This is a genomic window from Microcoleus sp. CAWBG58, from assembly GCF_020883045.1.
Lineage (GTDB): Bacteria > Cyanobacteriota > Cyanobacteriia > Cyanobacteriales > Microcoleaceae > Microcoleus.
The window spans coordinates 57,672-104,756 of the sequence record NZ_JAHRFA010000018.1; the positions used below are offsets into that span (position 1 = coordinate 57,672).

At 44.1% G+C, this 47,085-nt stretch carries 38 protein-coding genes and 1 pseudogene (1 of these 39 cut by a window edge); 19 read left to right on the top strand and 20 right to left on the bottom strand.

Annotation, left to right across the window (positions count from 1 at the left end; all coding sequences use genetic code 11):
* Both QZ918_RS10590 and QZ918_RS10595 read right to left on the bottom strand, forming a co-directional pair.
* Positions 1–275, bottom strand: partial view of a Cas10/Cmr2 second palm domain-containing protein gene (locus QZ918_RS10590; protein WP_293334386.1) — the 5' portion only. 1,411 nt of this gene lie to the left of the window's left edge; the window shows 275 of its 1,686 coding nt (coding positions 1–275); its start codon is at positions 273–275; its stop codon lies beyond the left edge, outside the window.
* Positions 272–1,570, bottom strand: a complete 1,299-nt coding sequence (locus QZ918_RS10595; RefSeq protein ID WP_293334389.1) for a PDDEXK family nuclease — start codon at positions 1,568–1,570, stop codon at positions 272–274. The genes QZ918_RS10590 and QZ918_RS10595 overlap by 4 nt, the downstream gene beginning before the upstream one ends.
* A gap of 84 nt (positions 1,571–1,654) precedes the next feature.
* Between QZ918_RS10595 and QZ918_RS10600 the strand changes: the two genes are divergently transcribed.
* The 3 genes from QZ918_RS10600 to QZ918_RS10610 all read left to right on the top strand — a co-directional run bounded on the left by QZ918_RS10600 (position 1,655) and on the right by QZ918_RS10610 (position 4,595).
* The gene (locus tag QZ918_RS10600) at positions 1,655–3,061 is read left to right on the top strand and encodes a TIGR03985 family CRISPR-associated protein (protein ID WP_293334392.1); all 1,407 of its coding nucleotides are present in this window, start codon (positions 1,655–1,657) and stop codon (positions 3,059–3,061) included.
* 470 nt (positions 3,062–3,531) lie between these two features.
* The gene (locus QZ918_RS10605) at positions 3,532–3,858 is read left to right on the top strand and encodes an MgPME-cyclase complex family protein (protein WP_293334395.1); all 327 of its coding nucleotides are present in this window, start codon (positions 3,532–3,534) and stop codon (positions 3,856–3,858) included.
* Positions 3,855–4,595 carry a hypothetical protein gene (locus tag QZ918_RS10610; protein ID WP_293334398.1) on the top strand — a complete coding sequence of 247 codons (741 nt, stop codon included), beginning with the start codon at positions 3,855–3,857 and terminating at the stop codon, positions 4,593–4,595. Before QZ918_RS10605 ends, QZ918_RS10610 begins: the two co-directional genes overlap by 4 nt.
* Before the next feature lie 272 nt (positions 4,596–4,867).
* Here QZ918_RS10610 and QZ918_RS10615 read toward each other — a convergent pair whose 3' ends face one another.
* From QZ918_RS10615 to QZ918_RS10635, 6 genes and pseudogenes are all read right to left on the bottom strand, one after another.
* Positions 4,868–5,167, bottom strand: coding sequence for a DUF4351 domain-containing protein (locus QZ918_RS10615; RefSeq protein ID WP_293334401.1), 300 nt, complete (start codon positions 5,165–5,167; stop codon positions 4,868–4,870).
* 45 nt (positions 5,168–5,212) lie between these two features.
* Positions 5,213–5,302, bottom strand: a pseudogene (locus QZ918_RS33095) (hypothetical protein); the annotation flags it as partial.
* Positions 5,262–6,161, bottom strand: a complete 900-nt coding sequence (locus QZ918_RS10620; RefSeq protein ID WP_293334404.1) for an Rpn family recombination-promoting nuclease/putative transposase — start codon at positions 6,159–6,161, stop codon at positions 5,262–5,264. The pseudogene QZ918_RS33095 and the gene QZ918_RS10620, both read right to left, overlap by 41 nt.
* A gap of 183 nt (positions 6,162–6,344) precedes the next feature.
* On the bottom strand, positions 6,345–8,573 hold the full coding sequence (locus QZ918_RS10625; protein WP_293334407.1) for a tetratricopeptide repeat protein: 2,229 nt from the start codon (positions 8,571–8,573) through the stop codon (positions 6,345–6,347).
* Positions 8,574–9,033: 460 nt separating this feature from the next.
* The gene (locus QZ918_RS10630) at positions 9,034–9,996 is read right to left on the bottom strand and encodes an Rpn family recombination-promoting nuclease/putative transposase (protein ID WP_293334410.1); all 963 of its coding nucleotides are present in this window, start codon (positions 9,994–9,996) and stop codon (positions 9,034–9,036) included.
* Positions 9,997–10,176: 180 nt separating this feature from the next.
* Positions 10,177–11,112: an NAD-dependent epimerase/dehydratase family protein gene (locus tag QZ918_RS10635; protein WP_293334413.1), complete on the bottom strand. Its 936-nt coding sequence runs from the start codon at positions 11,110–11,112 to the stop codon at positions 10,177–10,179.
* A gap of 229 nt (positions 11,113–11,341) precedes the next feature.
* Here QZ918_RS10635 and dnaG point away from each other — a divergent pair, with 229 nt between their 5' ends.
* A complete protein-coding gene (dnaG, locus tag QZ918_RS10640; RefSeq protein ID WP_293334416.1) occupies positions 11,342–13,342 on the top strand; it encodes a DNA primase in 2,001 nt (666 codons plus the stop codon).
* Between the two features lie 218 nt (positions 13,343–13,560).
* Here the strand turns inward: dnaG and QZ918_RS10645 are convergent, their stop codons facing one another.
* Positions 13,561–14,082, bottom strand: coding sequence for a pentapeptide repeat-containing protein (locus QZ918_RS10645; RefSeq protein WP_293334419.1), 522 nt, complete (start codon positions 14,080–14,082; stop codon positions 13,561–13,563).
* Between the two features lie 12 nt (positions 14,083–14,094).
* Between QZ918_RS10645 and QZ918_RS10650 the strand changes: the two genes are divergently transcribed.
* Complete coding sequence (locus tag QZ918_RS10650) at positions 14,095–14,661, top strand: YraN family protein (protein WP_293334422.1); 567 nt, start codon at positions 14,095–14,097, stop codon at positions 14,659–14,661.
* 196 nt (positions 14,662–14,857) lie between these two features.
* Here the strand turns inward: QZ918_RS10650 and QZ918_RS10655 are convergent, their stop codons facing one another.
* A complete protein-coding gene (locus tag QZ918_RS10655; RefSeq protein ID WP_293154581.1) occupies positions 14,858–15,247 on the bottom strand; it encodes a hypothetical protein in 390 nt (129 codons plus the stop codon).
* 145 nt (positions 15,248–15,392) lie between these two features.
* Here QZ918_RS10655 and queA point away from each other — a divergent pair, with 145 nt between their 5' ends.
* Positions 15,393–16,523 (top strand): tRNA preQ1(34) S-adenosylmethionine ribosyltransferase-isomerase QueA, encoded by a 1,131-nt coding sequence (queA, locus tag QZ918_RS10660; protein WP_293334484.1) that lies wholly within the window; start codon positions 15,393–15,395, stop codon positions 16,521–16,523.
* 153 nt (positions 16,524–16,676) lie between these two features.
* Here the strand turns inward: queA and rpmF are convergent, their stop codons facing one another.
* From rpmF to QZ918_RS10675, 3 genes are all read right to left on the bottom strand, one after another.
* Positions 16,677–16,850, bottom strand: a complete 174-nt coding sequence (gene rpmF, locus QZ918_RS10665) for a 50S ribosomal protein L32 (RefSeq protein ID WP_293132726.1) — start codon at positions 16,848–16,850, stop codon at positions 16,677–16,679.
* 241 nt (positions 16,851–17,091) lie between these two features.
* The gene (locus QZ918_RS10670; protein WP_293154576.1) at positions 17,092–17,568 is read right to left on the bottom strand and encodes a TM2 domain-containing protein; all 477 of its coding nucleotides are present in this window, start codon (positions 17,566–17,568) and stop codon (positions 17,092–17,094) included.
* A gap of 108 nt (positions 17,569–17,676) precedes the next feature.
* Positions 17,677–17,952, bottom strand: coding sequence for a hypothetical protein (locus QZ918_RS10675; RefSeq protein WP_293334425.1), 276 nt, complete (start codon positions 17,950–17,952; stop codon positions 17,677–17,679).
* Positions 17,953–17,959: 7 nt separating this feature from the next.
* Here QZ918_RS10675 and acsF point away from each other — a divergent pair, with 7 nt between their 5' ends.
* Positions 17,960–19,033, top strand: a complete 1,074-nt coding sequence (acsF, locus tag QZ918_RS10680; RefSeq protein ID WP_293334428.1) for a magnesium-protoporphyrin IX monomethyl ester (oxidative) cyclase — start codon at positions 17,960–17,962, stop codon at positions 19,031–19,033.
* 256 nt (positions 19,034–19,289) lie between these two features.
* Here acsF and QZ918_RS10685 read toward each other — a convergent pair whose 3' ends face one another.
* Entirely contained in the window at positions 19,290–23,723 is a 4,434-nt protein-coding gene (locus tag QZ918_RS10685; RefSeq protein ID WP_293334431.1) for a tetratricopeptide repeat protein, read from the bottom strand.
* A 162-nt stretch (positions 23,724–23,885) separates the two neighbouring features.
* Between QZ918_RS10685 and QZ918_RS10690 the strand changes: the two genes are divergently transcribed.
* Positions 23,886–24,350: a hypothetical protein gene (locus QZ918_RS10690; RefSeq protein WP_293334434.1), complete on the top strand. Its 465-nt coding sequence runs from the start codon at positions 23,886–23,888 to the stop codon at positions 24,348–24,350.
* Between the two features lie 9 nt (positions 24,351–24,359).
* Positions 24,360–25,844, top strand: coding sequence for a hypothetical protein (locus QZ918_RS10695; RefSeq protein ID WP_293334437.1), 1,485 nt, complete (start codon positions 24,360–24,362; stop codon positions 25,842–25,844).
* Positions 25,845–25,922: 78 nt separating this feature from the next.
* Here the strand turns inward: QZ918_RS10695 and QZ918_RS10700 are convergent, their stop codons facing one another.
* Positions 25,923–29,369: a CHAT domain-containing protein gene (locus QZ918_RS10700; protein ID WP_293334440.1), complete on the bottom strand. Its 3,447-nt coding sequence runs from the start codon at positions 29,367–29,369 to the stop codon at positions 25,923–25,925.
* Between the two features lie 333 nt (positions 29,370–29,702).
* Between QZ918_RS10700 and QZ918_RS10705 the strand changes: the two genes are divergently transcribed.
* From QZ918_RS10705 to QZ918_RS10720, 4 genes are all read left to right on the top strand, one after another.
* Complete coding sequence (locus QZ918_RS10705) at positions 29,703–31,217, top strand: dolichyl-phosphate-mannose--protein mannosyltransferase (protein ID WP_293334443.1); 1,515 nt, start codon at positions 29,703–29,705, stop codon at positions 31,215–31,217.
* 205 nt (positions 31,218–31,422) lie between these two features.
* Positions 31,423–32,052, top strand: a complete 630-nt coding sequence (locus tag QZ918_RS10710) for a hypothetical protein (protein WP_293334446.1) — start codon at positions 31,423–31,425, stop codon at positions 32,050–32,052.
* A 22-nt stretch (positions 32,053–32,074) separates the two neighbouring features.
* Entirely contained in the window at positions 32,075–32,908 is an 834-nt protein-coding gene (locus tag QZ918_RS10715) for a Uma2 family endonuclease (protein WP_293334449.1), read from the top strand.
* Positions 32,909–33,173: 265 nt separating this feature from the next.
* Positions 33,174–34,364 (top strand): lipase family protein, encoded by a 1,191-nt coding sequence (locus QZ918_RS10720; protein WP_293334452.1) that lies wholly within the window; start codon positions 33,174–33,176, stop codon positions 34,362–34,364.
* 433 nt (positions 34,365–34,797) lie between these two features.
* Here QZ918_RS10720 and trmB read toward each other — a convergent pair whose 3' ends face one another.
* The 3 genes from trmB to csaB form a co-directional block, all read right to left on the bottom strand.
* On the bottom strand, positions 34,798–35,430 hold the full coding sequence (gene trmB / locus QZ918_RS10725; RefSeq protein ID WP_293334455.1) for a tRNA (guanosine(46)-N7)-methyltransferase TrmB: 633 nt from the start codon (positions 35,428–35,430) through the stop codon (positions 34,798–34,800).
* Positions 35,431–35,678: 248 nt separating this feature from the next.
* On the bottom strand, positions 35,679–36,395 hold the full coding sequence (locus QZ918_RS10730) for a Uma2 family endonuclease (RefSeq protein ID WP_293334458.1): 717 nt from the start codon (positions 36,393–36,395) through the stop codon (positions 35,679–35,681).
* A 140-nt stretch (positions 36,396–36,535) separates the two neighbouring features.
* Entirely contained in the window at positions 36,536–37,582 is a 1,047-nt protein-coding gene (csaB, locus tag QZ918_RS10735; protein ID WP_293334461.1) for a polysaccharide pyruvyl transferase CsaB, read from the bottom strand.
* A gap of 113 nt (positions 37,583–37,695) precedes the next feature.
* Here csaB and QZ918_RS10740 point away from each other — a divergent pair, with 113 nt between their 5' ends.
* Positions 37,696–38,004: a DUF2499 domain-containing protein gene (locus QZ918_RS10740; protein ID WP_293334464.1), complete on the top strand. Its 309-nt coding sequence runs from the start codon at positions 37,696–37,698 to the stop codon at positions 38,002–38,004.
* 204 nt (positions 38,005–38,208) lie between these two features.
* Positions 38,209–38,514, top strand: a complete 306-nt coding sequence (locus QZ918_RS10745; RefSeq protein WP_293334487.1) for a DUF3593 domain-containing protein — start codon at positions 38,209–38,211, stop codon at positions 38,512–38,514.
* A 271-nt stretch (positions 38,515–38,785) separates the two neighbouring features.
* Here QZ918_RS10745 and QZ918_RS10750 read toward each other — a convergent pair whose 3' ends face one another.
* The gene (locus QZ918_RS10750) at positions 38,786–40,732 is read right to left on the bottom strand and encodes a WD40 repeat domain-containing protein (protein ID WP_293334466.1); all 1,947 of its coding nucleotides are present in this window, start codon (positions 40,730–40,732) and stop codon (positions 38,786–38,788) included.
* 239 nt (positions 40,733–40,971) lie between these two features.
* Between QZ918_RS10750 and QZ918_RS10755 the strand changes: the two genes are divergently transcribed.
* The 4 genes from QZ918_RS10755 to QZ918_RS10770 all read left to right on the top strand — a co-directional run bounded on the left by QZ918_RS10755 (position 40,972) and on the right by QZ918_RS10770 (position 46,712).
* Positions 40,972–41,391: a lysozyme inhibitor LprI family protein gene (locus QZ918_RS10755; protein ID WP_293334469.1), complete on the top strand. Its 420-nt coding sequence runs from the start codon at positions 40,972–40,974 to the stop codon at positions 41,389–41,391.
* 165 nt (positions 41,392–41,556) lie between these two features.
* Entirely contained in the window at positions 41,557–44,220 is a 2,664-nt protein-coding gene (locus tag QZ918_RS10760; RefSeq protein WP_293334472.1) for a DNA polymerase III subunit alpha, read from the top strand.
* 1 nt (position 44,221) lies between these two features.
* Entirely contained in the window at positions 44,222–45,001 is a 780-nt protein-coding gene (locus QZ918_RS10765; protein WP_293157882.1) for an endonuclease, read from the top strand.
* On the top strand, positions 44,994–46,712 hold the full coding sequence (locus QZ918_RS10770; protein WP_293334475.1) for a helix-hairpin-helix domain-containing protein: 1,719 nt from the start codon (positions 44,994–44,996) through the stop codon (positions 46,710–46,712). The genes QZ918_RS10765 and QZ918_RS10770 overlap by 8 nt, the downstream gene beginning before the upstream one ends.
* Here QZ918_RS10770 and QZ918_RS10775 read toward each other — a convergent pair.
* On the bottom strand, positions 46,689–46,961 hold the full coding sequence (locus QZ918_RS10775) for a WD40 repeat domain-containing protein (protein ID WP_293334478.1): 273 nt from the start codon (positions 46,959–46,961) through the stop codon (positions 46,689–46,691). The genes QZ918_RS10770 and QZ918_RS10775 overlap by 24 nt on opposite strands.
* Positions 46,962–47,085: the final 124 nt, after the last annotated feature.

Genomic DNA, 47,085 nt, shown 5'->3' on the forward strand with positions numbered 1-47,085 from the left:
AATACTGTATTACCGCCACCTGCATAAACTAATTCAGCAGCTAATTCATTATCTTCAATGTAAGGTTTTGCCTCTGGTTGATGTTTTTCAGGATCGAATGCGTAAATTTTTTGCTTTGTTTTTGCTTTCAATGTATCTAAAGCATTTCTCGCCCAGTTGTCAGTTACTTCAGATACTAGGTAGGATGCACCAATATTTTCGCGCAGACGGTTACTTCCGAAAATATAGGGTTGAATTCCAGTGGTGTCTAGTACAGTGACAGTAAATTTTCTCATTTTGCACTTGCATCCTTATCGTTTTGCTTAATCCATGCTTCAATCTTGCTCGATAAATCCATTAAATCTTCTCGTCCAAATACAGCAATCTTTTTATCATCGATGGAGACAGCTATCTCAGATCTAAGTGAATCTGGTTCATCAGTACAACAAATTAAAGCTACTCTCGCCTCGTCACCTCCCATTTGCCTTGCTCTAAGGTAGGCTTCAAACAGCTTTCCTTTACATAATTTTCTGTTGCTGGTTGTTGAGACAGAAATAGCAAAAAGCTGATAACCTCGTGTAAACGCCACATCGAATTGAAAGCCATCTACAGTTCCTACTAGAGGAACTTGAAAGTTCATTCCATAGTCACCCATCGAGCATTGTGCAAAAATATTTTTTACTTGTTCTAAAACATGATGCTCTAGCCATAAACCATCAAGCCAATCACAAAAATGTTCTAATTTGGTGAACGTATTTTTGTTGTGTACTTCTTTTAACGAAAGCTTATTATCAGATATAACAAAATTTTCGTGACAAAATGCTGTCAATATTTCTTGAGGTAATTTTTCCAGAGGTATTGCTAACTCTAGCAAAGCTGTTTGGCTCTTCCAATCACCCCAATCACCATTTTTTTTCTTCTTACGTGCCTCTTCACGGAAGATGCAGTACCAATCAAACCATTGCTTTGCTTTATCCTTATCTTTAAAGACTTCAGCGAATGCTGCGGCTAAATCTGGTAATTGCGCTTGTTGTGTGGGATGTGCTTTTAACTCTAAACCATGAATTTGGAAAAGTTTTGCAAGTTTGACTGGCAACACTTCTGGTTTAACTTTGATGGGTTCGATGGGAGTGTTATCGCTGTCTATACACATCTTGAGCTTGCGTGGGTCAAGATAGCTAAAAACTGTGTCGGGACGATCGGGGCTGAAAACTGTTCTGTAAGTGTGTACAGCCATCGCTTTTGTACCGCCAGTGTAATTCAACCCAATTGTTCCATTTTTGATAGCTTCTAGTCTGGGGCGAATAGTCTCTTTAATGTGATAAGCATCGGATTCGTAATGCTGAAGTGACAACAGTTCAATTGTTCTCACACCTTCATCACCCAAGATTTTTGCTAGATGCGTGGCTGATTTTGCTGTATGAGTCGTGTGCACGAGATAGAGCGTACCTCCCTGGTTCAATAGGAGTCTAGCAGCCACATAGTTTGGCAAAGGGTTCTCGCCAATCAGCAGAAACAGGTGGTCAACCTTGTACTTATCGAATTCAGATTTACTCATGAAGCCTGTCTCTCCCTCTTGCTCAACTTTCACGCCGATTATGGCATTCTATCGGAAGGGGGTGCTTCCGATCGCCCTTACGCTATAAAAATAACAATACAAATCCCTCAAACCACCGTGAGTACAACCTTTCCCAATTCCCCCAACCCCAAAATTTTACAGCAGTTAGCCAACGGTTCCCTCGACCAAATGCAAAATCTCACCCGCGCCATCCGGTTATGGGTTTTGTTAAATTGGCTTTACAGCGACGAGGGATATAATGCCCTGGCAAATTCCTTTACCTATGCTGATTGGCGCGCCGCTTTCTTTGGCGAGAATTACAAAGATGAAAAGCAAGAAGATATTGCCAACTATCCAGATCCAAATTGTGCTTGCAACAAAACAACGCAACAGTGGTTAATAAAATGGGACGTGTCTGTAAAGGAGTGGCGGAAATCTTTACAAAAACAAATCGGAATTTCCGATCGCGATTTAGACGAACTCTTGGCAGAAAAGTTATTCGCTCAAGTTCGCAAATCTCTGCAAAATGATTTCGATTTGTTGGTGAGTCGGAATTGGCTGCAACTAATCACTGATGCTCCTGGCAGAAGTAAGCATTATCGCCGATTAGAAACAATCCCGTCAATATTTAATGAATCGGAGATCTCGAATTATGAGAGCAATTTGAGTTCTAAAGCACAGATTTATCTAGATATGTTTAGTTTTCTCGATCCGAGTTTGCCTTTGTTGGCAGAACAAGTTGTAGCAGAAACAGATGAAGATAATCATCGGGTATTTTTGTACGTTGACTATCTAGTACCAGAATCCAGTCTCCTGGAAGATGCTGTCGATCAATTTCAAAGTGAATTGCAGGAAATTTGGGATTCCGGGCAAATTCATCCTTTAATAATTACTTATTACAGCGCTCACCAAAATAGCAATAAGGAGTGCGTTGTTTATCCTGTTTGCATTTACTTTATGGAACGTGCTAAATATTTGTGCGGCTACGGTAGCACTCCCAAAGGTGATATCAATTGGTACAAATATCGGCTCGATCGCATTATTTCCAAACGCATAGAACCGCTAGATTGGCAAGACCCTCGCGTACCGCAATTGTTAAGGGAAAAATATCGGGAAAATAACCTGCCAACTCCCAAAACAGTCAACAATATGTTAAAAGAAGCTTGGGGCTGTGATTTTTATAAGGAAACAGGGCTGATGGTATTGCGGTTCGATCGCACTTTTGCTGAATCCTACCTGCAAGGAATCGCCATCCACAATACTTTTACTGCCATAGACTGCGATCGCGCCACTACATTAATCACCCAATATACTCCCAACCCAGACAATCGACAGATTCTTTTAGATATACTTCAGTCTCGTCCTAGCACCGATATTTACTACCAAGTCAAGTACCGACTTACAGACTACTATGTCGTCAGATGGTTGCGAGCCTTGGGTTCACAAGTTGAAGTTTTACTACCTTGGGATTTGCGACAAGAAATGGTTATAGAATGTCAAAATACTTGGAATTTGTATAAATAATACAATACCACAAGCTGAGCATCAGGGCCGATCGCACTTTACGGAAGGATCTCCGTAGCGCGATCTCCGATCGCCGATCGCCCCAAGCGACACACCAAGCAATACCGATCGCAATACTGTCCATATGCAAACCACTCCTCATCCGGTATGACAGCCCAAGATTGCCTTAATAATTTTTAATTCTTCAACGTGTAACTCTATCTAATTTACTATTGTCACCTAAATTTTCCACAAAAATCAACCCCCGGAAAAATAATCCGCAACTCCCCCGACTTCCATCAAACCAATCATTTTTCAGACATAACTGGCGCTCCACCTACCCAAAATGACAACAAATAAGGTAAAGTAAACGGCACAATAGTCTAAGGTTCTGGAAATGCCACAACTAGAGCAAATTCACCCTTAATCGACAAAACTCACAGATACAGGCGACATTCACCGCCAACTACCAACCCCTAACAACGATAAAAATGCAAACCTACTACTACGTTTTAGCCAGCCAACGCTTTTTACTAGAAGAAGAAGCTCTTGATGAAGTGTTTAAAGAAAGAACTCGCAACTACCACGAACAAGAAAAACAAATAGACTTCTGGTTGGTCAAACAACCCGCTTTCCTAGAAGCACCGGCAATGGCAGAAGTTAAAGCAAAATGCCCTCAACCAGCAGCAGCTATTGTTTCCACAGATCCAGTGTTCATTACCTGGTTGAAACTGCGATTAGAATATGTCCTGACTGGTGAATTTCAAGCACCGTCAGCAACTATTCCCGATGCCCTCGCATCCCTACAGACAGCATGAGTAATAAACAAGCACAAAAATCTACAGCGAAGTTAGGAATATTTAGGGGAAAATTGTACAATTTTATTGTGTCTGTCCCCCTATTTTCTGCTACTTCGATCGCAATTTTGACATTGACAATTTTAGCGAGTTCTGTTAAAGCTCAGTCAAGCTGCGAACCACCGAAGTCGGACGAATATCTACTGTTGATTGTCACCCAAACACCCGAACAGCAAGAAAGAGCAAAACGCTCTTTTCCCGGAAATACTGACAATACAGTTTGTCGGTACATTAACGACACTGTGACGCGGGTTGGTGGGTTTCGTAACTCGCAAATTGCCGTCGATTGGGTTAAATACATCAAAGATGTTGTCGGGTTGCAAGCTTATGTAGTTCGATCGCCCGCAGCAGCACTTCCCCAAAATCTGCCAGTCTACAACCCCCAGCCAGCAGCAGGTTCAGAACCAATCGCCAATCCTCAGACTGGGAATAGTGGGTTCAGTCCCCAAGCCCTCGGCCCCGGTTACGCCGTGTTAGTAGATTACTTCAATCAACCGGAATTAGCCGGCCAAGTCAAGCAAGCATTGGGTACGCAAGTAGGCTTAGCTTCCTACGGCCAACGTCCCTTTTTATTCGTTGCTTATACAACGGATCAAAACGCTGCTACTGCGGCGGTAAAAGCATTGAGCGATCGCGGTTTTTGGCCGATGTTGGTAGACAGCCGCCGTGTTACGGTAATTAGTCCTGCTGTTAGGTAAAACAGGACTTATACGATTTCTCTAAAATCGTGCAACACCCGAAGACCCCCCCTAGCCCCCCCTTACTAAGGGGGGGGACAAGAATACTGTTATTTCGTTTAAAATTGGTATTAGGTGAGCACAAATAGCTTAACAAAAGTGACGATCGCCCATTAAATAGAAATGAGCGATCGTCGTATTTAAAATTTTGCAAGGTGCCTTCGATACCTGCTTGACTTGGATGTGGATCTCGATTCAAATGTTGCGATCGCACGGACAAGTTCGCAAAATTGTTATATTTCCGGCTGCTGCGCCTCCAGCCAAGCTTGCAAATCCGCGTCGGTAGTAAAATCCAACAGCGCCTCACTCAAATCTTCGAGTACGGGTAAGGGAAGATTAGCAAGGCGCGATCGCATTTCCTCAGATATTTCCTGCTGTAACCGACGAGTCAATAGTCGGACAATCAGCGCACAGGCTTCTGCTTGTCTTCCTTGCTGCAATCCTTGCTGTAATCCTTGCTGCAATCCTTGCTGCAATCCTTCCGCTTTAGCATCTTGATAGAACCTCGTTTCCTGTAGTGTAATTCCCAACATCGATTCCACCTCCGCTCGACTTAACTGTGTAAATTTGTATGACATAATAGTGGCTAATAGTTCTATTATGTCACGGCTAGATTTCGCAAAATTCTTATATTTCCGACTGCTGCGCCTCCAGCCAAGCCTGCAAATCCGCGTCGGTAGTAAAATCCAACAGCGCCTCACTCAAATCTTCGAGTACGGGTAAGGGAAGATTAGCAAGGCGCGATCGCATTTCCTCAGATATTTCCTGCTGTAACCGACGAGTCAATAGTCGGACAATCAGCGCACAGGCTTCTGCTTGTCTTCCTTGCTGCAATCCTTGCTGTAATCCTTGCTGCAATCCTTGCTGCAATCCTTCCGCTTTAGCATCTTGATAGAACCTCGTTTCCTGTAGTGTAATTCCCAACATCGATTCCACCTCCGCTCGACTTAACTGTGTAAATTTGTATGACATAATAGTGGCTAGTAGTTCTATTATGTCACGGCTAGCTTCTGATGCAACTTCTTGCTGCACTCTGTTCAGCAAATACCTGGCTTCTGCTGGTGCTTGAGTCTCCTCGACAGTCGTCAACACCATCAGCGCAATTCCTAAAGGCAAGGCGCGAATATCGCCCAACTCATCTAAGCACACCCGATGCACTTGATTGCTGTTGAGCAAAGCTCGATAAGGATAAACATCGCTTTGTTCAATGCTGCGAGATGGATAAATCACCACAGCTTGCCAATCGCTATAACGACTGCGATTGCGGTAAAAATATAAAAACGATTCGCCAAACAACCTTTCGTAAAGTTGTTCGTCTTTCTGAAACTGAACTTCACAAAAATAGACGATGCCTGCACCTTCAGATTCTGGTGGCAAAAATACGCCGTCTATTTCAAATTTAGGTTCTTTGACTGCTACCGAGTCAAAGCGATAATTGGCAGCATTTGCTGGAGTTGTAGCTAGTAGATCGAACAGTAAAGTTGGCGATTGCCCGAACAGTTTGTAGAAGATTGAATCTCGTCGCATGAAGGATTTGCAAAGAAAGAGATATCAATTAATAATATATCATGAGATTGGCAGATTCCTCATATGATATATAGCCTTTCTCAAAAAGGTGAGGTATGACTGACAAGTTATATAACTACTGAAATCAAGAGGGCTGAAGCCCAACAACGTACCTCATCTTTCTGAGAACTCCTATAAGTCCTGTTATTGGCGTTGAAGCTGTTGCGGATTGTTTCCTGGCTGACTTTCTGCTCGTTTTTTTGCTTCCATTGCGGCTCCATAATCCGGTTTGTAGCGGATTGCTTTGTCATAGGAGGCGATCGCATCTCCGAACCTTTTTACCGCTACAAGGGCGTTACCGCGGCTGTACCAGGCTTCCGAATAGTCTGGTTTGACATAGACAGCTTCGTTGTAAGAGGCGATCGCATCTTCGTACCGCTTCAAATTGTACTGAGCATTACCTCTGTTGTACCAACCTTGAGATTCTTTCGGATTTAAATCCAAGGCTTTGCTGTAACACTCAATAGCTGATTCGTACTTGCGTAATTCGTGGTAAGACCAACCTAAGTTATACCAGGCTTGATGATAATCCGGTTTTAATTTAACAGCTTTTTCGTAAGCTTGTACCGCTTCTTCATGTCGGCGCATTTTCAGCAAAGCGATACCTTTACTGTACCAAGCTTGATAAAAATTAGGCTGAAACCGCACGGCTTTTTCGTAAGCTTCAAAAGCTTCTTGGTTTTTGTTCAATTCTAGGAAAACATTGCCTAAATTGTACCAAGCGTCAGAATTGTCGAATTTAATTTCAACTGCTTTTTGATAGGATTCTACAGCGCGATCGTACTGTTTTAGATTTTGGTGGGCTTGGCCGCGATTGTACCACGCAAGGTACAAATTTGGCTGAAAGTGCACGGCTTTTTCGTAGGATGCGATCGCCTCTTCGTACCGCTGCGAATCTAGTAAAGCATCGCCTCTACCTTCCCAGGCTGCGGGATAATCCGGCTGGATTTTCAAAGCATTGTCAAAAGATGCGATCGCCTCCTTGGACTGCTGCAACTTATCCAAAGCATAACCGCGCCCCGTCCAAGCTTCCAAATATTCCGGCTTTAATTCTATTGCCTTATCGTAAGCTGACTGTGATTCCTGGTATTTTTTCAACTCATATAAAGTTTTAGCTTTTTCCTGCCAAACTTCCGCATAATCCGGGCGGAGAGTTATGGCTCGATCGTAAGCTGCTAGAGCTTCTTCAAATCGGCTTAAATTGTAAAGAGTAATTCCTCGATTGTGCAAGTCAGTTGCATTGGCAGAATTAAAAGTATTCACACCATAAATTGATGCTATAATAGTGACACCAATAAAACTGGCAATCGCCCCTATTTTAAAATATAGTTTTTGCTGCGGTTTAATTAGCTTTTTTGCAGCAACAACTGGAGGTAATATCGGAACAGTACCGCTGAAAGATTTTTTAAATTCTTTAATAGCTTCTAGTGTTTCACCAGCACTCGCATAACGCTGCCGAAAATCGTACTTTACCATCCGATCTAAAATCTTGGCAAATTCAGGACTCACTGATGCTTTGTCGTGCCAAATAATTTCCTCTGTGTCTGGATTTTTCGGCATTTGGTGGGGATTGATGCCCGTGAGGAACTGAATTGCGATCGCACCTGCGGCATAAATATCGCTGCTGAGTTTTGGATTGCCGTGAGATTGTTCGCTGGGCATATAACCGGGAGTGCCGATGCTCACACTTAAGCTATTCTTGGGCTGAGGATTAGTAATTTGAGTAGTGATTTCCTTGACTGCGCCAAAGTCAATTAACACTAACTTACCATCTCGATCTCGGCGCAGAATATTGCGCGGATTGACATCGCGGTGAATCACATTTTGCTGGTGTACGAAATCTAAAATCTCCAGAAGTTCCTCTAAAATTGCAATTACTTCATCTTCTTTCATACCTGCGGAATTTCTAGAAGAACCCCCCCCAGCCCCCCCTTGGTAAGGGGGGGAGCCAACTCCAGCCACCCCTTGGTAAGGAGGGGAACCAACTCCAGCCCCCCCTTGGTTTGGGGGGGAACCAACTACAGCCCCCCCTTGGTAAGGGGGGGTTTGGGGGGGTGTAATTTCTTGACTTAAATCGTGGCCTTCGATAAATTCTTGAACGAGATAAAACTCTTGATTTTCTTCAAAGTAAGCAAAAAGTTGCGGAATGCGATCGTGATTTCCCAACTTATACAAGACTTGTGCTTCCGTATCAAACAAACGTCTTGCTATCTGTAAAGTTTCGGGATCCGTTGCTTGAGGTTTAAGCTGCTTGACGACGCACAGGTGATTACCTGGTAGCTGCTTATCTTCAGCTAAATAAGTTTGAGCAAATCCGCCGCCTCCCAAGTGACGGATAATGCTGTAGCGCGTGCCGAGTGTGATTCCAAGCATGAAGTTTACCAGAAAGAATTAGTTAAAAGCCTCTCCCTTTGAGGGAAAAATTAAAATCAGACTATTCATTACTCCAATCCTCCGACTTCTATGTAGAGGTCGCTCTGCTTCGGCTAACTGTCAACTGTCAACTGTCAACTGTCAACTGTTAAACTGATATTTCCGATGTTTTCTCCCCTTTCGGAGTAAAACAGGGGTTGGGGGAGAGGTTTTGTATCTGATTTAGTTTAACTAATTTGCGATCGGCTTTACAGCAGAAAGTCTATGAAAATACCAGTAGATTCTGCCGACAAGTGGTAATATCGTCAGTGCATCATGTTGGTGGTGACAGTTGCAGTTTAAAAAATCATCTGTTCACCATTTGAATTGTATGTCAAAAAACAATCCAACTCTTGTGGGGTGGGCTTCTAGCCCGCCCCTAATAGGCAATGTTTATTTACACAACAACTTAGCAGTCAGTTTATTGAGAATTAGCCTGCAACCAAGCTGTCAAATCTTCCGCGTTTGAGAAATCTAACAGGGCTTCTGCTAAATTCTCTAATTTGTCGATCGACAATTCCCCGATTCGGGTTTGAGTATCCGGGTTTAGTTGACCTAAACGGCGATTCAGCAAACGCATAGTGAACTCTATTTGTCCTTGTTTCTTGCCTTCTTCCCTGCCTTCTTCCCTGCCTTCTTCCCTGCCTTCTTCCCTGCCTTCTTCCCTGCCTTCTTCCCTACCTAAAGCCACAGAACCCTGCTGATCTTGAATCAAAAACTCTTGACTCTGCAAGGTGTTAAATTCCTCTAGTGTTAAACCAACTTGATTGGCAATTTCAAAAGCTTTTTGAATTTCGGGGACTGTAGCCATTATTTGAGGTACTTCATTCAAGGTGCTAGTGGTTTTAATAAAGTAAACCCACTTATCCGCGATTGTTTCTAATTCCTCTAATCCTTTCTGGAATTTGGGCAACTCTACAAATACTAACTCCATCTGATTTTGGGGATAATCAGACAGGCGTCTTTTTTCTTTGAAAACAAAACGCGAAATCACGTCTTGAGAATCGTTAAACATTTCAAAATCTGTGATAGTCAAAGCAATCACAGGCCGCAATTGCCGATAAAATTCTCCCATTGTTAGTTGCAGTGCATAAGTTTTGGCAGCATTGTACAAAACCCGCTTGCTAAATGCCTGCACGTTCAAAACTTGCATTTCGATAATTACGAATGTGCCGTCGTTTAGTCTGGCTTTGACATCTAAATAGCTATTTTTAAGTTCGACTATCGGGGGGAGTAGAGAAGGATCGATAATTTCTAAGCTTTCAATAATGGCTTCCCCATCATTGAGCAGGGCATTCAAAAAACTAATCAGAATATCTGTGTTTTGATTCGAGCCAAATATTTTCTTGAAGGCAAAGTCTATTTTGGGATTGATGAATCTCATATTATTTTTTTCCTCTCAGATATTTAGATTGCAGACTGTACACTGTACACTTTACTTTGATTTAACATGGTTGAGACGCATGGGCGAGAAACCCGGTTTCTATGATTTTTGGCAACAATAACGATAAATCTACCAAGAAACCGGGTTTCTGATGCGATCGCGAGTCAGTCCTATTTTAGTTTAAACGGATTTCAAAATCTCATCGTCAACGGAAAAATCTATCTCAGCTTTGTCTCGCCCGGAAACTACATAATCATTCTGAAACGAATCTTTCAATCCCGAAACTAAGTCAAACTCCGGTTTCCAGTTAAGTTCGGTGACAGCTTTGTTAACCGAGGCGAAAAAGTGCTGCAATCTCATGGGGAAAGCTTTCTTTTTGCCGAAGTCAAATTGTTTCGGATCGTAGTGTACAATCTTGATAGCATCGGGTGATTTGCCTGCGGCTTGAATGCAGGCGCGGGCTAAACCATCAAAGGTGACAAATCGATCGCCCGAAACGTTGTAAATTTGCCCGATCGCCCTTTCGTTACCCAAAACCGCCGCCATCGCATTCGCCAAATCCTGACAGTGCCCCAACTGCGTGAAGTGCATCCCGTTACCAGGAATCGGAATCGGGCGATCGCGCGCAATGCGATCGAAAAACCAAGCCTCTAAATCGTTATAATTTTGAGGGCCGTAGATATAAGTCGGGCGGATCGAAGTCCAAGGCAAACCGGACTCTGCTAAATAATTTTCCGTGTCGCACTTACCCAAATGTCGGCTTTTGGGATCGGTAGCGTCTCCTTCGATATGAGGCATTTGGTCGGATTTCAAATAAACCCCCGCAGAACTCATATAAACAAAGTGCTGCACCCGCCCCTTAAATATCTCAGCTAAAGGCTTTGTATCGCTCAGTTCCCGACCGTTGTTGTCAAAAACCGCGTCAAACTCAACCGCCGATAACTGTTCTTGCAATTGTGCAACATTTGTGCGATCGCCCAAAATCTGTTTTACCCCCGCCACCGGTACAGGCTTGTTGCCGCGGTTAAACAACACCACTTCATGTCCTTGTGCTGCTAAAATCTTAGTAAGATAAACCCCAATAAACCGAGTACCGCCCATCATTAAAATTCGCATTATTGCCCGTGCTCCTTACAGTTAGTCTCAATATCTTACAATAAAGCGAGTATCTTGCTTTGCAAGCACTTGGCGATCGCATCAAGCTTAAAGAAACCGGGTTTTTAAACCGAATATCCGGGCTGAAACCTGTGTATTTTCGTAAAAAAACTGGTTTCTACGTCCAGGAAAAGTCAAATTGTGCGATCGTTCAAAATAAACATAATTTAAACTCACCTAAAATAGCCCTATGCAAGTACCCCGGCTGCACCCTGAAACAATCGAAGAAGTCAAACAACGAGCCGACATAGTAGACGTTATTTCCGGTAGAGTCATCTTAAAAAAACGCGGCAAAGAATTCGTCGGCTTGTGTCCATTTCACGACGAAAAATCTCCCAGTTTCACAGTCAACCAAGCCAAACAAATGTACTATTGTTTCGGCTGCGGCGCAGGCGGAAACTCCTTTAAATTCCTCATGGAATTAGAGAAACGCTCCTTCAGCGAAGTAGTATTAGAACTAGCAAAAAATTATCAAGTCCCCATCAAAACAGTCGAACCAGAACACCGACAAGAATTGCAGCGCCAAATTTCTTTGCGGGAACAACTGTATGAAATCTCAGCACTAACCGCCAAATTTTACGAACACGCTTTACGCCAATCTCAAGGAGAAGAACCCTTAGCATATCTCAAATCAGAACGCAAGCTCAGCGAAGAAACTATCCAACAATTTCAACTAGGTTATGCACCCCAAGGTTGGGAAGCACTTTACAGTTATTTAGTAGAACAAAAAAACTATCCGGCGCAATTAGTAGAGCAAGCAGGATTAATTGTACCGCGCAAATCTGGAGGAAGTGGCTATTACGATCGCTTTCGCAATCGCATCATGATACCCATTCGCGACACGCAAGGTAGAGTCATCGGTTTTGGCGGCAGAGCTCTCGGCGACGAACAACCGAAATACCTCAATTCTCCCGAAACAGAACTATTCGACAAAGGCAAGACTTTATATGGCTTAGATACAGCCAAAATAGCTATTAGCAAAGCCGATCGCGCGATCGTCGTAGAGGGGTACTTTGACGCGATCGCACTTCAGGCAGCCGGCATCTCCAACGCCGTAGCATCCCTCGGCACAGCCCTGAGTTTAAACCAAGTGCGGCAGTTATTGCGGTACACTGATTCTAAACAAATTATCCTCAACTTCGACGCCGACAAAGCAGGAACCAAAGCAGCAGAAAGGGCGATCGGAGAAATAGAACAACTCGCCTATCAAGGAGAAGTACAACTGCGGGTACTCAACATTCCCGACGGCAAAGATGCCGATGAATACCTCAAAACTTACTCCCCAGAACAATATCGAGAATTGCTAGACAATTCCCCATTGTGGCTCGATTGGCAAATCCAACAAATGCTAGTCAATCAAGATTTGAAGCAAGCGGATACTTCCCAGCAAATCACCAAAAAAATCATTAACTTATTAACCAATATTAGTGACGACAATCAGCTATCACATTATCTGCAAAAAAGTGCCGAAATTCTCAGTAAAGGAGATTTTCGTCTCACAAAAATGATAGCCGAAAACTTGCTCAATCAAGTAGTCAGCGATTGGGGACAACGGCTGAATCAAGACGAAGCATTGACAATGCCACTGTTAATTAGAAACAAGCTGAAGCCGAGCAAACAATATAAAAAACAGCGCAGCAACAGCGATAGCAAAAGCTCAAAAACAGGCTTTTCAGTAGCAGCTCGCAGTCTGTTAGAAGAAGCAGAAGCGCAATTATTGCAGATTTACTTGCACTGTCCCGAATACCGTCAAGAAGTCAGAGAAGCCATAGAAGCTAGAGACGTACAGTTTAGTTTGTCCCATCACAGATTTTTGTGGCATCTGATTGTGAATGCAGAAATATTGCACAATATCTATTTACAAGCAGCGCCTTCTGAGTTAATATTAAAATTACAAGATAGTTTTATTGAATATCCGACCCAACTCAATCAAATCTCGCATTTATTTCATTTAAACGAGTTTTCGGAAAAAAATGTATATCGCGCGCCTTTAGTTATTCGATCGGCGATCGCCTGTATCGAGCAAATCATCAGCATCAAGCGTCGCCGGATTGCGATCGATATGTGGCAGAAAACCGATGCTGCTGTAGAACATTACCAACAAATGTGTGCCGAACAAGAATGGATAGAGGAATTAGAGAGGCTGCGTCAAGTTAATTTTTACGATTTAACCTCCCTACCTTGGGCTTGAGTGGAAGGACTAAAGTCCTCACTACAAACCAGGTTCGTAGTGAGGACTTCAGTCCTTCCAGGTTCGTAGTGAGGACTTCAGTCCTTCCAAGTTCGTAGTGAGGACTTCAGTCCTTCCAAGTTCGTAGTGAGGACTTTAGTCCTTCCAAGTTCGTAGTGAGGACTTCAGTCCTTCCAAGTTCGTAGTGAGGACTTCAGTCCTTGCTACAAAAAACCTTATTAATAATCGCAAAACAGAGTTTCGCGAGTCTCTCTACCAGTCACCGGATTAGTACCTTTTGCAACCTTACAAAGCTTTTCGATCATATCGTCTCGGAGCAGAGTCTCAGTAAAATCAGCACCGTCAATCACAGCTCCTTCCAGTCTGGTATTGTAAGCAAAAGCACCCTCAAGGATAGCATTAGTTAGATTTGTTTTCATCATCCGAGCCAAATCCAAAGTCGCACCCGTTAAATTAGCGCCTTCAAAATTTGCCTCTTCCATATTGGCACCAAACAAGCTCACGCCACGCAAATCTGCATTGGTAAAATTGCTGTTGCGAAGATTAGCTTTATTAAAACTGTCGTTAGTCAAAACTTTTCCACTAAAATCAGCACCAACTAGGATTTCTTTGTCGCGATCCAAGGCGAAAGCAGGTGCGGGATTGATGGCGATCGCCCCAGCGGCAATTACTGCTAAAATAACAAAACTCAGCAAGAAAGTATAAATATTTTTGCGATGTTGGCGAATTCCAGAATTCATAAGTTAAAGCTAATGGGCAGCAATGACAGTTCAGAATTGAATTCTACCAGAAAGCGCTCCTCTTCGGTGGTTCCCGCCGCCTCCCACTCTCCCCAACGGGCAAACTCTCGGGATATAGGCACGTTGGGAGAAAACTTAGTCGCCGAGTGGTTGCAGCAGCAAGGTTGGGAAATCCTGCACCGCCAGTACCGCTGTCGCTGGGGAGAGATTGACATCATCGCCCTCGGAAGAGATGAATCAAGCGAAAACAACCCAGGAATTCGCGATCGCCAATTCCCAACATTAGCCTTTGTAGAAGTCAAAACTCGCCGTCGTGGAAATTGGGATGCTGGCGGAATCTTGGCTGTTAGTGCAACGAAACAAGCCAAACTTTGGCAAACCGCCGAAATATTTTTAAGCACTCGTCCAGATTTAGCAAATAATTCTTGTCGGTTCGATGTCGCCCTAGTCAGGTGCGAGCCTTCATCGCAAAAGACCAAGCAAATATTACCACCAACGACAGCAAACTCTCAATCCGCCCTTGCCGGAAACTACCGGCTTACCCTGCAAGAATACATTCGATCGGCTTTTAGTGATTAGAAATGTCAAATTAAAAATTACAGGCTAAAATTAAAAAGTAATACCGCTTGGTAATTTTTAATTGTTAACTTGCCTTGACAGTAGCCCATTGGTTTCTTCATCTTTAACAGACGTGGAAAAAGCGTTAACTCCTCTGCCCCTCTTGCCTTCTCCCGATCGGACTGTGCGATCGCAGGCAATTGATCTGCTCCGCAGTCTAGGCCAGAGTTTCCGGGCAATATCCGAGACCCTTGACAAACTGCTGGCGAAACGCTTCAATTTCTTTGCGGTCTGGGCTTCCGTGACAAACCACGGCCACCTGGTAGCGGCGCATCACGCTCAGCGGCGACTGTCCCGTTTCCAAGCTCCACAGTGCCATTTGCAAGCGAATTTCAGGATCGTAAGGAATCCCGACTTCGTTCATAAAAGCCCGAAAATCCCCGTGCATTTCTGGAGTCAAATATTGGCTCATTTTCACCTTCACTACCCAGCCGTCAATTTGGTGAATAACAGTGATAAATTGCAAAGGAAGATGACTAGCCGTGCGTAGGTAATCCACGACTCTCAGAGTGAGGCTAGTATTGGCGATGTAGTAGAGGTATTCCATAACTATCCTTCGAGCAAAGCTGATGCTACACCTCTATAGTCGCGGGCTATACCCGCCACCACAAGGGGAAAAGCACCCGACTTGGGATGGGGGTTTTTACCCAATTTGTTACCGAGCTGACAGATTTTTGACAGGAATTCACCCGATGACAGAGATTGACTGGTCTTTGGACGCTTATGATTACGAACTTCCGCCCTCGTGCATTGCCCAAAATCCCGTAGTGCCGAGGGACAGTTCTCGGTTGTTGGTGGTAGATTCTCCGAGCAGCCACCAACACCGGATTTTCCACGATTTGCCGGATTTGCTCGAACCCGGAGACTTGCTGGTACTGAACAACACCCGTGTTCTGCCAGCGAGGCTCTACGGGCATAAACCCAACGGCCCGGCTGTGGAGATATTGTTGATGGAAGAACGCCAGCACAACTGCTGGCTGGCTTTGGTTAAACCCGGGAAACGCTTAAAGTTGGGAGCCAAAATTGAGTTTGAGCCCGCCTCCTGTGATGACTCTGCGGAAGGGCCTTGCTGTTGCCTTCCCCAGGCTGTGGGAGTCGATCGTCGATTGACTGCTACAGTAATTGCTAGAGACGAGCCAACAGGAGGACGGCTGTTAGAGTTTGACATCCCCACAGATTCGACTCTGACGAAGTTTTTGGATGAATACGGCCACGTACCCCTGCCTCCGTACATCGAAAATTCCCAAGCTGCGCCGGAACAGTACCAGACTGTTTATGCCGAAAAGCCTGGGGCGGTGGCAGCTCCGACAGCAGGGTTGCACTTCACCGAAGAATTGTTCAGCCGCTTGGAAGAGCGGGGAATCGCAAAAACTTTTGTCACCCTCCACGTCGGAGTCGGAACGTTTCGCCCGGTGGAGGTGACAGACGTGACGGCTCACAAAATGCACGGCGAATGGGTGGAAGTACCCGCCAGCACCGTCGAGAAAATCCGGGAAACTCAAGCCCGAGGCGGGCGGATCTTTGCCGTGGGTACGACAGCAGTGCGAGCTTTAGAGGGAGCGGCGGCGGCGAGCGAAGATTTTTCGTTGCAGCCTTTTTGCGGCCAGACAAATTTGTTTATTTATCCCGGTTACAAGTGGCGGGTTGTAGACGGGATGATTACCAATTTTCACTTGCCGCGCTCTACTTTGATGATGATGGTAAGCGCGATGATTGGAAGGCCTCGGCTGTTGGATTTGTACCGAGAGGCGATCGAGAATCAGTACCGATTTTATTCTTTTGGCGATGCCACGATTATTTTACCGATGGCAAGGAACGATTAACTCATATCTGGCACCATTCTCAAACTTTCTTTTAGGGCGGCCCAAAGTGGCCACCCCACAAGAAAATATATGTGTTCTCCAACAGCCGGCAAAGCCTGTTAACCGAGAATGGTGCAAAATATCAGAAATGCCAATTGTTAATTTTTAATCTATTTATTCTTCCTCCTCTTCTTCATTGCCGGGATACACGAAGCTGTTGGAACGCCCAGTCAGAACAGATTTGCCGAGAGACAAAGCTTTCTGAGCTGCCACTACAGCTTTGCGCTTCCATGTGGCTTTACGCATATTCTTTCTGGATTTGGAGGTTTTCTTCTTAGGGACTGCCATGACGCTAAATACTTTCTGGTTGTATAGACAAACAATCATTCTAGCCGATTTTGCCTGAATAGCTTACTCGACAAACCACAACCAGCAATATCCATTAGTAGGGTGCGTCAGCGACTAGCTTCTCGAACAACACGCTCAATCCCCAGACTGACGCACCCTACATTTATAGTACGTAGGGTGCGTCAGCCATTAGCCTCTGTAACCACACATCAAATCCCTCGGCTGAGCCACCCACTCCAGCTTAAAGTTCGTGAAAATAGTACATCACGACGCCAGTTACTGGGTCATTCTCGATGCTGACATAACCCGTTTTCAGCATTGCCGTGAAAGCCTCTTCCACTTCAGCAAAAGTAGCGCCGGTTGCCATCACCCCTTGAGTGACAGATAATCTTGCATTTTTTGTATAAGCTGCCTTCAGGAGTTTAATCCCTAACTGTTCCGGGGTTTGCTTCTGGTATGTCGAGGCGATCGCCCCGCTGGTGGAAGATAGCGGTATACCTTGGGGAGATACCCCGAGTTTGCCCCTGAGAGTGGCATTGTGCTCGTCCACCATCTTCGGCAACACCAGCAAGTCAAACAATTGCCCGAACCCAAATAACCCAAAGGTACACAGCCACAGCAAACCCGTGCCAATCTTGCCGTTGTAGAGGCGGTGGAGTCCGAATGGGCCGAAAAAACAAGCTGCCCATAAAAGGTAACTAACACCTAAATTGCTCATTTGATGCCCGTCCTGCCTGGTTATTTTAACTATTGCGCTCCCTCAATATATATTTTGTACTTCACTATTTTGTGGTTAAACAGCTTGACAGCGGAATTTATTTGTGCTTTATCTTATGGATTGACAAAAAGCAGCATTTTCTTCCCGAAAGCCTTTTGTGTCAAAGCCGATGAGTAATTTTGCGTAGCAATTCTTAACGCCAGCGACATATTTCCAGGGTCGAGAGCTTGGTAAACTGGAGGCTGTGGCAATTTCAGCAGCTTTGATCTGAGTGTCACAGAAAGCGCAAAAGTGCGCCGGACAGCGGTGGTCGGAGATACAAGGGCGATCGCCCGCAGTACCCGAAACATCAAACAAGCGAGCAATTATAAGCAAAACATCCAATAAACATATGGTAGATTCGCTCAAAAAACCCGCTTTTGCCGAGCAGCAAGAAGCAAAAACCCCAGCCAAAGAAACTATTCTCACACCGAGATTTTACACAACAGACTTTGACGAGATGGCCAAAATGGACATCTCGGTAAACGAAGCCGAACTCGAAGCAATTATCAAAGAGTTCCGCGTTGACTACAACAAAACCCACTTCGTGCGCGATGCCGAGTTCGATCAATCTTGGGAACATATCGACGGCGAAAAGCGCAAGTTATTCATTGAATTCCTCGAACGCTCTTGCACCGCTGAGTTTTCCGGATTCTTGCTATACAAAGAACTGGCACGCAAACTCAAAGACAAAAATCCGGTACTCGCCGAAGGTTTCTTGCTGATGTCCCGCGATGAAGCGCGTCACGCCGGATTCCTCAACAAAGCGCTGTCCGACTTTGGTTTGTCTCTAGATTTGGGTTTCTTGACAAAGAGCCGCAGTTACACATTCTTCAAGCCGAAGTTTATTTTCTACGCTACTTACTTGTCTGAAAAGATCGGTTATTGGCGCTACATCACGATTTATCAGCACTTGAAAGCCCATCCTGAAGACCAAATTTATCCAATTTTCCGCTTCTTTGAAAATTGGTGTCAGGATGAAAACCGCCACGGAGATTTCTTCGATGCAGTGATGAGAGCTCAGCCTCAGATGTTGAACGATTGGCGCGCTAAGCTGTGGTGCCGTTTCTTCTTGCTGTCGGTATTCGCGACAATGTATCTCAATGATATCCAGCGCAGTGGTTTTTATCGATCGCTCGGACTCGATGCTCGCGAATACGACATTGAAGTGATCAAAAAAACCAACGAAACAGCAGGCCGCGTCTTCCCGGTAATGCTCGACGTAAATAATCCCGAGTTTTACGAACGGTTGGATGTTTGCCTCAAAAACAATCAGCAATTAACCGCGATTGTCGAGTCTAAAACTCCGAAAGTTTTGCAATTGTTCCAAAAATTGCCTCTGTATGTATCCAACGGTTGGCAGTTGGTGAAACTGTACTTCATGAAGACGATTGAATCGCCTTCTGTTGAGGGTGCTGTCCATTAAGTTTTGATTTTCTATCCTCCGTTATGGCGGTTCTGTAGTAAGCAGAACCGCTTTTTTTAGTATGATGTTAGTCTTAAAATAAATAGTGTTGACAGAATATATAAGAGCTGATTAAGTTATGACATTAAGTGCGATCGAGTTTCAAATTCAATTGAGCGAACTTTACCAAGGAGTTGATTTTGAGATGAAAGGTGAGTAATATGCGATCGGGAAGACGTAACGTGATGATAACTTATCAAGTTTAGGATCTTTTTATTCAGACAACCCTAATATATTTAGCACAAGGCCCGTTTGAATTTTGCTGGACTTCAACTTCAACGATCGAGCCCGGTTGCAGTTGAGCGATGCAGTCCGAATCGATGAATCCTTCGCGGAAGTAGATATCTGGAGTTCCATCGCTAGGAGTTATATGACCCCAGTAGAAACCTTGCTGTGAATTGTAGCGCTTGTGTTTGACTATACCTTGTTTGATATTTGGAGAGGAAAGTCGATCGCATAATTCTTGAAGTTTTCGATTTTTGGGAGCAATTGCCAGCGCACGTTGGCAATAAGCTAACGCTTCGTTCTGTCTACCTAACTTTCCGAGTGCACAAGTTAAATCCTGAGTAACGAGAGCTAAACCAAAGCTATTTCTCGATTTTTCATCAATTTCAAAACCTTGGATGAGTAGGATGACAGCTTGTTCTGTTTCTCGATTGCTCAGTAAAGCTTGACCCATTGCCGTGTAAACTTTCGCTAGGTGGGGTTGGTCATCAAGTTCTTCTCCAAGTGTGATACTTTCTCGAAAATACATGAGGGCTAATTTAAAATTTTCAGGGTCTTGCTGTTGGCTCAAGACCTGACCTAAACTATTCAAGATAATTGCCTGTCCTCGCTTATCTTTGAGTTTCTCGGCGGCTAGATTGTAGCCGCATCGAAGCATTGCCTCCGCTTCCTTCCATTTTTCCTGTTTTCGTAACAATCCTCCCAAGCTATTTAACACCATTGCTAAATTGCGGCAATCGTCCAACTCTTCAAAAATATCTTGACTGCGGCGAAGAACTTCCTCGGCTTCGTTCCAAGATTCTTTTTTAGTTAGCAACAAACACCCTTGATGATGCAACACTTCTCCTAAAGCTCTCTGTGTTGTTTCTTGGAGTTGTCGATCGCCTATTTCTTTGCTAAGTTCAAGGCTACGCTCAAAATTATCGATAGCGTCTTTAAGGTTCCCTTGCTGTTGTGAGACTGCACCTAAACGGATCAATGTAATGACCTGCTGTTGTTGATTGTCAAGCTGCTTGTCAATAGCAAAAATGCGATCGAGCGTTTGGATGGCTTCTTCATGGCGACCCTGTTGCCGCAACACTCCGGAGAGATAGGTTAGGGTTATTGCCTCACCTCGTTGGTTGCCAAGTTCTTTCTGAGCTACGGCGATACGCTCAAGTGTTTCGATGGTTTCTTCAAGGCGACCCTGTTTTCGCAACACTCTACTTAAACTGATTAAGGTCATGGTTAAACCAGGTTGATTGCCAAACTTTTCCTCAATGGCAACACTACGTTGGAAAGTGGCGGCAGCTTCATCAAGTTTGCCTTGTTGCTGGAAGATTCCGGCTAAACAGTTGAGTCCGATCGCAACTTGTTTTTGGTCATCGAGAGCTTGGCCAATCTCCACCACCTGTTGAAAAGTGGCGGCAGCTTCTTTGAGATTGCCTTGTTGCAGTAAGACTCCGGCTAAACAGTTGAGTCCGATCGCGACTTGTTTTTGGTCATCGAGAGCTTGGCCAATCTCCACCACCTGTTGAAAAGTAGCGGCAGCTTCTTTGAGATTGCCTTGTTGCTGCAAGATTCCGGCTAAACCGTTGAGTCCGATCGCAACTTGTTTTTGGTCATCGAGAGCTTGGCTAATTTCTACCGCTTTCTCGAAAGCTTCTAAAGCATTATCAAGTTGTCCTAGCTCCTGAAATAAACCACCTACAAGATTTAATTTTATTGCGACATTTCGTTTGTCACCTAATTGCTCTTCAATATCTGCACTTCTCTGAATAGCATCGATAGCCTCGTGGAATTTTCCTTGTTCCTGTAAAAGCCTACCGATGCTGGTAAGTACCATTAATAAACTGCGTTGGTGTCCCAACTCCTCAAAAATAGTACGACTGCGCCGGAGGACTTCCAACGCTTCATTCAAGCACCCTCGATCGTGTCGAACTTTACCTAAATTATGCAGTACCATGCCCCTATGGCTTTTGTCGTTTGATTTCTCAGAGAGAACATAGCTACGCTGAAGAGCATCTTCAGCTTCGTCAAGGTTTCCCTGTCGTCGCAGTAATCCACCCAAACTGTTCAGAACCATTGCCAAGCCCTCTTGGTTCCCAAGTTGCTCATCAATATTTGCAGCACGCTTGAAAGGATCAACGGCTTCATCAAATCTCCCTTGTCGCATTAGTATGCCACCTAGAGTTGTGAGCCACTTGGCTTCAGAAAGTTGACGAGGTGCTTTCTCCTCGATTTTGCTGAGAATTTCTGGAATACCCTCTAGCCTTGTTTCTGCACTAGACCACTTACCCTGCAAAGATAGATACTTTGCTTGCTGAATCCGAAATTTGATAACAACATTCCAGTCTTCGTTACGCTCTGCTAGTTGCTCGAATCCCTCCATGAAAGTAACTGCTTGTTTCCAGTAACCGTATCGTTCAAAAAACGGTTGAAGGCCGATCGCAAAATTGTACTTTTTTTTCTCTTTGTTCCTAGATGTAGTTTCTTGTTGTTGCAACCACTTTGCCGCCAGAACAATGTTATTGAATTCTTCTGCGATAAATGAAGCAACAGAGCCTTCGATTTTGCTCGACTTAACAAACTTAATCAAGAACTCTGCGTGTCGGGCTGCTGCCTCTTGCTCTAACTCACGTTCGATCGAAAGTTCGCGAGCAAATAGACGAATGAGTGTATGAAAGACAAAACGATTTTCCCCCACTTCAGCATAATTGAGCAACGACAGCCGGCAGAGATAATCGAGCAACTCTTGTGTCGCGTACTCATCCTCACAGCCACTTGCCGCCATTGCAGTTCGCCGAGAAAATCCATCCTCAGCACAGACGCTCAAACTAGCAAAGAAATCGATTTCTTCCGGCTGAAGGTGCTTCAAACTCAAAGAAAAGCAAGCCAGCAAATCCCAACGCTCGTCACCTCTGACTTTCAACCTTGCCAGTCGCTGTTCCTCACCCAGAGATACTGCATAATCGGCAAGACTGCGCCTTTCATTAAGCTTCAATCCCGCACCTATAATTTGCAGCGCCAAAGGTAAATTACCAACCAATTGAATGAGATCGCAAGCAGCTTCGAGTTCAGCTACTACCCGAACTTTTCCGATTAGGGCTTCCAACAAATGCAGGGATTCTGAATTGGGAAGTACGGGCAGGTTAATTCGACCTTCATTAGGGATATCCAGCGAGATTGAGAGTCCGAGATCGCGAGTCGTAAAAATAAGCGCGCATCTCTTTCCACCGGGACGCAATTTGTGAATTTCAGCCTCTTCTGCATTGTCGAAAATCAACAGCATCCGACGGTGAGAAAATATCTCCTGCATAATAGTGCTGGCATCTCGTTCGTCTTCCAAGTCAATTTCCTCGCCGCACCGACGCGCAAATTCACGAGCAATGGCATTTATTTCCTTGCCATCCACCCGCAAACCAATCACGCCATCTGGGAAATTATCTTTATGAATAGTGGCAAAGTGACAGGCAAGGGCAGATTTTCCAATCCCTCCAATCCCAGATACACTCGCAATGCTGCATATTTTTTCCCCTTGAGGGCTTAACAGTAATTTTTCAAGCCGCGTCAACTCCTCCTCTCGACCCGTGAAAGTCGAAACATCCAACTGTGGCAACACAAAGGGAATTTTCCGAACAACTGATGGTTTTGGTTGTGTTGGCGGATGAATATTCAACAAACCTTTGCCAAGAACCAGGTTAATTTCGCGATCGGGTCTTCTGATTTGCACATTTTGAGGAAGTTTGGTTTTAAGGTAATCTGCCTTTAATTTCTCCTCTACGAAATCAGCAAGTTTCCGATCGGTGATCCATTTATTTTGGGGCATTATGAGGTTAAGCCCTTCGATCAGCGCCCCCGATAGCACGCCATGCTTGCCATCCAACCGCTCGTAAGCAACTTCCGAACTGTGAGAAGCGGCAATTAAAAAGCGCTTGCGTTCAGAATCTAGCCTCAGTAACTCGCTCTCCTTAAATTCCAGCAACTCGCCACTATGGCAGCTATCCAACCAAATAATCTGCTCTTGAACAGGACTTTGCTCTACGATTTCCCATAAATCTCTGAGCAGTATGCCATCCCATTTTCTGCGTCTAGGGTTAGCATGGCTGGTTGCTAGCAGAATTTGCTTTAAACTTCCTAAAGGTTTGGGGAGTCCATGTCCGGCAAAAAACAACAGTGCTGTATTTCGTCCGTCTTCGGTCAAAAACAGTGCGGTAATTTCATTTGAAAGTTCCTCAGCCTTAACCAATTTATCTGGATCGACCTGTAACTTTCCATCAATCTCGCTACAAGGGAACCGTCGCACCCGGAAATTATTATCGGCTTCCAAGAGTTGCGCGATCGCCTCAGCATCTGACGCTGGGGTTCTTAGGTGTTTCGGTTGACCTGTTCTAGCATCCTCTAAACCAGGATACTGATTGATCCCAACAACCAGTGCATTTCGCATTGTAAAGAATTTAATTTAACTTTTAAGCGCTATATCCTATTGCCAATGCACCCAAACGCGACTAAAACAGACCTGATGACAGCGATCGAGGCTAATTTCTGACTTAAACGCCTATTTTACTCTAACATAAACTTTAAATAACCATTTCACCTCGCAGGCTTCATGGCTGAATCTCCTCGAACGACTCTATTGGCGCTCCTACTCGCTCTGAAACAGCTAGAAACGCCACTCACCACCGACGAACGAGCGAAGCTGAAAACAAAGGGTCAACAACTCGCGATCGATCCAGACGACTGGGATTATATTCAAGAAGGCTTGATGGCTGTCATCCAGCAAAACCCCTCTCTCGATCGACTTTTTCAGACTGCTAAAGTTCAATTAGAAGCGATCGACGGCAACATCCCGATCGAATTACTACCAACCCAACAGGAAAAAGAAACAGAATTACTCCCCCAAAGCCGAGAAACTGTTACCTTCGGCTATACGGAAGGCGAACCGGACAAAACAAGTAATGAAATTGTCGATGTATCGATTAATGTATTGACCCAGAAAGATCCATCAACAACTACTAAAAATCTCAGCTTTCTTCAGCGAATTCAAGACGCTCTCCAAAAGTCAAAATCCTGAAGACTAAAGATGATGAGTGAAATTATTTATCCAACCTTAGATTTATTTCTGTACGACTTGCGCGATGAACTGGGCGATAGTGCTGGCGATCGCCCTAACGATCGAGTCAATTTTTCCCTAAAACTTCCCGAACAACTTCGTGCCTCGATCGTACAGCGAGATGCTGATATAGAAGGAGAGTATGTTGAACTATCGGGTAGTCGAGGCACACGGCAATTTGACAGTCGATCGCTTAAATATGCGTTAAAAGGGTACTACTATCCAGTCCGTTTGGGGGAGAGTTACGGACTGTTACTCGATTGTTCTGTCAAACATTCTTTCCGGCATCCCGATCGCAGCCAAACTGAAAAATTGCCCGTCAGTTGCTTTGCCGATCTTAAAGCAGAACTCGAACTGCGATTAGCTAACCAAAAGAGTTCGATCGGACAAGTCTGGATGCTATCGGGTCAAATTCCTAACTTTACCCCAGATAACGCTGAAACGATTGCGCGATCGTGCTGCCAAATTCCAGAACTAGAACTGGATTGGGATCGTGATTTTCGAGGCAAAAGTCAGTTTGCAGGAGGAATGATATTTGAGTTCTGGCGCTATGGTTTCAAAGGAGCGATCGCTTCCTCGATTTCGGATTCAATTTCTATCCGGAACATCCATCAAATTCAGGATAACAACACAGTTTTCATTGCCATTTATCCCGACTCAGAAACCGCTAAAAAAGCCTCTCAACTTGACTTCGACTGGCTCCGTTTATTTGCCTACCGCAGTAAAATTATCTGGGCTTACGGTCAAAGCCAATATCTGAGACAGCAACTCAAAGAGGATTTCGATCTAATTAAGCAATACTTGAAAGATTTCAATCAAAGTCAAACCCGAAGCTTAAACCTTAAAAAACTCCGTCAAATTCTGCTCGATGCTCAAAATACTTTTTCCAACTACTCGATCCATCTGAATTACCTCAATATTCAAAAACGTACCATAGAGGTTAACCTGCTCAACTACCAACGACGAATGGAGAGAATAAAACAGCGCTTGACAGAAGAATTTAAAGCAGAAAACGAGCTGGAAGCTCTGAAGCAATTGGAAGTTTTGAAGCGATTTGACGATGATGTTGAACACCGATATTTACTACAAATTCAGAATGATTGTGAAAGCTTCAGTTCGGGAGTAACTTTACTAGGAGAGTTAATTAACTCCATTCGGGGAATCACAGAAATTGACCAGTCAGAACGCGATCGCAACTTTCAAAACACCGTTGCGATTTTAGGCGTTGGACTGGCTGCCGGGTCGATGGTAGCCTCGATCGCAACACAATTTCCCGGTGCATCTGATCCCAAAGAAGCCACAAAATATCCTCTAGGTTCCACGCTCTCTCAGCTTGGCATTCCAGATCCTTGGTTGGTTCCTGCTGTCTCAGCGACAGCTAGCGTGGGCATAGGAGTTGTAGCCGCAGTTATCACCGCATTGGTTATCAAATTGATCTGGTTTTTCAAGAAGTAGTAGAAGCGATCGCAATTCATATAGTTTTAGGGGGAATTCCCACAGTGTGTCAACATTATTGCGTAAGTCGTGTAACATTTACCGCCATTCACCCTGAAGCGTAAACGCCGCCCAATAATAGGGAGACTGCCACTCTTTCTGCTGCAACATTTCTAATTGTGCCGCCCTTAAAGCTGCCGCTGGCGTCAACTCTTTTTTCAGCATTCCCTCATAGAAACTAGCCATTAATTTCGAGGTTCCTTCATCATCGACACTCCACAAACTCACCACCACTCGCTTCGCACCCGCATACATAAATCCTCTTGTCAATCCCACCATTCCCTCTCCTTGAATGTTCTGCCCCAATCCCGTTTGACAGGCACTTAAAACTACTAATTCTGCTGCTAGTTTGAGATTGAAAATATCCGTAAGCCGCAGGAATCCATTTAAGGGTTTGCCATTTGTGTCTACTAAGGACATGAGGATTCCTGATAATTCCGGGTGAGTGCTATTAGCGAAACCGTGGGTGGCAAAATGAATGATTTTATATTGGCTTAAATTTGGATTGGTTGCTGTGTCACGATTGGCTGCAAAATCCAAGGATTGGGTGCTAGAATTTTCCGAGACTAACGATTGAATGATTTGAGCTTCTTTGCGAGTAAATTGCAAACGGATCCACTGTCGGTTACTGTCGCCGATAGAGCGGCTTAAGCCAATATTTACTGATTCTATTGCTTCGCGATCTGTCGTAGTAGCGGGTGCTTTGAATCGTTCGTCTTGAGCGCTAAAAACTGGATCGGCAAACATTGCTAAAGTCCGAGTTGGGTTTGGTCGATCGCGATAATTTTGTCTTAATATTCCCAAGGTGGAAGCTGAAGGCAGCAGCACGATTTCATGCTCTACAATTAAAGGCTTATGGTCATTTTTACCGGATGTTTCGGGAAGAGAGAGGGCGGCAAAGGGAAGATAATTCAAAATGCCATCGCCAACTATCAGCAGGCGTTTTTGAGCGAGTTGTGCTGCGACAGGTTGTAAGATGATTTTACTGAGGGCGTTGCTAGCTTCGGTAACTCGATTGGGGATGTCTCGATACAGCGGATTAGTTACAGCGTTACGGAAATTGCGGGCGGCTGTTTCTATTTGGATGCGAGGAGGTAATTCGTAGCTGGTGATACTGGTTTTACTCACAACCCAGAGATAACTATGCTTTTCTCCTAAGCTATATTGCAGTAAGATTGTTTTGTCGTCGAGGATTTGTTCTTGAATCTGTGAAAGGGTTAAAGGTTGGGGTTGGGTGAGGGCGGCGTAACGGGGGCTGGTGGTGCGAATTTTTGCTTGAATTTCTTGATATTGAGATAGCAGGTTTTGGCGCTGTGTTTCTACTGCTGCTACTTGCGCCGGAGTCGGATTTTGAGTGCTAAAATTGTTGATTTTCCGTGTTTCTAAGGCATCGAGTTGTTGTTGTAAATTGCGTTCTTGTTCCAATAATTCTGGGGCGACTCCTTGGCGAATATCGGCCTTTGCTTCTTGCAAAAGTTCCAGTAAAGTGCGGGCGCGAGAACGTTCGCTGGCTTCTAAGGCTTTGGTATCATAGCCAGATTTGGGATTGGTTTTGTGCAGTTCCATTAACAGGTGAATGTAGAACTGATAATAGTTATTTACTGTGGCAAAGTATGAGGTGCGAAGTTGGTTGCTGCTAATTTTGGTGCGGAGGTTTTCGATGATTTTGATGCAGGATTCAATGTCGGTGAGGGCTGCAATTAGATTGCCAGAATTAGCTTTAATATTAGCAATATTGTAGAGGGTGAGAGCTTCTCCGGGCCGATCGCCCACAGCTCGAAACAGCGGCAGGGCTTGGTTGAAATAGTCTTGTGCTTGCTGCTTTTGGGCCGATTCTGAGTAGGCAACACCTATATTGTTAAGTGTAAGAGCTTCTCCACGCCGATCGCGCACTTGCCGTCTTAGAAGTAGTGCTTGGTTATAATAATCGAGGGCTGTTTGTTTTTCTCCCAAATCGTTGTAAGCTAAGCCGATGTTGGTGAGAGCAGTGGCTTCCTTCGTGCGATCGCCCATAGCGCGAAACAGGGTAAGGGCTTGGTTGAAATATTCTCTGGCTTGCTGTTGGTTTCCCAAATCGTTGTAAGCTAAGCCGATGTTGTTGAGAGTGGTAGCTTCGGCAGTGCGATCGCCCGACGATGCGCGCGTGTTTGGGGATATATTGAGTATGTTGCTCAAGGGAATTGCTTGAAGAGAGCGATCGTTCAATGATATGTCACTGTTTGGGGGTATTTGCAACAGGTTGTTGAGGTTGGTAGCTTCGATCGGGCGATCGCCCAATTCTCGAATTAGCGCCAGAACTTGGTTATAGTAGTCGAGGGCTTGCTGTTTCTCTCCTAAAGCATAGTAGACTGAGCCGATGTTATTGAGCATGATGGCTTGTTTCGGGCGATCGCCTAAAATCCGATTCAAAGAAAGAGCTTGTTTGTAGTAATCTAGGGCTTGTTGTCTCTCTCCCAATCTATTAGCAATCAATCCCATTTGATTCAGCGCGTAAGCTTCACTCTGTCGCTTTCCCAGCCTTTGATAAATCGAACGTGCTGCATCGAACTTTTGCAAGGCTTCTCGGTAAGATGATGCTGTTTGGCGATCGAATAGTTGGCTAGCTTCTTGAATCAAGCGATCGACTTCTTCAGTTTGCTGATTTGTTTGCTGATTTAATCGCTGTCTATTTTTCTGAATTAATCTCTCTGCTTCCCCCTCCGGGATTGAATTTCCACTGAGATCGAGAGTTGTCAGTTTACTCAATTCCGCTAAAGGTGTCGCATCCTGAATTTGATTTTTACTCAGATTGAGAGTTGTTAAATTCGTCAGTTTTGCTAAAGGTTTTATATCTGAGATTTGATTGGATTCGATGAAGAGTAACAGCAGATTACTTAAGCTAGATAATGGCTTGACATTCTTTATTTGATTGTTGCCCAAATAAAGAAACTCTAACTTAGTCATTTTTGACAATGGTGCCACGTCAGCAACTTGATTAGATGCTAGGGAAAAGCCTGTTATATCGGTCAATCCTGCTAACGGTGTGACATCTACAATTTGATTGGCTTCGAGAAAAATTTCTGTTAGATTAGTCAATCTCGATAGCGGTTTCACGTCTGAGATTTGATTAAAATTGAGGACGAGCGCTCTCAGATTAGTCAGTCCCGATAATGGTTGGACATCTTTTATTTGATTTGAACTGAGATTAAGCTTTCTGAGATTAGTGAATTTTGATAAGGGTTGGATATCGACTATTTGACTGCGAATCAGAGAAAGTTCTGTTAGATTAGCCAGGGTTTGTTGAGCGCGATCGCACTCTTGTGTTTTGGCTTTTGATAGCAACACCTCTACCGTATGTCTGGCTTGGGGGGTTAAATGCTCTTTGTTGATGCACCAATCGCCAAAGCTTGCAAATGTCTTGGGATTTGGCGTGGTGGCTGACGCTAGCAGGATACTAGCACCGACAGCTAACCCCCAACGCCCCCAAACCCAAACAGCGAGATTCATAAACCCTTGCTCAAAAAAAGACCTGTTTAACTGCTATTATAGTCGATCGCACCTTGTTATCTGCTATTTTCCTTGCTGCGTGCTAATTACGAGGCAACATCGGCAAATCTAGGACTGATATCATGTCCGATCGATCGCTATTAGAGGCCGGGGCGGGTTTACAAAATCTCTCATTTTTGTTAAATATCTAAGCGAACCGGCCCCTACAGGAATTACGATCAATTGACCGGACACGATATGACGCATAATTATAGTTTTTAAGCTATTCTCAACTCAGTATTTTTAAATTAGCGATCGCCCCCAAATCTAGCATCTACTATTTTCGGTTATTTTATGCAACTCAACAAAAAACAATTCAACAGATCCACTCTTGTTTTTGGTCTAGGAATGCTCGGTGTGTTCCTATTTTCTTTGACTCTACGCTTTTGGGAACTGGAGCGATTTAACAGCTTCGTATTTGACGAGGTTTATTACGCGAAGTTTGCCAACAATTATCTGACCAAAACGCCTTTTTTCAACGCTCATCCGCCGCTGAGTCAGTACATAATTGCGATCGGAATTGCGATCGGCACTCACCTCCCCTTCGGCAAAACAGCCGTCAACAGTCTAGCAGGTTCAATGCTCTCCCCTTGGGATTACCGCTGGCTGAATGCTCTGACGGGTTCTTTTATTCCCCTAGTTGTCGGAGCCCTGGCTTATCAGCTAGTGCGGCGCCGCACCTTTGCTTTTCTGGCTGCTTTATTTATCGCCTGTGACGGTTTGTTTTTAGTTGAATCTCGCTACGCGCTCAACAACATTTATCTAGTTTTGTTCGGAATCTTAGGACAACTATTTATTTTAAAATCCGTAGAAGCAGAAGGTAAAAAGCGCTGGCTTTGGCTGGTGGTAGCAGGAATAGGTTTCGGCGCTTCTGCTGCTATTAAATGGAACGGCTTGTGGTTTCTGTTCGGTACTTATCTAATTTTGTTCTGCGCGTGGGTGGTGCGTTTTATCCAGGGAAACCGAGGAGATGAACAGCAAAACCCTGAAGTAAATTCGGCTCTCTTGCCCCCGGAAAGTCCCGTACAAAAACTGACTCAACTCAAATTTTTAGAAGTAATTTTGAGTCTAGCTGTGATTCCTATTTTAGTTTACAGCATCTCCTGGATTCCTCACCTGCATCTCAATCCAACTCCCAACTTTTGGCAGATGCAAACGGAAATTTTGACTTATCACCAGCGGATTAAAAGCGGGCCTGACGTGCATCCTTACTGTTCGGCGTGGTACAGTTGGCCTTTGATGCTGCGCCCGATCGTCTATTTCTATAAAAGTATTAGCAGCAATGCACCATCAGATCCAGTTTTGCCACCTTTACCAAGCGGTGTAAATCCGGTAATTTTTGACGTGCACGCGATGGGTAATCCTTTTCTTTGGTGGCTATCAACCTTAGCTTTACTGCTAGTAATAGGAGTTTTGGTTCACCGGGTTTTAGTGTGGATGCAAACGCGTCGGGTGGCTTCTGTTGAGGCGATCGAACAGCAGCGGCCGATTTTGTTTCCGCCGACTGCCGAAATGTGGCTGGCGTTATATTTAATAGTTAATTGGGCTGCTAATTTGCTGCCTTGGGTGAAGGTGACTCGCTGCGTATTTTTGTACCATTATATGGGCTGTTCTGTGTTTGCAGCTTTAGCACTTGCTTGGTGGACTGACAGGTGGCTGCACAGCCCACAAACTCGCCTCCGAGGGATGGGGGTAACAATAATTTTTCTGGTTTTGGGTGCTTTTATTTTCTGGATGCCTCTCTATTTGGGATTGCCTTTGTCACAAATGGAATGGAAAATTAGGATGTGGCTGCCGTCTTGGGTTTAGGTTAGAATACAATACGCTTGAAATAATAAATTCCAACAGGGAAAACCTATCAAAAATAGACACTGCGATTGCTTCGTTCCTCGCAATGACCATCTTAAATGAAGCGTATTGGGTTATAATGTATCTCTCCATAAAAGCCTGTATCGGGCAGGCAAGATGCCTGTCCCACAAGACTTTTTATAGAGTTTCATAAAGACGAAATATTATGTCTGAAAACTCCCCAAAAACCTCAGAGGAAATGGTAGCGATCGCCCGATCGCCCAATCTTGTCGAAATTAACAAAGAAATCCGCGAGTTGATTATAGATTATGCCATTGGATCTGCAATTTTGGGACTCAACCCGCTGCCGGGAAGTATGACGGTGACGCTGCTGGTGGCGAGCGTGTTGCTGTTAAAAATGATGCGGGATATTGGAGCAAAATGGGGCTATCCAAAAGGTCAAGATGCGCTGGCGATCGGAGGCAATTTGTTCGGGGGTTTGGGTTCTTTTTGGGTGGCGTTTATGGCTTGGATATCAATGTATGGTTTGGGTGTGTTTGTGCCGTTTGTGGGCGGTTTTGCGATGGCTTCGTCGCTGTTTGCACTGACTTGGAGGGTGGGACAGGCGACGCACCTTTATTATGCTAGCGGCCGCCAAATGGATGCAGCGGAACTCAAGGAAGTTTTCGATAGTTCTCAACCGGAAGGGGCGGCTTTGTTTGAGGCAAATATTGGGGCGATCGCCTCTCCAGCTCAAGTAACAGAAAATTCGATTAAATCCCTGACTGATGACTTGATAAATGGTAAAATAACTCAAGAGGAGTTTCAGGAAAAAATTAAAGACATTCTTCATTAATACCTGCAACCAAAATAAAACCATGAAATTCTCACTAGATGTAGAAAACAACCCCGGAGGTTGGCCGGATCACACTCAGCTACCAGAATCCGACGGCACTTTTGTGAAAAACTTTCAAGAACATCCCCAAAGCATTCTCTTAACTGATTCTATTACTCCGATCCTCCAAAGCATTCATCCAGATGCTGATTATTGTATCGGTCAAGATAGTGGTATTTACTGGCGATTGACAGACCCCCTAGAAAAGGGTTCAGAAGCACCGGACTGGTTTTATGTGCCAAATGTCCCGCCAACACTTGACGGTCAATTGCGCCGTTCTTATGTGATGTGGCAAGAGTTTGTCGCACCGTTAATTGTGTTAGAGTTTGTATCGGGAAATGGTTCCCAAGAACGGGACAGAACGCCTTTGTTGCGCTCTGGGCAACAGGAAACTAAGCCGGGAAAATTCTGGGTTTATGAAAATGCGATCCGTCCGGCTTTTTACGGGATTTATGAAGTGAGTAAGGCGAGTGTTGAAGTTTATCACTTGATAGAAAATAGGTATCAATTAATGACTGCGAACGATCGCGGTCATTATCCTATTCCAGCATTAGGAGTGGAATTAGGAATTTGGCAAGGAAGGTATCAAAATGTTGATTTACCTTGGCTGCGCTGGTGGGATAGTGAAGGGAATTTGCTGTTAACTGGCTTTGAAAGAGTTGAGGAAGAACAACAAATAGCTGAACAAGAACGGCAAAGGGCTGAACAAGAACGGCAAAGGGCTGAACAAGAACGGCAAAGGGCCGATCGCGCTCAAGAAGAATTAGAGCAATTGCGCGCTCAGTTGCGATCGGCTGGAATTGAACCGCAATTGTGAGGGAAACATTTGTTGACAGTGGGAAAGTAGCAATTAAGGACGAGGTGAGAAACTGGGTTTTTTATTAAAATCATTAGATTGCAGCCAGCAGATTAGGTAAAAAACCCGTTTTTTGATATAGTCTTTCGAGCGTAAGATGAGGTATGACTATAAATGAATTTTTTCATGCGACTTCGGTTACTATATTATACACATAAGAGGGCTAAAGCCCAACAACGTACCTGACTTTTTTGAGAACCGCTATATTGATATTTAGAGTTAGTATATGACCAAGTATATTCCTGCAAAAATTACCCGCAGACAACTGTTACTAGGAGGATTGGCGGCGGCGTCAGCAGCTACCGCAATACCGGAATATTTGCGCCGGAAAGCCAAGGGCGATCGCGAGAAACAAGTTTTAGCTTTACTCAACGACAGAGAAGCCGATAGGATTTTCCTAAAAACCTTAGAAGCTGATGCCAAAAAAATTAATGAATCGCGGCGAATTCAAGCATCTGTCAAACTATCTCCGCCACCAATTCCCTACAACCGCGAGATTTCTAAACTGCTGATTTTGTGCAGCAAATTGGCAACGCAGCAGTACCTCAAAGGCAAAGTAGAGCCTCACTATGACGGTAACATTAAATCGTTGCCAGCTTATACGGCTAAGTTGAAAGACTACACTCTAGTTGCGGCGATTAAAGGAGAAGAAGCCAATATCTCCGAAGAAGTCGAGGTAGAAATTCCCCAGCAGGCGGCTTCCCCAAATAGGGAAACCGATCCGATCGGCAAAAATGTAGATACTGCGGAAAAAGTTATAAAAAATACAGCGAAGGAGGTTGTGAAAATTAATCGCAAAATCCCGGTTTATTTTGGTTTTGTCCTCAGTTCAAAAAAACACAATATTATTGTCTTTCGCGGTACCCAAAGAACTATCGAATGGGTACTCAATATCAATGCTGTCTACGCTACAAAAGAAAGTAAGGTTTTCAGTAAGTCCTACGGTAAAATTCATCCCGGTTTTTCAACCATCTACAGCAATATTGCCACTCAAACGCTGGACATTGCCAAAAAGCTGAATCCGTCGGTTCCTTGCTATGTATCGGGCCACAGTTTGGGTGCTGCGATCGCGACTTTGGCTGCGATCGACATTGCGGTAAATGTTCCTCGGTTGAAACAGCAGGTGCAGTTGTATACTTATGGCAGTCCGAGGGTGGGCGATCCGGTGTTTGCGAGGGATCACAATCGAGTTGTACCGAACAGCTATCGTGTGGTAAATTTGGCGGATCCTATTACGCTGGTGCCTTTTACGGTGTTCTTTAAGACTGAATACGTGCACGTGGGTGAGGAGTGGGCTTTTTTGGCGCCGAATGGGGATGTGATGCCGAATCATGTGGTGGATAGTTACAGAAGTGCGATCGACAAACAAGTCGAAACCAACAAACCCCGAACTTCTCCCAATTCCGGGTTAAAATAAGTTTGTAGCTAATAGCGAATACTCCAGGCGAATAGAATTCGCACGCCAAACAAACGAAGTCCGCAGCTCGACATTATATTCTAGATCCTGTCTCCTCGAACAACCGTAATAAGATTGGTTTGTAGTGAGGACTTTAGTCCTTCTTTCTGCGGACTAAAGTCCTCACTACGAACCTTTAGAGATTGATTGCGTCCCCAGTGTTGCGGAGGGAATTCTCCGGACATAATATTACATTAAATTAGCTTTTATTGATACCCTTTATTTGTGAAACACTGCGAACAACCGTAATAAGATTGGTTTGTAGTGAGGACTTTAGTCCTTCTTTCTGCGGACTAAAGTCCTCACTACGAACCTTTAGAGATTGCATCCCCAGCGTTGCGGAGGGAAGTCCCCGGACATAGTATTACATTAAATTAGCTTTTATTGATACCCTTTATTTGTGAAACACTGCCCGATAAACTGGTTCCCCGCGTTTGAGAGTAGCAATTTCTCTTTCAGTGGCTACGGGCATGGGATTTTCTGCTAACCATTCACTGTTATTTGTGCGTTTAAAGCTAGGATGAGATGAAAAGCGATCGCACATTTCGACTTCTACTTCCTCAATATCCGATTGAATAAACACTTCACCGCCAACAGCCAGATAAGTCGCCAACTCGCCGACTAATTCCTGCTGTACGACTCGCCGCTTGTGGTGCTTTTTCTTGAACCACGGATCGGGAAATTGGATGCTGACTCGCTGCAAAGTACCAGCGGGCAAAGTTTCTAAAATTGGTTTTAGCGAACTATTCGCATTACAAAACAAATAGTGCAGATTTGTCAAGCCTTTTTCGTCGCGCCAAAGATTTGCCTCATCCACCAGAGGTTCCCGAATTTCTAATCCGAGAAAATTCCAATCCGTTTGTACTTGCGCCATTTGCCACAAAAACCTGCCTCTGGCGCAGCCGATATCTAAATGCAGTGGCAAATTTAAGTCGCTATATATTTTCGTCCAATCTGGAGCACTGGCGGATGTTCGATATCTCATTGATAGGGGATTTACGTGTTCCCGCACTCTAACTCTTGCCAATTTTGCTGTCTCCTGAATGTAATTTTGTTCGTAGTAAGGACTTTAGTCCTAATCAATTAAAAGTCAGAGAGAGGACTGAAGTCCTCAGTACAAACCGGAGAGGACTGAAGTCCTCACTACAAACCGGATATAGCGGTTTTCACAAAGATGAGGTACGTTGTTGGGCTTCAGCCCTCTTGATTTCAGCGGTTATGTAAGCTGTCAGCCATACCTCATCTTTTTGAGAAAGGCTATATAATTACTGTACCTTAGGCTTCTGGTTCAATGCCTGCTGCTCTTAATTGTGCGGTTAGTCGATCGGCTCGCTGCCGTTCCCTTTCTACCATTTCTGCACCCCACAATAACATTTGTCCGCTTTCATCCCACCAGCGCAGCCAATATCCGGTTCTTTCGGCTTTTGTTCCCTGCCAAACACCCAGAAATAAGCCAATTCCGGCAACCCAATAACGCCCATTTGCATCTGGTTGCTGTATTTGATACTTTCCTGATGAATCCAACTGGTAGACTTCTAAAACTCCGGAGGCCGGTTCAAATATCGCATAGATTGGCACTCGCAATACTTGTTCGTAAAAAAACCATTTGCCGGGGGGATAAGTTGGTTTAGCTGAATATTCGTCGCCCTCAGTTGCTCCTAAAAACTCCATGACGATCGCAGGAATTTCCTCTTTTTCTTCTAAGTTGGGGGTGTAAATCCGGCGAACCTCCGGGGCGGGAAGCGGTTGTACATTGCGAACATAAAACAAATCTGGCGCTTTGACAACTGTTTTGTTGTCCATTGTCGCGCAAATTCCCATATTTGGAGCAACTAATATTCCTTGTACCATTAGCCCCGCAATTTCTAGGATTTCGCGCAAGGCGGCGGCGAGTAGGGGTCGATCTATATTTGCGGCAGGTCTTTCCTCTAAAATGAAAGGCTCTGGCATTTTTTCCCAAGTGATTTTTAAGTCGGCGGTACTGACTGTCATAGTATTTTACCTCTTACTAAAAAATAGAGTCAGCATCCCCGCCTAAGTCGGCGGAAAGTTTTTAGGACTTCGTTTAAATCCCGATCGATCGCACAATTGCGCTATCAACTGTCAATTGTCAACTGTCAACTGTCAACTGTTTACTGAGACTGCTGGAGTGCTGTTTGCAATACTTCCTTATGAAAGAGCGATCGCCCTACAATAAATTTTATCCTGTCTGGCGATAGTGCGGCGCCGTTGGCATAGTGATCCATCCAGGTTTTGCTGATTAAATACGGATCTTCTGGCAATTCTGATAATAAGTATCCCGGCATTTCTAACTCATCCATCAATTGGGTGACTTTGGGATCGTAGCTGAGGGCAAAACAGCGACATTCTTCGGATGCTGCCATAATTAAACTGTGGTAGCGCATCCCGATCGCCATTTCGACTCCCCGGAAAACTCCTTTCAACTTTCTCGGATCGTCTAAACTGAGGATGCGACTTCTTTGCGGCAGTGCTTCGTGCAAATGTTTGGCAATTTCTAAGTCGTGGGAAGCTTGGAAAGGCAGCAGCAAAATTAAGGTGCGAGTGGCTTTTTGAAAGTCAACTAAAGCTTGAGTTAGGATTGACAAACGGGCGGGTGTTAGTGTAGAGTGCGATCGCAAACAAACTGCAACTCTCGGCGACGGCAAATCCCACAAACCGGAGACAGGGGAATTTTCCAAAGCCCACACTGGATCCGGCGCTAATGTAAATGGAATTTGCCAATCTGCAAGTATGGTAGCTGAGCCTTTATCGCGCACGCTAACGCCTGTACATCCACCAAAACACCGCTGAGATAACTTGCGAGTAATCTCGCGATTTAAAGGGCCAATTCCCTGGGCCCAAGCCACAGTTTTTAAGCCCATCTGCTGCGCTAATCCCATCAAGCCACCATAGTAAAAAGGGCTGACAAGGCTGGTACTGTCTTGGATTAAACTACCGCCACCCCAGATTAGCGCGTCGGCGCTGCGGAGTGTATCGAGGACACCAAACGCATTCATGCGATCGCGCGCAGCTACTCCGTACCGCTGATGTGTCTCGACAGGATTGCCAGAAAGGACGATCGGTGTCACGCCATCTGGTAACATTTGCAGTAGCGAAGCCAACAGCGCCTCGTCGCCGCCGTTGCCTTTTCCGTAATAGCCGCACAAAATTGCTCGCATTTCTACTCTTTGTTTGAAATCGAATATAACTATTACAATACCTAATTATTGTTACCAAAAGATTCTTTTTTAAACAACAAAATACATCTCGCACCTTTCTTTACATACAAAAAATGCACGCTTTGTCAATTCCCACCTGGATTATTCATATTTCTAGCGTCATCGAGTGGATTGCCGCCATTTGGTTAATTTGGACTTACGGCGAAGTCACTCAAAATCCGGCTTGGCGGGCTCTTTCCTTCGGGATGTTGCCAGCCCTCGTCAGCGCCATGTGTGCCTGTACGTGGCACTATTTCGACAACTCCTTAGCCCTAGAATGGATGGTTACTCTACAAGCGGCGATGACTCTCGCCGGCAATTTTACATTATGTGCGGCGGCTTGGTGGATTTGGCGATCGGCTCAGGAGTCAGTTGACAGTTGACAGTTGACAGTTGACAGTTGTCAGTTGTCAGTTGACAGTTGTCATTGGTTATTTGTTATTTGTTATTTGTTATTTGTTATTTGTTATTTACTATCAATTAGCAACGCCAGCCCAATGCCAATGTCCAATGCCCAATGCCCAATGCCCAATGCCCAATGCCCTATTCCCTATTCCCCATTCCCCATTCCCCATTCCCCATTAACAATGCTTTCCAAAGAAACTCTATTTGCCTTGTCTCTGTTTCCCTACTTGGGATTTCTCTGGTTTTTGACTAAATCGGGGAAAACACCGCGTTTAGCACTAATTGGATTTTACGGCACTTTAGTTTTTGTTGCCGTCACGATTCCAGCGGGAATTTATGCAAAAGTTGCCTACAACGAATCCCTGGCAAACATCGATTGGCTGCACGGGGCGGCGGAATCATTCTTGACATTTTCCAATATCTTATTAGTTTTAGGATTTCGGGAAGCGGTGATTAAAGCTAAAGAATCATCGTCAGAAGAGAGTTAAGAGTTTCAGGAGTTACGCACGGGTAGTGAGAAACCGGGTTTTTGTGCCAGAATTTCGCTACAGCCGAAAGATTCGGCCAAAAACCCGGTTTCTTTGATGGTGATGCGAGTCCGCGTTGTGAGAAACCGGGTTTTTTTGCGATAATTTCGCTATGACTGACAGATTCGGCAAAAACCCGGTTTCTGTGGTGGTGATGCGTAAATCCTGTGAACATTGATTCTCAAGAATTATCGCCACAATTGTTGTGTCCTGCCGAATCAGTTAATTGTTACTATCTATCGCGGGCGTAGCTCGCCCTTGCATTCTCGGCCTCACGCTCTTCCTGCTCCTGCGATTGAAACCTCTTGTAATTTTTGTCTCCCTCCTCATCTTCACTGATAATGTGGTTGAGACGACCCTTCAAACTTACCAAAAAATCGGGGGTCACTGCACCCTCACTCGATAAAGAACTGGTCTTGACCGATTTTTGCCAAATCTCGTATATAAAACGTAATTCATCAGTTGATATTTTTCGTTTTACATAACGGTAACTGTTGCCATAATATGATTTGCCACTTTGAGTCAATTCTGATTGGAGAATTTCGCTAATAGCTGTGCCTTTGGGACAACCTGATAGCTGAATTAGAATATCTTCAGTTTCCTCCTGAGCTGATAGCCATTGCTTAATGTCCAGTAAATATTTCAGCCTGCTATAGGTAACATCTCCCTTCGGATCTAGTTCATTGATATATAACCGCAATGCTGCTTCGATCGCAGGTTCTTGGCTACTTTGAAGTTGTGAAAATGCAGCCTTTTGTTCTGCCTTGGTTCCGCGATTGAGTGCTTGAAAAGCTTGGTATAAACTAGAGTTTTGAGGTTGCTTGATTTTCATGAAGCTGTGGAATATAGCAACTGGATCGGATCGCTCTGGATTGCAAAAATCTGCTACCCATAGCTTGATGGTTTTGTTGCTGTCAGAGTCAGACGAATAAGTGGCAAGGAATTGCCCGTTCGGGCTGAATGATGGGGAGAAAAGAGAGTCCGACGCAAGAGTAGTTATGAGTGTACCCGTCTCTAAATCCCACAGCTTCACGGTTGAGATCCCAGAGGAATTGTCAGGGAGTTCCAGTTGCCCATTAATGGTAAAGGAATCACCTGCAGCATCCACTCTTTTTGTTTTTTTATCTTCACCGGCACTGACAAGGAGTTGTCCGTTGGGGCTAAAGGCTACGTATTTAACCAACCTTGAATGCCCAGTGAGAGTAGTTTTAAGCGTACCTGTCTCTACATCCCAAAGCTTGATGGTTCTGTCTTGACTACCGCTAGCAAGGAGTTTCCCGTTGGGGCTAAAGGCTACGGAGTAAACATAAGATGAATGCCCAGTGAAAGTAGTTATGAGTGTACCCGTCTCTATATCCCACAGCTTGATGGTTCCGTCTCGACTGCCACTGGCAAGGAGTTGACCGTTGGGGCTGAAGGCTACGGAGTAAACATAAGATGAATGCCCAGTGAAAGTAGTTATGACTGTACCCGTCTTTATATTCCACAGCTTGATCGTTTCATATTCACTGGCACTGGCAAAGAATCGACCGTTGGGGCTGAAGGCTACGGAGTCAATACCAGATGAACACCCCACTGAAGGCCCAGTGAAAATACTTACGAGTGTACCCGTCTCTACATCCCACAGCTTGATGATTTTGTCACTAACATTAACATTGGCAAGGAGTTTCCCGTTGGGGCTAAAGGCTATCGGGTAAGTATATCTTGAATCCAAAGTGAGAGTAGTTTTAACAGTACCTGTCTCTACATCCAACAGGTTGATGGTTTTAGAGTCGCTGTACCAAGTAGCAAGGAGTTGCAAATTGGGGCTGAGGATTACAGAGCTAACTTGTCGTATTAGTCGTATTACAGGAATATTACGAACGCACCATAGCGGGCAAGGATTATTTATTTCCAGCACCCTTTTCAATTCTGGCTCTGCATTTTCCTGTAGCAAAGAATAGGCAACATACCCGACTTCTGACACTTCATCTTTCAAGCCATGCACCAGCAATTCTATGCCTGCTTCTCCATATTTAACTGCTTCTCGCAGTCCAGCAATTCGGGCTTGAACATCTGGACTTGCACAGCGCTGTTTTGTTCCTTCTATTCCTCCTAAAACTGCTGCGTTAATCGGGGGTGGATTTTGACCGCCAAGGACTGCATCGCCTGGTTTGGGTTGAGAAGATTCGTTTACCATGGCATATACCTCGCTGTTAAGTTTATTCGTACCTACCAACTTGAATTCTTAAGCTCGAATTTTTGTAAGATGCCTTTTTGCCTGATGCGTTTAAGATAACAGCGGATTTTTGAGACGGCTATAATTTGTGAATAAACTTAACATCAATAGATCCGATCGCCCCCGCGCCATCTGGTAAAATGTGCAATAGCGATAATTATTTTAACAGCTAACAGTCAACTATCAAAAGGAGAACTCCTTTGAAAAGTATCACTATTGGGACAACATTGGCAGCGAGTTTACTTTTGTTGAGAGCCACATCTTTACTTCCGGGTCAAGCTAGGAACACATCCTTAAAACTCGCCCAACAGGTTAACTGTAAAAGTCCTCAAACGACACTCGATCAGAATGTGTGTTCCACCCAAGAGTTTCAGGCAGCAGACAAAAAACTCAATCAATTATACCAGCAACTTCAACCAAAACTTAACAGCAAACAAAAGCAAAGATTGACTGTGGCACAGCGCAGTTGGCTCAAGTTTCGAGATGAATCTTGCGATTATGAAGCGGGGGTGTTTGAAGGCGGAACTTTGGCTGCTCCTACCTACGGTTATTGCAAAGCCAGAGTGACACAAGAACGGATTAAAGATTTGCAGCGTTATTTAGAACAAGCTAGTTTATAAAAGTGCAGTTAAATCATCAGTTTCACAGCAAACTCATGTTATGCGGTATCAAACCCCCTAGTCCAAATTATCTCAAAAGTGATAATAAGCTTTGTTTTTTATTTTATCCTTTGACACGCCAATGGTGTAAGATTTAAAATCTAAAATCTACAATATAAAATCGCTATGTCTTTCGTTGGCTTGCACATTCACAGCGATTACAGCCTGCTAGACGGGGCATCTCAGCTACAGCAGCTAGCCGATCGCGCGGTAGAATTGGGGATGCCCGCGATCGCCCTTACAGACCACGGAGTGATGTATGGTGCGATCGAACTCATCAAAGTTTGCCGAAATAAAAATATCAAGCCCATCATTGGCAATGAAATGTATGTCGTCAACGGCGACATCGAAGTCAAAGTTCGAGGTAGAAGAAAATACCATCAAGTTGTCTTAGCTAAAAATACGCAAGGTTATAAAAACTTAGTAAAGCTTACCACAATTTCCCATTTAAAAGGAATGCCCGAAAGAGGTATTTTTGCCCGTCCTTGCATCAACAAAGAACTCCTCAAACAATACTCCGAAGGTTTAATTGTTACCAGCGCTTGTTTGGGTGGCGAAGTTCCCCAAATGATTCTGCAAAACAAGCTAGATACTGCCCGCGAAGTTGCCAAATGGTATAAAGAAGTATTTGGAGAAGACTATTATATAGAAATTCAAGACCACGGTTCCCAAGAAGACCGGATGGTTAATGTTGAAATCGTCAAAATTGCCCGCGAATTCAATATTAAAATAATTGCCACCAATGATTCTCACTATATTTCCTGCAACGACGTAGAAGCTCACGATGCTTTGTTGTGCATCAACACCAACAAACTGATTGAAGAAGAAAAGCGGATGCGCTACAGCGGCACAGAATATCTGAAGTCTGCTATGGAGATGGCGCAACTATTTCGAGACCATTTGGATGATGAAACCATCAAAGAGGCGATCGAAACCACCCTAGAAGTAGCAAACAAAGTATCAAGATACGATCTAACAGGAGAAGCTCGGATTCCCACAATCCCAATTCCCCCAGAACATACCGCCGATACCTATGTAGAAGAAATATCTTGGCTAGGATTATTAGAAAGACTCAAAGCCCGTACCAGAAATGAAATCCCCCCCGTCTACAAACAAAGACTAGAATATGAGCTAAAAATGATTCAGCAGATGGGTTTCTCTGAATATTTTTTAGTGGTTTGGGACTACATGAAATATGCTAGAGACAACAATATTCCCGTCGGGCCAGGACGTGGTTCTGCGGCAGGTTCTTTAGTTGCTTATGTCCTCAACATTACAAACATAGACCCTGTACACCACGGACTACTATTCGAGAGATTTCTCAATCCCGAACGTAAATCGATGCCAGATATTGATAGCGATTTCTGCATCGAAAGACGGGACGATATGATTAAATATGTTACAGACAAATATGGTACAGACCGCGTAGCGCAAATTATTACTTTCAACAGGATGACATCAAAAGCTGTTTTGAAAGATGTTGCCAGAGTTTTAGGTATTCCCTACAAAAAAGCCGATGAGATGGCGAAAATGATTCCAGTATCGCGGGGGAAACCGGAAAAACTCAAAGTAATGATTTCCGATGCAACACCGGCACAGGAATTTAAAACTAACTACGAAAATACTATTTGTACTAATGCGGAAACTGGCACAGAAGTCCCAGTGCGTCAGTGGATTGACATGGCAATTCGCATTGAAGGAACTAACAAAACCTATGGTGTTCATGCCGCCGGCGTGGTGATTTCTTCCATCCCCCTTGATGAAATTGTGCCCCTGCAAAAGAATGAAAATGGTGCTGTAATCACCCAATATTTTATGGAAGACTTGGAATTTTTGGGGTTACTCAAAATGGACTTTCTGGGACTCAAAAATTTAACGACTCTCCAAAAAACTGTTGATTATGTTAAGCAAACTCAAGATATAACTATCAATGCTGAAGGCTTACCTTCTGACATAGAACGCAGAGCTCAAGAGACATTTACTAGGAACAACAAGTTACCCGGTGATGTAGCAAAGACTTATCAACTATTAGAAAAAGGAGATTTAGAAGGTATTTTTCAGCTAGAATCTTCTGGGATGCTGGATGTAGTAAAAAAAATCAAACCTTCTTGTCTGGATGATATTTCTTCTATTCTGGCGCTTTATCGTCCCGGCCCGCTGGATGCTGGTTTGATTCCACAATTTATCGATCGCAAACACGGCAGAGAAGTGGTTAAATACGACCATCCGCTGTTAGAACCGATTTTGAAAGAGACCTATGGAACGCTTTGTTTCCAAGAGCAAATTATGCGGATGGCTCAAGATTTGGCGGGCTATTCTTTAGGGCAAGCTGATTTGCTGCGCCGCGCCATGGGCAAGAAGAAGGCTGATGAAATGCAGAAGCAAAAGGAAACATTTATTGATGGGGCAACTAAAAATGGTGTCACTCAAAGAATTGCCGAAGAGTTGTTTGGGCAGATGCTACAATTCGCGGAATATTGCTTGAGCTATGACACGCAGATATTGACGGTGGAATATGGGCCGATGGCAATTGGTAAAATTGTTGAGGAACAAATTCAGTGCACAGTTTACAGTGTTGATAGTAATGGTTATATTTACACACAGCCAATTGCACAGTGGCATCGCCGGGGAATGCAGGAGGTTTTTGAGTATTGTCTCGAAGATGGCTCGATAATTCGCGCTACAAAAGATCACAAGTTTATGACTGCTGACGGTCAAATGCTGCCCATTGATATAATCTTTGAAAAAGGATTAGAATTAAAACAAATCAACCCTCTATTAGATATATAAAATGTATTTAGACTATCGCAAACTAACATCTGAAAATAAGCAAAAGATTATTTCTGCTTTTAATGATGGCATGGAATGCCGAGAAATTCCTAACTACCTTGGTGTGAGCGAGAGAGCGGTTTCAAGAGTTTTAAAAGAAGCTGATATTAATACTAAGCGGCGAAATCGCTATTCTTTAAATGAAAACTATTTTGATGTAATTGACTCTCACTCTAAAGCTTATTTGTTAGGCTTGATAGCTGCTGATGGCTGCGTTACTAGCACTAATTATATAGCTTTTGAATCTATTGACAAGGAACTTACAGAAATGCTGAGTATAGAGCTACAATACTCTGGCGAAATTAGAGTTATTCAGCTTCAAAATTATGCTCCTCACTACCGAATAAATTTTTCTTCTGAACAACTGGCAAACTCTTTACGCGGTTACGGTATCATAGCAGGAAGGACTTTTTCGGGAGTTACTTATTTCCCGATATCAAAATATTTAGGGTCTTATGTGTTAGGCTACTTTGATGGTGATGGTTGTGCTTATCTAAACAAGGGTAGAAGTGGTGGTTTAGTGTGCATCGTTGGTTCCTTTGAACTTGCCTGCGAACTATCAATGCACCTAGGCATGGGTTCTGTACAAGAGCATATATTTAAAAAAGTTTATTATTGGAGAATATTTAGTCGAAAAAACATACAAGCATTTTATGATTTTGTATATCAGTATCCCCAATTGGGACTGCAACGAAAGAAAACTAAAATTGAGGCTATTCTAAGGAGTTATAAACATGGTTAAAATTATTAGTCGCAAATCTCTAGGAACTCAAGAGGTATATGACATAGGTGTTGAAAAAGACCACAATTTTATTCTAGAAAATAGTCTAGTTGCATCTAACTGCTTTAATAAATCCCATTCAATGGCCTATGCCTATATCACTTATCAAACTGCTTATTTAAAAGCAAATTTTCCTGTTGAATACATGGCTGCACTGCTGACAGCTAACCGAGGCGATCAGGAGAAAGTACAGAGATATATTGCTAATTGTATCAAGCTGAAGATTGACGTTGAGCCACCTGATATTAATGGTTCTGAACTTACTTTTACGCCATTGCCGATGGAGATGACAAAAGCCGAAAAACATAAAATTTTGTTTGGGATTTCGGCAGTTAAAAATGTTGGTGAAGGGGCAATTGAGAATATTTTGGAGGCGCGCAGGTCAGGGGGTCATTTTAAGTCTTTACCAGATTTGTGCGATCGCGTAAATCTACATTCTGTCAACCGCCGCGCCCTAGAAGCCTTGATTCACTGTGGTGCTTTTGACAAAATCGCACCCAACCGCCGTCAATTAATAAACGACCTTGAAGGGGTGATGAAATGGGCCCAAGACCGCAAAAAAGATCGGGAAAGCGGTCAAGGTAATCTGTTTGACTTGTTAGGTGGGAACAGCTTTGCTAAGTCGGCGAATACCTATGATTCGGCCCCAAAATCAAAAACTGTGAAAGATTTTGACACGCAGGAAAAATTGCGTTTAGAAAAAGAATTGCTGGGTTTTTATGTATCAGAGCATCCCCTCAAGTTTCTGCTTCAATCCAATCAAGATCCAGATGTGGTGACTCTCGCACAGTTGGCAGAGAAAAAGGGTAAAGTATCCGTTATTGTCATGCTCAATGCTATCAAACTTGTAGTGACAAAAAAAGGCGATGCGATGGCAATTTTGCAGTTAGAAGATTTGACACACCAAATCAAAGCTGTTGTGTTTCCCAAGAGTTATGAAGAAGTTAAACAGCATATTACAGAGAATGCTATCTTACAGATTAGTGGGAAAATTGAGAAGGATGGCGAGGAAATTCAGATCATTGTAGATACTGCAAAGCCTGTAGCAACACCAGAGGTTACAGAGGAAATCGAGAGCCCACTACCGGAAACACAAAATTCTTGGGCGGCGCCATCGGAAATACAAAATTCTTGGGCGGCGCCATCGGAAACACAAAATTCTTGGGTGGCGCCATCGGAAACACAAAATTCTTGGGGGAATCAACCGGAAATACAAAATTCTTGGGCGAATCAACCGGTCAACTTTGGACGATCGACAAAACCAGTGGAAGTTACAGAAATGGTGATTGTCAAGTTTACACCGTCGCAGGTGCAAGATGCCAAAAATCTCAATTCGCTGAAAGCTATTTTGCAAGAACTTTCTAATCGTGGAGAGGATGCTAGCGTTTCGGTGGGGGGAATCGTTGTCGGTGAATATTGCTGTCAACCGCTTCGCATCAAGCGTCAATTGTGGGTACAAGATGGCGATGGCGCTGTTAGCCGTCTCAAGTCGGCGGGATTTGATGCTTGGGTTTTCCCTCTCGACAGTCGCGGGGATGCTGCAATATTTCGGGAAATGCGATCGCAACTTAAGATATATTCTTGGGCCAATCGCTTGCTTGACGCAGATGTCGATCGCATTTCCCAGTATCTCAGTTATCTCGCCCAACTAAACAAACGCCCGCCAAATTAACATTTCATCCCCATCGCCACCGGTGACTAAAGTTTGACCGTCAGGACTAAAAGCCACCGGATTGCGCCCAACTAAGCTGCACAAACATTCGCCTGTTTGCAAGTTCCAGAGTTTAACTGTACCATCTCGACTGCCGCTAGCCATAGTTTCGCGATCGGGACTGATAGCCACCGATATCACCTCATCAGAATGGCCGCTCAAAGTATTAATCAATTCCCCGGTATCGGGATTCCACAATTTTACGGTCAATACTTCGGACAGTTTTGGAACAGGGACTCTCCCCGAGCAGAGACAAAAAGTCTCTGGAATTTTCACCGAAAATGCAAAAAAAAGGCACTTTTTACGTTAAGCTCAAAAAACACACGAACTTAAA

Excerpts from the sequence above, each read along its gene's own strand:
- QZ918_RS10605 (WP_293334395.1), top strand. The coding sequence starts at position 3,532 with ATGCAAACCTACTACTACGTTTTAGCCAGCCAACGCTTTTTACTAGAA.
- QZ918_RS10610 (WP_293334398.1), top strand. The coding sequence starts at position 3,855 with ATGAGTAATAAACAAGCACAAAAATCTACAGCGAAGTTAGGAATATTT.
- QZ918_RS10615 (WP_293334401.1), bottom strand. The coding sequence starts at position 5,167 with ATGTTGGGAATTACACTACAGGAAACGAGGTTCTATCAAGATGCTAAA.
- QZ918_RS10620 (WP_293334404.1), bottom strand. The coding sequence starts at position 6,161 with ATGCGACGAGATTCAATCTTCTACAAACTGTTCGGGCAATCGCCAACT.
- QZ918_RS10625 (WP_293334407.1), bottom strand. The coding sequence starts at position 8,573 with ATGCTTGGAATCACACTCGGCACGCGCTACAGCATTATCCGTCACTTG.
- QZ918_RS10630 (WP_293334410.1), bottom strand. The coding sequence starts at position 9,996 with ATGAGATTCATCAATCCCAAAATAGACTTTGCCTTCAAGAAAATATTT.
- QZ918_RS10635 (WP_293334413.1), bottom strand. The coding sequence starts at position 11,112 with ATGCGAATTTTAATGATGGGCGGTACTCGGTTTATTGGGGTTTATCTT.
- dnaG (WP_293334416.1), top strand. The coding sequence starts at position 11,342 with ATGCAAGTACCCCGGCTGCACCCTGAAACAATCGAAGAAGTCAAACAA.
- QZ918_RS10645 (WP_293334419.1), bottom strand. The coding sequence starts at position 14,082 with ATGAATTCTGGAATTCGCCAACATCGCAAAAATATTTATACTTTCTTG.
- QZ918_RS10650 (WP_293334422.1), top strand. The coding sequence starts at position 14,095 with ATGGGCAGCAATGACAGTTCAGAATTGAATTCTACCAGAAAGCGCTCC.
- QZ918_RS10655 (WP_293154581.1), bottom strand. The coding sequence starts at position 15,247 with ATGGAATACCTCTACTACATCGCCAATACTAGCCTCACTCTGAGAGTC.
- queA (WP_293334484.1), top strand. The coding sequence starts at position 15,393 with ATGACAGAGATTGACTGGTCTTTGGACGCTTATGATTACGAACTTCCG.
- rpmF (WP_293132726.1), bottom strand. The coding sequence starts at position 16,850 with ATGGCAGTCCCTAAGAAGAAAACCTCCAAATCCAGAAAGAATATGCGT.
- QZ918_RS10670 (WP_293154576.1), bottom strand. The coding sequence starts at position 17,568 with ATGAGCAATTTAGGTGTTAGTTACCTTTTATGGGCAGCTTGTTTTTTC.
- acsF (WP_293334428.1), top strand. The coding sequence starts at position 17,960 with ATGGTAGATTCGCTCAAAAAACCCGCTTTTGCCGAGCAGCAAGAAGCA.
- QZ918_RS10685 (WP_293334431.1), bottom strand. The coding sequence starts at position 23,723 with ATGCGAAATGCACTGGTTGTTGGGATCAATCAGTATCCTGGTTTAGAG.
- QZ918_RS10690 (WP_293334434.1), top strand. The coding sequence starts at position 23,886 with ATGGCTGAATCTCCTCGAACGACTCTATTGGCGCTCCTACTCGCTCTG.
- QZ918_RS10695 (WP_293334437.1), top strand. The coding sequence starts at position 24,360 with ATGATGAGTGAAATTATTTATCCAACCTTAGATTTATTTCTGTACGAC.
- QZ918_RS10700 (WP_293334440.1), bottom strand. The coding sequence starts at position 29,369 with ATGAATCTCGCTGTTTGGGTTTGGGGGCGTTGGGGGTTAGCTGTCGGT.
- QZ918_RS10705 (WP_293334443.1), top strand. The coding sequence starts at position 29,703 with ATGCAACTCAACAAAAAACAATTCAACAGATCCACTCTTGTTTTTGGT.
- QZ918_RS10710 (WP_293334446.1), top strand. The coding sequence starts at position 31,423 with ATGTCTGAAAACTCCCCAAAAACCTCAGAGGAAATGGTAGCGATCGCC.
- QZ918_RS10715 (WP_293334449.1), top strand. The coding sequence starts at position 32,075 with ATGAAATTCTCACTAGATGTAGAAAACAACCCCGGAGGTTGGCCGGAT.
- QZ918_RS10720 (WP_293334452.1), top strand. The coding sequence starts at position 33,174 with ATGACCAAGTATATTCCTGCAAAAATTACCCGCAGACAACTGTTACTA.
- QZ918_RS10730 (WP_293334458.1), bottom strand. The coding sequence starts at position 36,395 with ATGACAGTCAGTACCGCCGACTTAAAAATCACTTGGGAAAAAATGCCA.
- csaB (WP_293334461.1), bottom strand. The coding sequence starts at position 37,582 with ATGCGAGCAATTTTGTGCGGCTATTACGGAAAAGGCAACGGCGGCGAC.
- QZ918_RS10740 (WP_293334464.1), top strand. The coding sequence starts at position 37,696 with ATGCACGCTTTGTCAATTCCCACCTGGATTATTCATATTTCTAGCGTC.
- QZ918_RS10745 (WP_293334487.1), top strand. The coding sequence starts at position 38,209 with ATGCTTTCCAAAGAAACTCTATTTGCCTTGTCTCTGTTTCCCTACTTG.
- QZ918_RS10750 (WP_293334466.1), bottom strand. The coding sequence starts at position 40,732 with ATGGTAAACGAATCTTCTCAACCCAAACCAGGCGATGCAGTCCTTGGC.
- QZ918_RS10760 (WP_293334472.1), top strand. The coding sequence starts at position 41,557 with ATGTCTTTCGTTGGCTTGCACATTCACAGCGATTACAGCCTGCTAGAC.
- QZ918_RS10765 (WP_293157882.1), top strand. The coding sequence starts at position 44,222 with ATGTATTTAGACTATCGCAAACTAACATCTGAAAATAAGCAAAAGATT.
- QZ918_RS10770 (WP_293334475.1), top strand. The coding sequence starts at position 44,994 with ATGGTTAAAATTATTAGTCGCAAATCTCTAGGAACTCAAGAGGTATAT.